The following is a 57,671-nucleotide window of genomic DNA, read 5'->3' as shown; positions in this document are numbered from 1 at the left end:
GGGGCAAATGCCCTTGCTGACGGTGTGGGAAAGACAGCAGACGGAGCAAAGGCCCTCAGCGCCGGGACCACGCAGCTCAGCACCAGCATGAATCAACTGGCGTCCGGGGGACAGGCAACGGCCAGCGGCGTCGAGGCGGTTGCTGGCGGTATCGACCACGTAGCCGCGGGAGCAGCAGAGTTGGCTCAGGGCGCATCCGGCCTTTCGAAAGGGGCAGCCGGCATACGCGACGGGATTAGCGGGGTCGGCACAGGCCTGCGCAGCACTGGCAAGGATCTTGCAACGCTTACCGCCAACGTCGGCGCCACCGCAAAGGAGCAGTCAGGAGCAGCGGCGATGCTGACCACCGCCCAGTCGTCTGCCGGTGGCGCAACGAATACCCTGGACAGCCTGAAGGTTCTCGTAGCACACCTCGCAGCAGGAGACAGCCTGACTTCGGCGCAGGTCGAGCAGCTTAGGACCCTCACCGCGACAGCAAGCGCCGACGTCAGCGCCGTCAGCGAGGGCCTTTCAACGGCAGTGTCTTCCGTCGACTCAGCCAGGTCGCACCTCTCTGATGTGGACAGCGGTGCAGGAGGCATCCAGACGACGGTCAACGCTCTGGCCGAGGGCATCGAGACGCAATTGGCGCCGGGAGCCGGAGCCATCGCGGATGGTACTTCGGGTATTGCGGCGGGAGCCGCCGGGCTTGCTGATGGAACGAAACAACTGGCCACCGGGGCAAATGGTCTCGCGACCGGATCCCGTCAGCTTGCCGATGGGATGTCGCAGATGGCACAAGGTACGTCTGGCCTCAGTGACGGTACAGCGCAACTGGCAGGAGGATTGGAACAACTCCATTCGGGCACCTCTCAACTTGCCGGGGGTCTTGGTCAGCTCAGCGAAGGCGGCGCGCAGCTGGGATCCGGCGTGAACCAACTCGCCGCCGGCGGTGACCAGCTTTCGTCCGGCGTGAACCAACTCGCCGCCGGCGGTGACCAGCTCTCGTCCGGCGTGAACCAACTCGCCGCCGGCGGTGACCAGCTCTCGTCCGGCGTGAACCAGCTCGCCACCGGTGGCGACCAGCTCGCCGGGGGAGACCGTCAGCTGGCGGACGGCAGCCAGGCTCTCGCCGTTGGTGCGAACCAGCTCAGCACGGGAATGACGCAGCTCAGCGATGGAAGCGGACAGCTGTCAGACGGAACCCTCCAACTCGCGAGCGGAATCAGCAGCCTCGGCCCCGATACGCTCGGGCTGCCGGTTGCCGCGGTCTTCGCAGCGCTCCTGGTGGTGCTGACGACGACCGCGCTTATCCGGCGCGCTGCCCGCCGCCGGCACGTCCTTCCTTAAAGCCGTCGGGTCCGCGCGAGATCTGCGCGGACCCGACGGTACTACCAGAGCAACCCGGGCATGTCACCGGCGCCCAGGAGGAACGCCTTTGCTTCATATCAGCTATAGTACTCCCGCGGCTTTCGGTGAAGCTTTCCCGGCTAACGTACTTGCCAGTCGATCGCATGTGACCCTCATAGCGGTGGCGGGAAAAACTTCTGAAGACCCACGAAGTTTCGGTAGCAAATTAAGTAAAGCGGTCGACCGACTGATTCCGGCAGCATTGGAACAAATGCAAGGCCTGCTCATCACCGAACGGGCCAACGGCCAATACACGGTCGAGATTGATCCAGTGGTACCGTGCGGGACCATCCAGAAGTCGGTCCGGTGAAGACCGGCATAAAAGAGGACCACCCGGAGGCGACCGCCTGGCCGCGCCGTCCATGAGCCTGATTCGGCTCGCTAATTGCTGGACCCAAGAGAGACACTCCGTTCAGGAGAATGCCAAAGGCTCCCCGCTTCGCATCGTCGCGGGAGAACTGACAGGCCCCGCAATCGGATGGGAAGGGACAAACGGATCCTCGCCGGCCCCCACGGCCCTCCTCGGCCCGCGACCGGTCATCCGAGGACTTGGCCCACGGAAAATCGGGACAGGCGCCCGCTCTGCGCTCTGGCCCTCGGCGTGAACCACGGAATGACGCAGTTGAGCGATGGAAGCGGGTAGCTGTCTGAAAGTTCAGTCCGTCACGCGGATTCGGCAACCTGGGACCCAGCACGCTCGAGCGACTAAGGTGCTTATCCAACGGGCTGCTCGTAGCCGACGGCACATGCTCCAGAAGAAGGATGGGGCCGCGCAATATTTTCGCTGCCCCCAACCGGCCCAAACCTGCCGGTGGCCAACTCACTGCTGGCCTGGCCCCCTATGGTGCTCTCGCTGCTGACGCCGCCTTTCCTCCACGTTCCACAAGCAGGACCCCACTTTCAGCGGTTACCACACGGTTTGACTGGTGGTAGGGGAAATGGCAGCCGACGACGCACAGAACTTGGATGTCCAAACTGGCAGCCCACGAATGACCTCAGCTCAATTGAAACGCGCAGTCCGCCGGTCGAGCCCGCAGAGGTGGCTGACGGGTCCTAGGTGCTTCCTCTCCGGTAAAAAGGTCACCCTGCGCGCGTCGCCTCACCTGTCAGGGCGACGGGGGCCATCAGCGCTCAGGGTGACGTCTAGACGACATGTAGCAGAAGGCCCAGGCTCCTGCACTCGATCGGGGCGGGTACCTCCTGCTACATTTCGTCTAGCTCATCGATCCCAGGCCTTCCCGTCGAAATCCACACGCCATCCGGACATGCAGATCCGTCCCGGGTTTCCCTTCCTCATTGCGCGGTCCTTTCTGACCGTCGGCGCTATGCCAACCGGGTGGCGATCGCTTCGCCGGGCGTCGGTTCGACCGCGATGGTGCACTCCTCAGTGGCGCATCCGTCGATTACAACCCGCACGGTGATCACTCCGGCCTCGACACGAACGGAGTTCGCACCGAGGCGGAGGAACGGGTCAGCGTCAACGACAAACCGGTGTACCTGGACCGGGCCTGACTCGCGACGTCGTCGTTGATGTACACCATTGCGTCCCGGTAGACGCCGTCGAAGACGAGCCGGTGGGAGCGATCGAAGTCCGACTCCTGCACCTCGAGCACCCGGATGTACTCGACGGCGCCACCCGGAAAGTACCGGAGTGCGAGCCGGCAGCCGCGTCGGCGCTGCGTGCGGCACCAATCATGGCGTCGTGCGGCAGCGTAACGGGAACCGGTGGGGCCGGGATGGTGCCGTCGAACGCTCCGCGCTTCGGCGCGACGGTCCAACCGTCGGCAAGCGACGTCCTGATCATAGCGACGTCCTGATCATGCAGTGCTCTCCCTCAGTGGATGTTGCATGCCGTCACACCAGCCGCAGGGGCGCCGTCGTAGGCCGGTCGCCTGAGAAGGCGCCGGCTTCGAGTACTGCCTCCGGGGAAGCCCAGACGAACCCGCTGTCGGTCCACCGCTGCAGCGGCCGAAGCGATCCCCGAACCTCGACCGTGGTTGAGGCGCCGGCGGGGAGCTCCACGGGTGCGAAGCCCAGGAGCAGTCGGGAGGGAAAGTCCCGTGCCTGCACGCTGCCGTAGAGCTGCACGACGTGGCGGCCGTCGCGTTCTCCTGTGTTCGTCACGCGCACCGTGGCGACAACGGACTCGCCGGACACCTCGTGCACCTCAAGATCGTCGATCGCGAAGGTGGTGTACGACAGCCCGAAGCCGAGCGGGAAGGCGGCCTCGTGCCCGTCCCGGTCGAGGAGGCGCTGGCCGAACCAGCGGTCGTACTCAATCGTGGTGGCGTCGCGGTCGAAGTACGGGAGATGGTCCTCCGTCGTGGGGACGGAGTACGGCAGGCGCCCACTCGGGTCGACGGCTCCGGTCAGCACGTCGGCGAGGGCGCGACCGCCTTCGGTGCCGCTGTACCAGCCGATGAGCAGGGCGGGCACCGAGTGCCGCCACGACTCGGTGATCACGGCGCCGGCTGTGACGATGACCACGATGGTGCGCGGGTTCGCCTCTGCGGTGGCGGCGATGATCGCCTCGTCGATGGGGCGGAGCCGGAGGCTAGCGCGGTCGCCGCCGACCGGGCCGGGCATTGCGCCCGCCTGCCCGATGAGGGTTCTCGGGTCGGTGCCGTCCGGCAGCGGTGGGATGAGCGCGAGCCCGGCTTCGTCGAACGTGTCGTTGCCGATGTACTCGCCCTCGTCCTCGGCGGTGTAGCCGACCACGACCACGGCGACCTCGGATTGACGAGCGGCGGCGGCGGCGGCGGCGGGGTCGTCCTCGAAGACCGTTCGCACTGTGGCGCCCGGCAGTGCTTCCGCAATACCCTGCCGGGCAGTGATGACCTCGGGTGACGGGACGTGCGAGGAACCGTGATCTCCCGTGTTCTCCAGGTCGGCCAGTCGGCCGATCAGCGCGATCGATGTGACGGCGTCGGCCTGCAAGGGCAGCACTGGCGCGGCACCGACCGGGTCGTTCTGCAGCACGACGATGGAGCGCTGGGATGCCTCGCGCGCGAGGGCGCGGTGCTCGGCGGAGAAGACCACGTCGGACGACGGTTGCTCCTCCCGGGGGGACGCGTAGTGACGCAGCTGCGTGCGGAGGATTCGGCGGGCGGCGCGGTCGACGTGCTCCCAGGATGCCTTCCCCGTTTCGAGATCGTTCGGCAGGTGCATCGCTCGCTGCTGCCGGAACGGCTCCTCGACGTCGAGACCGGCACGAAGGGACAGAGCTGCGTCGCGCAGCCCCGAGATGAAGTCGGAGACGGTGACGCCGTCGAAACCCCACTGGCCGCGGAGGATACCCTCGAGCAGCTCCTCGTTCTGACCAGCGAACTCCCCGTTGACAGAGTTGTACGACGTCATGACGCCGTCGACGCCCTCCTCGACGACGCGGCGGAAGTGAGGGAGGAACGCCTCGTGGAGGGTGGCCTCGTCGGCCCGCACATCAACCTTGAAGCGGGCGTTCTCCATCGAGTTGAGGGCGAAGTGCTTGACGATGGTCATAGCGTTGCGCCGCGCGCCGCGGACAAGGGCGGCGCCGAACTCGCCTAGCAAGACGGGATCTTCGCCGTAGGTCTCCTGTGCGCGGCCCCAGGCGGGGTGCCTGGGAAGGTTGATGCAGACACCGCCGAAGAAGTTCGCGCCCTGGGCACGCAGTTCGCGACCCATGGCGACGCCGATGCGTTCCTCGAGGTCGAGATCCCATGTGGCGCCGCGGGCCATGGAGACGGGGAACGCAGTGGATGCGCCCAAGGCCACACCGCGGGGACCGTCGCAGAAGCGCAGGCCCGGAATGCCCACACGTGCGATGGCTCCCATGACGATTGGCTTCAGGTTGTCGCGAACGCTCATCTCGGCGATGCCCGCCCAGAACTCGCTATCCCCATCGAGGAGCCACAGTCGCTCATCGGGCTCCAGCATGGCGAGGAGCCGCTCGGTCTCGGTGTCGAGGTCCGCGCCGGCCTGCACCCGGGCCACAGCATCCTCGAAGGCAGTCGTCTCCTCGAGCGTGGTCGTTTCGTCGGACTTTGTCATGGTGCTCCTTGGCTGCTTTTTTGCGTTGATCGGCGGTGGTCTTTCCGAACCGAATCCGGAGGGGGCTGCCGTGAGTACTTGTTTCCCGGAGACCCGGAATATTTGGCTAGTTATTACTACGCGGTTCACAGGGCCAGGACGCGTCTGGCCGCAGCCCTGTCGTCGTTAGCAGATCCACAATTGCGAATGGCCGACGCACAGTGTCCTGTTGCCTGCTAGCGAGCCCGGTTCACATGAAGAGGGCTAGCGCACACCCTTGACCCGCAAAACGGCCAGAGAGGCCATCGCGACGAGCACGAAGCCGATGGGCCATACGGGGGCGTAAGCTCCGGAGAACGCCGCCACAACCGCGCCTGCGACGACGGGTCCAAGTGCATTGCCGAGGTTCTGGCCCAAACCGGAGAGACCGAGATCACGCCCTGCAGCCTCCTTGTCAGGCAGCACGTCAATGAAGAGCGCCTGATCAACCACGAGGAACATTCCGTATCCGAAGCCGGTCAGGATGGTCTGCACGAACATCCCGGGAAGGGTGGGCCACACAAACGGAACAAGGAAGCTGAACGCTATGATCAGGCCGGCGACGAACACAAAGGGCTTTCGGCGCCCGATCTTATCGCTCCAGCGACCGCCGACGTACATGGCCAGGAGTGTGGCCGGCAGCGCTGCGACCTGAAGGAGCGGCACCGTCTGCGCGGCTTCCGTGGCGGACAGCGCGGGCGTGATGTAGCTCTGCAACATATACACCGAGTAAACCGAGCTGATGCTGTAGCCAAGGAATAGCAGGACTCTAGAGATCCAAGTCCAGCGATAGTCTCGGTCCCTCAAGGCGACCACGTACGACCTCAGGACCACGGGAAAACGCAGGCGCTCCGGCAGCACCATCCCACGCGAGGATTTGTCAGGGGCGAAGAGTACGAAGGCTGTCGTGCCGAGGAAGAGCAACACCCCGAGTGGGATATACGTCGCGAGGCCAATCGATGCGAACAGCGCACCCACGGTGACGACACCTACAATGGCACCGAAGTATGAGGCGAGGCCGCTGATGGCCGAGACCCCGGCGATCCTCTCCTCGGGCACTCGATCGGCGACGGTAACGCCCAAGGGCCCCTGCGCGAGCCCGACGGCGACCTGGATTAGCGACCATACGACGGCCAGCACGGCAATCGTCGGGGAGAGCGGCAGCAAGCAGATCAGCGCGCCCCCGGCAATGCCACCGGCTGCGATCCACGGGGCACGACGGCCGAAACGGGACCGGGTGCGGTCAGACAGCAGACCGATGATGGGGGCGAGCAGCATCCCGAGAACGACGCCAACCGTCGATACAACGGAGAGTCCGGTGGCCCGTGACGAGTTGTACTCGGCGAGCAGGCCCAGGAGCCGATTCTGGTCGGCCGTGGCGGTCTCCGTTCCGGCGGCCACGGCCGCCTGCAGGGTCGTCAGTGCCTGCAGGTCAACTCCGGCGTCAGCGCCGGTGAACACCTGCCCAAACACCATTTGCTGGACCTGAAGCGGGATCAGGACTGCAAGCAGCGATCCCCAGAGCACCGCGATGGAGAGGTTGGCGAAGGAATACAAGCCGAGATAGCGCCGTAGCGCTTTAGTTTTCGGTACATAAACCACCGCGTTCGCGTCGGTGATGGGTGGAGTCTCAGCAGGCGTTGTAGCCATAGTTCTTCTTCCTTGAAGGCGAGCAGGTCGACGTGGTCAAAACGCGGGGAGTCGCGCGTCAGGCATTGAGTCGCAAATCACTTTTTTCCCGGCCCGGGAAATTTAGCGCGTACCGGCGATCAGTGTCAAGGTGCGGCGGAATCAACCCCTTCCAGGTCACGCCCAATCCAGCGATCGTGCTGACCGACACCCTGGGACTTGACCCTGGGGACTTGGGGAACCGCGGCACCTCGGCAGCCCTGCTTAGGGCCAATTATCGACACGGGCCGTTGCGATTGAGCCAACTGAACCCGTGAGCCACGGGCGTGGTTGGACTACTGCCGCGAGGAGTTGCCGAACACCCACTGGGCTACTGAATTACTGGCACCAGCCTATTGAAGCGCCGCGCGACCAAAGCGAGGGGCAGGGAAAGGCCTCTCCCAAGTTCACTGACCCCGGGGAGGCGATGGCAACAGTTGCTTTTTCCCCGGGCCGGGAATATTGTCTTGCGAATGCTGCCGCGAAAATGCGGCCGCAGCGCACCAAAGGAGTTGGAACGAGACCCGTGATCATGACGATGATGAAGGCGATTGGCCAGACGATGCCGTAGGAGCCTCCGCCGATGGTGATTGCGGTGCCAACGATGACCGGGGTGATGGCGTTGCCGAGGTTTTGTCTGACTGAGGACATTCCGAGGTCGCGGCCTGCTGCACTCGGGCCTCCTGGTCAAGCCAATCTGCCGCGCCAGTTAAAACACTTCCTGCTCCGGCCGTCACCCCCAATCTGACGGTTCGGAGGCAGCACTTTTCCCCAAACACCTGTCCGCTACGTCCCGCGTCCACCCGTAGAGCGTCCACAAGGCTCTCCTTCGGATGGAGGCCTGTCATCTCCCGTCTTCACCAGAAGGACCAGTATCATGCCGACCACCCAAGCCGAGAGCTTCCACGAAAAAACCGATAGCTTCCACGAAGCGGTCAACAGCGTCCGGCAAGGAGCTGACCTGGACGCGGCAACAGAGCAGCTTCTCGGCCAGCTCACACAGGAAGAGAAGCTGTGGCTGCTCGATGGTGACTCGGATTTTTGGGTCGGGATCGCAGAGATGAGCGCCGGCTACAACCTCAAACCCATCGTCATGGGCGAGATCAAGCGACTTGGGATTCCCGGCCTCCGTTTCAGTGATGGTCCCCGTGGAGTAGTGATGGGCGCGTCCACGGCCTTCCCGGTATCCATGGCTCGTGGTGCGACGTGGGATGTTGAGATGGAAGAGCGCATCGGCGTCGCCATTGGCCGTGAGCTCAGAGCCCAGGGAGGGAACTTCTTCGGTGGCGTATGCATCAACCTGCCAAGGCACCCCGCATGGGGCCGGGCACAGGAAACCTACGGCGAAGACCCCGTTCTCCTGGGCGAGTTCGGCGCAGCGCTCGTCCGTGGCGTCCAACGCAACGCCATGGCCGTCGCAAAGCACTACGCCCTTAACTCCATGGAAAATGCACGCTTCAAAGTCGACGTGCTGGCCGACGAACAGACGCTCCACGAGGCCTTCCTCCCGCACTTCCGCCGGGTCGTCGAGGAAGGTGTGGACGGCATCATGACGTCCTATAACTCCGTCAACGGCGAATGGGCAGGCCAGAACGAAACCCTCCTCGAAGGCACCCTCCGCAGTGAATGGGGTTTCGGGGGCGTCACCATCACCGATTTTGTGTCCGGCTTCCGGGACGCCGGCCTGTCGCTTCGCGCAGGTCTCGACGTTGAGGCGCCCATGCGTCAGCAGCGCGCCCAGCAACTCCCGGCAGACCTTGAATCCGGCCGGGTCACTTGGGAGCACGTCGACAGGGCAGCAAAGCGGGTCCTGCGCACCCAGCTTCGACACTATGCCTCCACCCGTGAGGAAGAGCCCGCAAAGGAAGTCATTTTCTGCAGCGAACACCGGAATCTGGCGCGGGAAGCAGCGGCCACGTCAATGGTCCTGCTGAAAAACGATGCAGTTGACGGCACACCGGTACTGCCACTCGGTCCGGAGAAGACGAATTCGGTCGCGCTGATCGGCAGGCTGGCCAATCTACCCAACACGGGCGACCACGGATCATCATCAGTCCGCTCCCCGGAGGTGGTCACGGCGCTGGAAGGCTTCAGGAACAACGTTCCAGAAGCACAGCTCTTCACCTCATTCGAAGACGACCCCAAAGCAGCAGCCGCCACAGCGAAAAAGGCGGAGGTAGCCATCGTCGTCGTTGGCTACACCGCAGAAGATGAAGGCGAATACATCGGCGGGGACAGCATGCTGGACCCGGACATTCTTGCCCTGTTCCCTCCCTTCCCCGAAGGCATGGACCCGAGCAACCTCATGGGAGCCGCAGGCGCCATGGGCAGCACCGTCGGCGGTGACCGGGCCAGCCTGCGGCTACGGCCCATCGACGAGGAAATCATCCGGGCAACCGCGGCTGTCAACCCCAAAACCGTGGTCGTTGTCGTCACCGCAGGAGCCGTCATCACCGAATCCTGGCGCGACACAGTCCCGGCGATGCTCGTGGGATGGTACTCAGGATCCGAGGGGGGAAACGCCCTCACAGACGTCCTTTACGGGAAAGTCGATGCCAGCGGGCGCCTTCCCTACTCCATCCCAACAACAGAGGAACACCTACCCTACTTCGACCGGGATGCCACCAGCATCACGTACGACCGCTGGTTCGGGCAGCGCCTCTTGGACCGCGACGGCCACAGCCCTGCCTTCCCACTCGGATACGGCCTCTCCTACACCAGCTTCGACATCAGCGACCTGACCATCACGCAGATCGCCGCAGATAACGTGAAGGCGACAACACAAGTCACCAACACAGGAGAACGCGCAGGCCGTCACGTCGTACAGCTTTACGGTTCGATCGAGGCAGACGACTTCCCCCGACGGGTTTTGTTGGGTTTCAAGCCCGTGAACCTGGCGCCAGGGGAGACAAAGACGATGGAGGTGGCCGGTTCCCTTCGCCCACTGCAGCGCCGCACCAACGGGCGGTTCGAGTGGGCTGCGGCGGAAGTGGTCTTGGAAGCGGGCGCCTACTCCGGTGATCCAGAAGCGTCCGTAACAAGCCTTCGCTTGCATTAGAAGCGGAACAGGGCCACCGTATGCACTCGCGATGCTCGAGTGATAGCACGTGAAGCTCCTATTGCTCCGCTCGAAACTCCTACACGCCGACAACCAGTACAAGCACGGATCCGGAACAACCAGGTGCGCACCACCGAATGTGGAAGCCCGTGTTGATTTTCTCGAACGGGAATAGTGCTTCCCGGTCTTGGAAATTGAGTGTCGCAACGTTGTTAGCGCTAATCCACGTGTGCAGCTCTTAGGGCTGCCCCGGCTGTCCCCTCACATCTCGAGAAATTATCTGACCTGAGCCAACAAGAGAAGGACTATTTTGAATTTTTCCGGCACGTCATCTGTAGCCGATGCCATACGTTCCGGACGCGCTCGTCTGGGGATTGAACTGGGCTCAACTCGCATCAAGGCTTGCCTTATCGGGGATGATCCCCGGCACGTGCTTGCATTGGGGAGCTTCAGCTGGGAAAGCAGCTTCCAAAACGGGGTGTGGACCTACTCGCTGACCGATGTCTGGACTGGTATTCGGACAGCCTATGCAGATCTCGTTGCGAACTGCGAAGAGCGCTATGGTGTGCAACCCCGCATTCTTCAAGCGATTGGTGTATCCGCCATGATGCACGGCTATCTGGTCTTCGATTGCGATGGGCAACAACTCGTTCCATTCAGGACTTGGCGGAACACCACTACGGGCGCGGCCTCCGCCGAGCTTACAAAGGTATTCGACCTCAACATCCCCCTCCGCTGGTCGATTGCCCACCTGCACCAGGCGGTGAGCGACGGCGAAGACCACGTTCCACGCATTGATTTCATGACCACCCTTGCGGGCTATGTTCATTGGCGTCTGACTGGAAGGAAAGTAATCGGAATCGGTGATGCTTCGGGCATGTTCCCGATTGATTCTGCCAGCCACACCTACGACTCCGATCTTTTAGCACGTTATAAAGCACTTGTTGCCCATGCCGTTCCCGCGCTCGACCTCAGCCAGGTGCTCCCCGAAGTGCTGGTGGCGGGTGAGCACGCCGGTACGCTGACGGATGCTGGCGCAGCCTTGATTGACCCCTCAGGTGCGCTGCAGCCCGGGGCGGTTTTTTGCCCGCCAGAAGGTGACGCCGGTACTGGAATGGTCGCCACATGCTCCATAGCCCCCCGGACGGGCAACGTCAGTGTCGGCACGAGCATCTTCGCCATGGTCGTCCTTGAAAGGCCGTTGGCTCAGGTCCGCAACGAGCTCGATCTCGTAACGACTCCGGCGGGCGCTCCGGTAGCAATGGTCCACTGCAATAACGGCGCAAGTGAACTTGCAGTCTGGGTACAGGTCTTCACCGAATTCGCGCATAAATCTGGCTGCACTATCGACCAGGACACCGCGTTCACCGCCCTCCTTCAAGAAGCGCTCGAAGGCGACCCAGATGCCGGTGGATTAATCGCGTACAACTACGTCGCTGGTGAACCTCTCGCTGGTGTGCGCGACGGCCGGCCACTCTTTGTGCGAGGACCCGATAGCACGTTCACCCTTGCGAATTTTGTGCGCTCCCAGCTGTACGGCGTGTTCGCAACCCTCATGCTTGGCATGCGCGTCCTGGCGCAAGAAGGGGTTGCGGTCGACCGGATGTTCGCGCACGGCGGCATGTTCCGAACCGCAGGAATCGCTCAACGCTTTCTTGCCGGAGCTCTAAACGCGCCCGTTTCCGTCGCAGAATCGGCTTCCGAAGGTGGGGCTTGGGGGATCGCTGTGCTTGCGGCCTTCGCCACCCACCCCTCAGGAGACCTCAATGAATTTCTCCGCAACAACGTATTCGGCGGCGCGGCCTTTGAAACGACTAATCCTGACCCAACCGACGTAACAGGGTTCTCGACGTACTTGGACCGATATGCCGTTGGGCTTGCAATCCAGCGCGCAGCCGTTGACGCAATCTCTCCGAAAGGAAGCCAACCATGAGCTCTGGCACGACCAGCCAGCAATCAAGCCAAGTGTCTACCGAGATAACCGAGGCTATTAGAACAGTCCGAAGCGACGTCGCCAAGCTGCATGCGGAACTTGTGCGCTACCAACTTGTTGTGTGGACCGGTGGCAATGTCTCCGGCCGCGTTCCAGGAACTGATTACTTCGTGATCAAACCCAGCGGCGTCCTGTACGACGAATTGACCGCGGACAATATGATTCTCTGCACCCTCGACGGCCAGGTCGTCCCTGACTCGCCCGGTTCAGAAAGGGCACCTTCAAGCGACACGGCGGCGCACGCATACGTTTACCGCCACATGCCCGAGGTCGGGGGAGTGGTACACACCCATTCCCCGTACGCCGTAGCCTGGGCTGCGCACGGCGAACCCATACCCTGCGTAACAACAGCGATGGCAGACGAGTTCGGCGGCGAGATTCCCATCGGCCCCTTCGCAATCATCGGCGATGATTCCATTGGGCGTGGAATCGTCGATACCCTCAGCGGCCACCGCTCCCGTGCCGTACTGATGAAGAACCACGGCCCGTTCACCATCGGCAAAGATGCCCGTGACGCTGTCAAGGCAGCCGTCATGGTTGAAGATGTAGCCAGATCCGTGCTGTTCTCGCGACAGTTAGGAGAACCGCACCCAATTGCGCCCGCAGCGGTTGATGCCCTGTTCAACCGCTATCAAAACGTTTACGGGCAAGAACCCACGGGGGCCCTAAATTGAGAGAGCCCGTCCGCCACGGGCGTGCCGGCGCGTCAAACTGGCGGCCGGTATCCGTGCACGACGCAGTGGCTAGGTGATCTATGGGCAGGGCCACTGATGGCAGGGCACCAAGGCTGAAGGACGTCGCTTCCGTCGCCGGTGTTTCACATCAGACGGTGTCAAGGGTCGTCAACGGGCACCCGAACGTCCGCACTGGCACAAGAGAAAAGGTCAAGGCCGCGATCGCCGAGCTCGGGTACCGGCCCAACACCGCAGCCAGGAGCTTGGTCACCCGCCGTTCGCGGAGGATCGGCGTACTGGCGAGCGAGTTGTCCCAGTACGGTCCAGCCAACACGCTGATGGGCATCGAACAGGCAGCCAGGGACGCTGGCTATTCCGTCAGCATCGCTGCGCTGCGTGAAGTGAACAGGGCGAGCATTTGCGAGGCCATCAACCATTTTATGGACCAGCCCGTTGACGGCATCGCCGTGGTAGTACCCCACGAGGAAGCTCTTGCAGCTTTGGATGACATGAAGCTGTCCGTTCCTGTCGTAACTGTCGGATCGCCAACCAACAGCAATGTCAGCGGGACCATAATGGACCAGGGGCAGGGCGCACGTGCCGCAGTGCAACATCTTCTCCAGCAGGGACACCGCGCGATAGCTCACCTTTCGGGTCCGCCGGGGTGGCCCGACAGCTCCGAACGGAAAGCCGGCTGGCGGAAAGCTCTGCGCGGAGCCGGCGTCCCCGATGAACACCTGTTTGTAGGTGACTGGGGCGCCGGCAGTGGATACACCATCGGCAGAAAAATTGCCCAGGACCCTCGGATAACTGCCGTGTTCGTCGCCAACGATCAAATGGCCTTGGGAGTCCTGAGAGCCTTTGCTGAAGCAGAGGTACGGGTACCGGAAGACGTCAGCGTTGTCGGCTTCGACGATCAGCCGGAGAGCGCCTACTTCATCCCGCCACTGACAACAGTGCGACAGGACTTCGAAGAACTGGGCCGCCACGCCGTTGACGCGATGCTTCAGGAGCTCGACTCCGGAATGCCCGCGGGCACATCGGTGATCACCCCAGCACTTCACATCCGCGCAAGCACGGCACACTACCAACCGGCACAGCACTTATCGAGCTCACACTCCCCGAACCCCAGACCATCGACGGTCCGGACGCTCCCCGAATAGCACGCAGCGCAACCGAACGTCCGTTGGGTTAGTCATTGGTCCGCAGCCGACCCCACTATCCACTATCGAACCTCAAATGGAGAACTTAATGAGTACCGCAGCAAACACCTCCCTCGACGAATACGAAGTCTGGTTCCTCACCGGCAGCCAGCACCTTTACGGCGAGGAAGTCCTGAAGCAGGTGGCCGCGCAGTCACAGGAGATCGCGAACCAGCTGAACGCCTCCTCCGCCGTGCCCGTGCGGATTGTGTGGAAGCCGGTCCTCACCGATTCCGACGCCATCCGCCGCACCGCGCTGGAGGCGAACTCGGATGACTCGGTCATCGGCGTCACCGCCTGGATGCACACCTTCAGCCCGGCCAAGATGTGGATCTCCGGCCTGGACCTGCTCCGCAAGCCGCTGCTGCACCTGCACACCCAGGCCAACCGCGACCTGCCGTGGGCGGACATCGACTTCGACTTCATGAACCTGAACCAGGCCGCGCACGGCGACCGCGAGTTCGGGTACATCCAGTCCCGCCTGGGCATCGCCCGGAAGACCGTCGTGGGGCACGTCTCCAACCCCGGGGTGGCACGCCAGGTGGGGTCCTGGCAGCGCGCCGCCGCCGGGTGGGCCGCCGTCCGGAGCCTGAAGCTGACCCGCTTCGGGGACAACATGCGCAACGTCGCCGTCACCGAAGGCGACAAGACCGAGGCCGAGCTGCGGTTCGGCGTCGCGGTGAACACCTGGTCCGTCAACGAGCTCGCCGACGCCGTGCACGGCGCCGCGGAGTCCGACGTCGACGCCCTGGTGGCCGAGTACCAGGACCTTTATGACGTGGTGCCGGAGCTCCGCGCAGGCGCGGCCCGGCACGATTCGCTGCGGTACGGCGCCCGGATCGAACTGGGCCTGCGGAGCTTCCTGGAGGCCAACGGCTCCGCCGCGTTCACGACGTCCTTCGAGGACCTGGGCGCGCTCCGGCAGCTTCCCGGCCTGGCTGTCCAGCGGCTCATGGCCGCCGGCTACGGGTTCGGCGCCGAAGGCGACTGGAAGACCGCCATCCTGGTCCGCGCCGCGAAGGTCATGGGCGCCGGCCTGCCCGGCGGTGCCTCCCTGATGGAGGACTACACCTACCACCTGGAACCCGGCGCCGAAAAGATCCTCGGCGCGCACATGCTCGAAGTCTGCCCGTCCCTGACGGCGGCGAAGCCGCGGCTGGAGATCCACCCGCTGGGCATCGGCGGCAAGGAAGATCCGGTCCGGCTGGTGTTCGACGCCGATGCCTCCCCGGGCGTCGTCGTCGCCCTGTCCGACATGCGCGACCGCTTCCGCCTGGTGGCCAACGCCGTCGACGTCGTCCCGCTCGACCAGCCGCTGCCCAACCTGCCCGTGGCCCGCGCCCTGTGGGAGCCAAAGCCGGACTTCGCCACCTCCGCCGCCGCCTGGCTCACCGCCGGCGCCGCCCACCACACCGTGCTCTCCACCCAGGTGGGCATGGACGTCTTCGAGGACTTCGCCGAGATCGCCAAAACCGAACTCCTCACCATCGACGAAGACACCACCATCCGCCAGTTCAAGAAAGACCTGAACTGGAACGCCGCCTACTACAAACTCGCCGGCGGCATCTGACGGTTTCGTTCAGCCGGCCGGGCGCAGGGCTGCGCCATGGGCCCGGCCGGCTTCCGCCTACCCTTACCCAGCACTTAGATCACATGCATAAGAACGGAAAATTCAATGTCCACGGACACGCAACTCTGCCCCCGGGTCCATATAGCCACTGACCACGCCGGGCTTGACCTTAGCGCTGATCTCGTAAGGCGCCTGGCAGCAAAAGGGTATGAAGTTGTTGACCACGGGCCAAAGACGTATGACCCGCAAGACGACTACCCCGCTTTTTGCATTCGTGCAGCCCGGGCTGTTATCACCGACCAACAGTCGGGGAGGCATGCGTTGGGCATTGTTCTTGGCGGTTCCGGCAACGGTGAACAAATCGCGGCAAACAAAGTGAAGGGCATCCGTGCGGCACTAGTGTGGAACCACTCAACGGCCGTTCTCGCCAGGGAACATAACGACGCCAACGTTGTTGCCTTGGGAGCAAGGCAACACTCAGCTCAGGAAACGTTCGACCTCGTGGAAGCCTTTCTTCAGACTCCTTTCAGCAATGACGAAAGGCACGCCCGACGTATCGGCCAAATTGCCCACTTCGAGAACGCCGGCAGCGCTATGGAGTAGCAGCGGTTGGCAATACCGCCCATGGCGGCGTTGGTTTTAGTCGGTGCCGCTGAAACCGCCACTTAATTGCAAGACCATAAGCTCGCATCCAAACGGCGCCCACTCAGTTCCAGCTGCTTTCTGTCAGTTCAATCACCATAACGAGGGATTATGAAACGCACACCGTTCAATACAGACTGGCTTGTTTCCGGCATTGCCGGGTCCGCTAAGCCCACGGCTGTGACACTCCCGCACGATGCCATGCTCTACGAAAAACGCGACCCGGCAACGGCAAATGGCTACCACACAGGCTTCTACCCAGGTGGCGTGTACAGATACAGCAAGACCTTCGTTGCGCCCCAAGCATGGCGCGGGCAACACGTTGTCATTGAGTTTGAAGGTGTCTACATGCGCTCGGAGGTCTACCTCAACGGCGTACTCATCGGGGGGCGCCCCTCGGGCTACGCAGAGTTCCGAGTGGTGCTTGATGACCACCTGAAGTACGGGGAAGAAAACATCCTCGAGGTAGTTGCCAATAACCCGTCAGGCCCAAATTCGCGGTGGTATTCAGGAAGCGGAATCTATCGCCCGGTCAACCTCCTGATCGGTCCTCTTCTGCATATCGATCCGACCGGCCTGCAGTTGCGGACAGTTAGCCTGGAGGGCACCAACGCTACGGTTCATGCCCGTGCCACTGTCACTAACGACGACATCAAAGCCCGCACCTCCACATTGAGAGTCACTCTTACGGGGCCGGACGGCAAAGAGATTTCGGCAACCTCCCAAGAGGTAGTGACCCCGCCGGGAACAAACTCCGTCCATGCCTTCGAAATTACTATCGACGGCGCACACCTTTGGTCGCCGGAGCATCCGCACCTGTATAGCGTCTACGCAGAGCTCGCCGACAAGAACGACGGCCTCGACACAGCCGAGGATACGTTTGGGATCCGGCTTGTTACTGTCAACCCGCACCAAGGCCTCCAAATCAACGGCGCCACAACTAAATTGCGCGGGGGCTGCATCCACCACGACAACGGAATCATCGGCGCCCACACACTGGAGGCTGCCGAAGAACGCCGGATCCGCATCCTCCGTGATGCCGGCTACAACGCGATCCGAAGCGCTCACAACGCCCTCTCACGGGCGACTCTTCGAGCATGCGACAAACTCGGGATGCTAGTCATGGATGAACTCGGCGATGAATGGTGGAGGCCCAAGTCCCGCGATGGGTTCTCTCGCCACTTCCTGGAGTGGTGGCGACGTGACCTCGACGCGCTGATCGCCAAGGACTACAACCACCCTTCCGTGATCATGTATTCGATCGGCAATGAAATTGGCGAGATCTCCACTGACCAAGGCAAGGCGCTCGGCTACGACATAGCCGCTCACGCCCGATCAGCGGACCCCGACCGCTTCATCACCAATGGGGTGAACGTCTTCCTGAGCTTTATTGCCCCTAAGGACGACCCCAAAGTGGAGTCCGAAAAGGTCGAGAACAAAGAGAAGGCGGGCAATCCTGAAAAGACGATCGCGACGCTCAACTTTTTGATGGGCGCCTTCGAGAAGCTCACTCCGCTGCTGCTCAGGCTCCCCCAAGCCGAGAATAGGACGAGGGAAGCACAGTTCGCCCTCGATGTTGCGGGTTACAACTACGGGCACGACCGGTGGGTCAGGGACACCAAGCGGTATCCGGACCGCGTTATCGTTGGTACGGAAACGACCCCCAGCACAACCGCTACACTATGGCGGCTGATCAACGCCATGCCCAACGTCATCGGCGAATTCGTGTGGACAGCCTGGGACTACGTAGGGGAAGCCGGCATCGCCACTCAGCAGTATGACAGTCCCCGCAAACTGTTCCAGCCCTACCCGGCACTCCTGGCAGGGGCACCGATCATCGATATCACCGGTTACCGGCAACCCTGGTCGTACTACAACGAGATTGTGTGGGGCCGGACACGAGGCCCGTTCTTGTCCGTGCGTCCCTTGAACCATGCTGGCCAGAAGCGCACCAAGAACAATTGGCGGCCGACCGACGCTGTTCACAGTTGGAGCTGGAGCGGATACGAAGGCGTCAAAGCCGAAGTGGAGGTATACGCTGACGCTTACCGTGTTGACCTGCACCTGAACGATAAGCTCATCGCTTCCCGAAAAGTCAGGGGGAAGAATCAATTTCGCACTGCCTTCACCGTGCCATATGTGCCGGGGAAGCTCACAGCTACCGCATACGACAAATCAGGTGATGTTATTGGCTCGGACGTGCTGACTTCCGCCGGCCCTGAAACACTCCTGCGAGTAAACGCTGAAACTGGCGGCGAGGCTAAAGCAGACGGCGCTGACCTGGTCTACATCAATGTCGAGCTCACTGACAAGAACGGCGTGCTCAAACCACTCGCTGACAAGCCCGTGACAGTCAGCGTAGAAGGCGAAGGAACGCTACTAGGCTTCGGAAGCGCCAACCCTGCGACCGCTGAACAACTGAGCTCTCCAACCCACAGCACCTACCAGGGACGGGCTCAAGCAATTATTCGTACTACAACACGTCCCGGAGAGATCACGTTCACGGCCAAAGCGGACGGCTTGACCCAAGCAACCGTCAAGATTACGACCCGCGACAACTCCAGCAAATCAGCAAGGTGACGCGGTGGCATCTTGCAAGCTTGAGAGATGCCCTTTCGAGAACGCCGGTAGCAAGACCGGCATAGGCCGACCGGCCTCACCAGCCATCGATTGCCACCGCCGCTCCTTTCTGCCGGCGCCGACCCGCAATCCTCGAGGAGAAATAAGTGAACAGCAGTCCCGCAGAGGCTTCCGGCCAGACCAGGCTCGAAATCACGCACCTAAGTGCTTTGGGAAGTTCGTTTGCCGCTGGTCCAGGCATCCGGCCTATAGAGAGTCGACGCGCTCAACGATCTACCCTCAACTACCCGCACCTTCTCGCTGAGAAGCTAGGTTGCCGGCTCACAGATTTATCTATATCGGGTGCAACCACGGAAACAATTCTTACCCGTTCACAGCGGGTCGGCCTCCTAAAATTGCAGCCTCAAATCCGGGGCCTGTCTCACGACAGCGATCTGGTCACCCTGACAGCGGGTGGCAATGACGTCGGATACATCGGTTCGATGTACGCAGCCGCATTGAAGGGCTGGTTGTCAAAGCAGCCTGTCCTTTCGCGAATTAAACTCCCACAGATAAGCGAGAAGCCGGGAATACTAATTGACCGTGCCACTGCGGGACTAGTTAGCGTCGCGGAGGAAATTCACCGTCGGGCCCCAAAGGTACGCGTCGTCTTTGTCGACTACCTCACGATAATCGGGCATCGAACAACACCGGGGCCCTCAGCACCTTTCGACAGTGAAACCATGTCCACACTGCGGGTGATTGGCGAGCAGGTCGCACAAATGTTCCAAGACGCTGCAGCTCGTTCCGGATCTGAGCTCGTTAAACTCTCGCAGTTCAGCGAGAACCATGCCCTTGGATGTCCAGAACCTTGGGTCAACGGTTTCCGGCCCAAGCCCGGAAACGGAGTTTCGTTCCACCCTAACCGAGAAGGAATGCGGGCTGCCGCCGGGCTAATCAGCGATCATTTGGCATCCTAACTCGGATTACTTAGGGTGCCGCCCTTGGGTTTTCTCCCGACCGGGAATAAACTATGAATCGTGCTTGCCCTTCGTAAAGAATCAATGAACCCCATCGCTCGTTTGATCCTTGGATTCGTTTCGCGGAGCATCACCATGCGCCGTTCCCAGTTTGAAGAGCTGCCGCTCCCACCTCGGAGAGTCCTGTTCCTAGGGGACAGCATTACCGAAGGGGGGCAGTGGGACGAATGGTTCCCCGAGCTGCAAACCCTTAACCGCGGCATCGGTGGCGACGACGTACAGGGAGTCCTCACCAGACTGGACACTGCGATCCATGACCCCGTGGCTATATCTCTGTTGATAGGGACGAATGACCTGGGCGGGGCAAAACGAAAAGCAGAAGACATCGCAGCGTCTATTCAAGAACTGGTCAAGGAGATCAGGAAACGCGCTCCCAAAGCTCCTTTCCTGATTAACAGTGTTATGCCGCGCCGCCGCAAGTACCGCGAAAATATCACGTTCTTGAATTTACTACTCCGCAATATTGCTGCTCGGGAAAACGCGGTTTTCGTAGACTTGTGGCCTGCACTGGCCGATGACAACGGCGCACTGCGGGAGGAGTTTACCTCTGACGCCCTACACCTTAACGGTCTGGGCTACGCCGCGTGGGCCAAGGTCCTCCGAAGCGAATTTTCAAGCCTAGGCCTCGTGCCAGCGACGAACCCACAACTGGAACCCGCCGGCCCGGCAAAGCAAAAGAAATCCTCTCCTACAATCTGATCAGGATGGACTGCCAAACCCTCCCGAACAGCGACCCGCGTACTACTCAGTGGACGGTTCTCCACTAACGACGGAATGAACGCAATAATGAAGATTCTGTAGAGCCTGCTTCGGATCTCATTTCAGGTTGGAACTCTTATAGCTGCAAGCTCCCGTCATATCCCGGCAGGCGGGGTATTATCGGCGAGAAAATTACTGGACGGGGGGGTTCTTGTGGCAGGTGCAGCAGGTGGGTTGGTTTTCAGTGATGACATCAGCCGTGACCTAGAGCTGCTGGAGTATGGACTCGACCCTTCCCGGGACTCGCCCCTGATGCCCAACGCAGCCGTCATGAATGCCCTGCAGAACCTGGTTCGGTTGGCCACGCAGCTGTGCGGTGCGCCGTTCGGCGTCGTGAACATCATCAGCGCCGGGCACCAGCACCAGATCGGGGCGTGGGGAGTGGAGCCCGGGGTGTGCTCGCGCGAGGACTCCATGTGCGCCAAAATCTTCCTGTCCCGCGAAAAAGCGGTGGTTCCGGACGCTTCCCGGGACCCCCGCTTTGCGGACAGTCCCTTCGTCACCGGGGAGATCGGCAGAGTCCGTTTCTACGCCTCGGTTCCGTTGGTAACGCAGTCCGGGTTTGTACCAGGCACGTTGTGTGTTTTTTCCGAAGCTGCCCAGGAGCTGAGCCCCGGGCAGGTGGAAATGCTGGAAGTCCTGGCTAGGCAGGTAGTGGAGCTGTTGGAGCTGCAGCACAGGACGGCACAGCTGAACAGGGCATACACCGAGCTGGAGGAAAGCAACGCCCGGCTGGCTGGTTTCGCCGGCCGTGTCAGCCACGACCTGCGCACGCCTTTGACCACGATGCTGGGCTATCTGGAAGTACTGCAGGACGATCCTCAGATTGCCGCTCTCCCCGGCGCAGCCGATGACCTGGACCTGATCGAGGCGTCCGGGCGACGCATGCTCTCGATGCTCGAAGACGTCCTGGCTTACTCCCGCGTCGATGGGTCGATCCAGCTGGACTACGTGTCCCTGCGGACAGCGGCCGAGGAAGCGATGTGGGATCTTGGCATCGCCGACCAAAACATTGTTGAGGTGCAGGATCTGGTCATCCAGGCCGACCGGTTGCAGCTGCGCGCGCTGCTGCAAAACCTGCTCTCCAACGCGATTAACTACCGCAGCCCCGACCGGGACATCCACATCCGCGTCAGCGGAGCATCCAACTATCACGGCGCCACCGTCTTCGTCGCCGACAACGGCAAGGGCATCGCACCCGAGGACCGAGCCAAGGTCCTGGAGCCACTCGTGCGGCTCCACCGCGACGGCGACGGCTCGGGCACCGGCCTGGGCCTTGCCACCTGCAGCGCCATCGCCAAAGCCCACGGCGGCGACCTCATACTTTCCGAAACCCCGGGAGGCGGCACCACCGTCGCCATCAGCTTCCCCGGACTAACCCAAGCGCCCCTTCAATGACTGGCGAAGGAGCAGCCAGCGCAACGCTCGGTTGACGCCCGAAAGTGGCGCTCCCCCTGCCATTCTCAAATGCCGATACTTTCCCAGCACCGACGCAGGGCGGCCTTCCCGGCCGGCTATTCCGGGATGCCTTCCATGGGTCCGTTGTCGTCAGCGGGGGAGTGGCCTCGATGAGGACTTTCGTCGTGGACCTGCCAATCGAGCTGAGAATGGCTTGCAACATCGACCCGCGGCGTATTAAGGGCGGCTCGGGGAGTTCGGGCGAAATGCGGCCAGACGGACCGAGAGCCGGGCATCACTTCGCCTGGATGGAAGCCCAAACCTTGCGCCGGCAGGTGCCCCTGCGAAACACTCGAGGAACGCATGCTGAATTGATGAACATTTGGACGCGGGATCCACCAAGGGAAAGCGGAGGCGACGACGCCCCCTGCCTGTCTGGCGGCGAGGATGCGGCCTTAAGATCCCGCAGACTGAAAGGATCGCAATGGCAGGAATGTTCGAACTATTTGTTGACGCGGAATCAGCCTTCAGGTTCCGGCTGACAGCGCCGGACGGGACCGTTATGGCAGTGTCCAAGCCCTTCGACACCAAGACCGATGCTGTTGCCGGCATCGCCGCCGTGCGCGAGTACGCCGGCATGGGCCTGGTCACCGACCACTCCACAACATCCACAGATGCCGCCCCGCAGGCAATCTGGAACGACATCGGCAATCACAAGGACGACTCACCGCTGCCAAAGATCGACTTCCACGGACGTGCCAGGGCTGTCCGCCGGGCCGTCTCCGGCCCCCGCTGGGCGGGGGCAATTCACAACCTTTCCTGAGCGGCCGGGGAAGGGGCTCTTTCGACCCCTTCTCACCCCAGCTTTACATAACGTCCATTATCGGCGTTTTGAAATGGACCGGGGGGAGGAACCCGTCATGGATACAGGAACCATCCTCAGCTACGCGGCTGAATACATTGCGGCTACGGTCCAACCAGAGGAGTCCCATCTCGTCCCTGGTCGAATCGGTGTAGGCGCGAAGGACCGTCAGAACCTGCGCCGTGCAGGTTGGTTGCTGTTCCATTGCGCGGTTCAATGTAATGCGCTCCGCGTCTGCTAGTTGCGTGAACGCCGCAGTGATCAGTGCGTCGACAGTGCTGAAGTAGTGCATGACGAGCCCGGACCTCACTCCAATGCGTTCGGCGACCCGCCGGGCTGTCACACGTCCCAGCCCCTCTTTCAGTCCCAAGGCGGCCGCGGCCGTGACGATCTCTCTCCTGCGGTCCTCCGGGTCCTTGCGACGGGCTGTTGGGGCGGGTGCTGCCTGGCTCATGGGTCCACTCTATTGGCTCTGCCACGGTCCATCTTTGCTGCCGCCTGCAGAGTCAATGTTCCTCCTTGAGGACTCTCAAATGGATCCAGGATTCCACGTTCCGAACCTCAGGCAAGGCCCGGATCTGGTTGGCCGCACGGAGCACCGTGTCCCGTCAGCACCGTGAACGGTGGCAATGACGTCGTGCTGGCCGATGCTTGACGCCAGGAAGGTGCATCCCGGAATTCGTTCCAGCGATTCCTGAGACGTGTGGCCGGACCAGTAATCCTAAGGCCGAGACCCAACCTGACCACGCGCTCCTGGGATGCCGGGCGCCAACTGAGCCCTATCCTGAAAATTCCCTTGGCGAGGATACGCATGACCCTTGTCCTTACGGTTCCCGTGGACACCCCCGTGGTTGCCGCCATGGTCGCGTAGGTAGCCCTGGCGGCCTGGCGGAGAAGGTCAATGAGGGCCATGTCGAGCTTGTCAATAACCAGATTGGTGATTTTAGCCGGACGCATGATGTCGACGAGCAGTTCGGTGTAGATACTCGTCCGCACGTAAGTCACTCCGGAGAGCGACGTGAACGAAGTACAGCCAGGTATCACCGGATCACCGAGCCGCACGTTCACCCCATGCTCCAAGCAACATTTGGTGGATTAAGGGGGACGAACGCGACGTTGTTATCGACGCAGGTCTCGGTGTGACGCCCTTGCGGCCACAACTACCCGAAATGTTTGACCAAAACCCACAACTCATCATTACACACACATTTGGACCACGTCGGCGGGGCACACAAATTTGAGGACATCGCCGTCCATGTCGCGGAAGCGACAACGCTAATGGCGCCAGGCCCAGCTTCCCTGAGGACACACGTCCTCTACGGCATTCTCGGGATGAAAGTCCCTCCCGGGGAAGATGCCTCGATGCTACGGCCAATCCCCACCCTATGTACGACATCGACAGCTACTCAGTCGAACCAGCCTTACCGACCAAATTCTTGCAAGATGGCGACATCCTGAACACTTTGCAGTTCCCCTTGGAAATCATGGCCACTCCAGGCCACTCGCTCGGCAGCATCTGCCTCTATGACCCAACCCGCAAATGGCTCTTGACCGGCGATACCGTTTACGAGAGAGCACTGTTAGATGCCATCAGAGGCGCCAGTCGCTCGGATTACAGGGCAACGATGGAGCGGCTGTTACAACTGGAAGTCCAAGCGGTATTTCGAGGACATGGACCGGAAATGAGCCCGGATTCACTAAGGTCTATCGCGGAACAATACCTGGAGAGAACCTAAGCCGAGCCCTACCCCGCTTCCGAAGCATTTGCAAAATGGGCTGTCCGCGGGCACGCTCCCGGTGCGCGGTGCTCTATCACGGACGTTCCAGCTGTCGATTCACCGCAGAGCGGAGCTCGTCTCCAGGAACTCCCAGTGACCACTCCGCGACGTCAGTGACAAAGCGGGTAAAGGCTTCGTAGTCGAAGGCGCCTAGGTTGTTGGCATAAGCACCAACTCCGTCGATAGCGACAAGGATGCGGATGCTCGCGCCGAAGGGGTCATCCACTACGAAATCCCCAACGGCGGCCCCCTCTTCGATGAGCGATGTAAGCCGCATTCGGTCCAGGTATTCCTGAGCCTGCAGCGCCTCGGCCAAAGCGGGGCTGAATCGGCAGAGGTGGCGAGCGTTTAGCCACAGGCGTGAGAGCTCGAAGGCTTGATTGCTTTCGATACGCGATATTAAGTGCGCCATGCGGGAGAGCGGGTCTCCCCGCTCGGGAAAAAGTTCCTCCCGCTCTACTGACACGGCTTCGACGAAGGCGGCGATTACCAAGTCTTCTGCGACGGGGTAGTAATGGCTGATCAGGCCGGGTCGTACGCCCAGCCGGGCGGCTACTGCACGCAAAGTGATCCCTTCGAGGCCCTCGTATAAGGCAATGGAGGCGGCCTCGTGGACGATCTCCGCGCGGCGTACTTCTGGAAGCTTTCGAGTGCGCTGGGCCGATGAGCTTGACATCATGGCATTCACTCTATTGGATAAGTGACCAATATCGCATTGGTCAAACGACCAACAGCGCTGATGGTTGCGGCCACATCGTCGTGGTCACAACTTCTTGAGAGGAACAGCATGTCCGAGCCCCTTAGGACTGATTTAGTCAGTCACCACGATGCATTCAACCGGCCGGAGACCCGGGGCATTGAACTTATTGACTCAGCTGAACGCCGCGGACGGGCCCGAGACCTCTTCTCGGTCTGGGCAGCGCCGAACGTCAGTCTCCTGAGCTTCACCATGGGTGCGACCATGATCCTGCTTGGAATGGAGCTTTGGCAGGCCTTCCTGGTCATTGTTGCCAGCGGCATTCCATGGATCCTCACGGGCCTGGTGGCCATTAGCGGCCCAGCAGCAGGGACTTCCGGTTCGGTTATCACCCGGGCGATCTACGGGATCCGTGGGAACAGGGTTGTTGTCGCGTTTTGCGGCTGGTTTATCTCTTCCGTCTTCCTGGCGCTCAATTGGCTTGCATCGTCATTCATGGGCGCAGAACTCCTGGCACAGCTTGGCTTCACGGATCCGGTCTTGGGACCGGTGCTCGTCACTATCATCGTGGCTGCAGTTACCGTCCTGGTGGCGGTTTTCGGCCATGGCCTGATCATCCGCAGCTACGCCGTGGTCTCCGTAATTCTGCTTGTGATTTTCCTCCTGGCAACTGCTTTCATTCTGCCTCACGCCGACTGGAGCTACACCCCATCCGAGCCACTGCAGGGCATCCCGCTGTGGGCAGCGATAAGCATTGGCTTCACTATCCTTGCCTCCACTCCCCTTTCGTTCTCCAACAGCCCTGACATGGCACGCTATTTGCCGCGCTCGACCAAGCCATCCCACATCATCGCGGCCACCGCGCTGGGCGGAATTCTCCCGGCCACGTTCTTTACAGCGGTCGGTGCCCTGCTGGCCACTGGCGTGGACGCGGCAGCGATGGATCTGGGTATCGAGTCGGCGCTCCTGGCCCTGCTGCCGTCCTGGCTCGGACCCATTTTCGTGGTGGGCGTCATCATTAACACCATCGCGCTCAATGGCATGACCACCTACACAGCGAGCATGGCATTTCAGTCGATCGGAATCCCCATCCGACGCATCCCGGCAGCGGTGGTCGTGGGTGTAATTGGCACCGCTCTAACCATTTACCTGGTGACGTCAACGAGCCTGCTGGAAGCCGTTAACCTGATGCTGCAGTTATTGGTCCTGATTTCCGGGCCTACCATGGCCATCTTTGCCACTGATGTCATCCTCCGCCGTAACCGCTACGCCGGACATGAACTGTTTGACCAACGAGCAGGGGCGCCGTTCTGGTACACGGGTGGCTGGAATCTTTCTGGCATACTTGCCGTCGTTCTCGGAGGCACCGCAGCTTCATTGTTTGTGACTAGCAGCCTCTACACCGGTCCTTTGGCGGCGGCCATGGGCAACGTTGACCTTTCGGTGCCGGTTTCCTTAGTTGTCACCTCGGCGACATATGTCCTAGGCACGCGCTTGGCGTTCGCTAGCCGGTGCACAGAAGGTGCCGCCAGGAAAGGGGTAGCCGCGTGACCGATGCCGTTGCCGTCGCAGCCACTGGACCGCACCCCGCCCGCTACCCGGGGGCGCAGGCAGGCCAACCAACACTGGACACCTGGCAGGAGGCTCCCAACAACAGGTGGGCGTTCTCCCATCTGGGCGAAATCCTCCCGACGGCGACGATCGCCCGCAGCCATCCGGCATCGCCCGAATCACCAACCGTCCGACTCAACCACCTGGCGTCCGTGATGCCCGATCTGCAGCAGCGCCTTGAAGAGTCCTACACCGATGCTTTCCTTGTCCTGCAACGCGGGAAGGTAATCGCCGAGTACTACCGTCCTGGCTTCGGCCCTGACGACCGGCATTTGCTGATGAGCGTGTCCAAATCCTTGTGTGGCCTGCTTGTTGGAGCGCTCATTGATGAGGCCAGCATAAATCCTTCAGCAAAGGTCGTGGACTATGTTCCCGAACTTTCCACTTCCGTCTTCGACGGCCCAACTGTCCAGGATGTGCTGGACATGTCCATCAGCATCATCTACAACGAAGACTACGAAGATCCAGCCTCCGAAGTTCAGGCGCACGACCGATCCTCCGGGTGGCGCGGTTCACGTGCAGAGGATCCGGATGACACATACGCGTTCCTGACCACGCTTACGGGCGGCGGTGAGCTGGGCAAGTTCCAGTACTGCTCAGCGAACACTGACGTCCTTGCCTGGATCATCGAACGGGTATCGGGGCTTCGCTACTCCGAAGCGCTTTCGAAGTACCTCTGGTCCAAGATCGACGCCGACCATGATGCCACGATCACCGTCGATTCCTCGGGCTTCGGCTTCGCAAACGGCGGGATTTCATGTACGGCACGCGACCTGGCCCGCGTGGGCCAGTTACTGCTCGAGGACGGCGAAGGGCCAGGCGGCAAGGTCGTTTCGAAGCACTGGATCGAGGCGATCTTTGCAGGCGGAGACCGGAACGCGATGGTCGGAGCCTCTTTTACTGCTACCCATCCGCACGGTTCGTATACCAGACAGTGGTGGTGCACAGGGCACGAGCGCGGCATCGTGACCGGTATCGGAATCCATGGGCAGTATCTCTGGGTTGATCCAACTGCCGACACTGTCACTGTGAAGTTGTCCAGCTGGCCAGAGCCTGACAACGACCAACGCCATGAGCGGGACAACAAACTGCTGCTGGACGTGGGGTACGCCCTCGACGAGGCAGAGAACAAGAAAACGAACAGCCAGGAACACACCGCGTGAGCACGCAGCTATACATCAACGCCCGCATCTTCACTCCGACACGCGGCGGTGGGCGGGAGTGGCACGCCAGCTCTCGACCGCGTACTCCGAGTCGATGTGGAGCCCGGGCAGGCGGAGGGCTTACGGTCCTGTACTGATGGCCGGATTTGCACTTATATGTGGAAAGTGCAACAATACACCTTGTGACAAATGGTGCAGTTACTTCTGGGCTCCGCGAGAGGAAAAGAGCCGCCACCAAGGGGGCGATCACTTCGATCGCCCGGAACCTCACGGCAGAACGGGGCCTGAACGGCTATACGGTGGAGGAAGTCTGTGACGTGGCCGGGATTTCGCGCCGGACTTTTTTCAACTATTTCCCCACCAAGGAAGACGCCATTATCGGTCACGCCGAAGATGACATCCCGGCCGATGTCATCGAGGAATTCGTGGCCGGCGGCGCGGACTCCCCGGCCGGCGAGATCTCGGCCACCCTGTTCCGGGACCTGGTGAGGCTCTCCCTCCGCCTGGCCGAGGGCATGACCGCGTCCGAAGAGGAAACCCGCCAACTGATCGGCGTGGTCCACAAGGAGCCGCAGCTCATCCTGAAGATCATCGGAGTCACCGAGCAGCGGGAGGCCCAGTTCGCCAGGGACGTTGCCCGCCGGGAAGGCGTGGCCCCGGACCACCCCGTCGTGCAGATGGCCGTGGTGCTGCTCAGCACCATCGCGCGCAAGAGCAGCATGGCGTATTTCTCCGACGGCAACACCCGCAGCTACCGGGACCTGCTGCTGGAGAACATCGCAGCCGCCAGCCTCCTGTTTTCCCAACCGTTCGACATCCCGGATCCCACCGCAGCAGAAGGACAATCATGAGTACCGCCACCGCCAAGGCGCCTGCAGGACCGCTCCTGCTGACGCAGAAACGCATCTGGATCATTTTCTCCGCACTGATTGCGGGCATGCTGCTTTCCAGCCTGGACCAGACCATTGTCTCCACGGCCATGCCCACCATTGTGGGCAAGCTTGGTGGCGTGGAGCACCAGGCCTGGATTACTACCGCCTACCTGCTGGCCACCACCATCGTCATGCCGATCTACGGCAAGTTCGGTGACATCCTGGGCCGGCGCAACCTCTTCCTGGTTGCCATCGCGCTCTTCACTCTCGCGTCGGTGGGCTGCGCCCTGGCTACCGATTTCTGGGGCTTCGTCATTTTCCGGGCCATCCAGGGCCTGGGCGGCGGTGGCCTGATGATCCTGTCCCAGGCGATCATCGCGGACATTGTTCCCGCCAAGGAGCGCGGGAAGTACATGGGTCCGCTCGGTGCCATCTTCGGCCTCTCGGCCGTGGCCGGCCCGTTGCTGGGCGGCTTTTTCGTGGACCACCTGACCTGGGAGTGGGCGTTTTACATCAACATCCCGGTGGGCCTTGCCGCTTTCGCCATTGCCTGGTTTGCCTTGACCCTGCCCAACAAGAAGGCAGAAAAGCGGATCGACGTCCTGGGCGTGGTGCTGCTGTCCGCCGCCACCACGTGCCTGATCTTCTTCACCGACTTTGGCGGGAAGAAGGACGAGGGCTGGGATTCGCCCCTCACTTGGGCCTTTGGTGCGGGCCTGCTGGTTTCTGCTACCGCCTTCGTGATGGTGGAGCGGCGCGCCGAGGACCCCATCATTCCGCTGAGCCTGTTCCGGAACCGGATCTTCATCAATGCCACGGCCATCGGCTTCACCCTGGGGCTGGGCATGTTCTCCGCCATCGCGTTCGTTCCCACGTTCCTGCAGATGTCCTCCGGCACCTCCGCCGCAGAATCCGGGCTCCTCATGCTCCCCATGATGGCCGGGCTCATGGGCACCTCCATCTACTCGGGCATCCGGATCTCAAGGACCGGCAAGTACAAGATGTTCCCGATCCTGGGCGCCGCGCTGACCATGGCCGCGATGCTGTGGATGACCACCCTTGCTGCCAGCACCCCCATCTGGGTCATCTGCCTCCAGCTGTTCGTCTTCGGCGCGGGCCTGGGCCTGATCATGCAGGTAGTGGTCCTGGTGGTCCAAAATTCAGTCCCGGCGGACCAGATCGGCACTGCCACCAGCACCAACAACTACTTCCGTGAGGTGGGGGCCGCCATGGGCGTGGCCGTGTTTGGCTCAATCTTCACCACCCGGCTGTCGGAAGCCCTTACCACCGCGTTCACGGGGGCAGGAGCCTCCGCGGAGCAGGCAGGGCAATCCACCCGCACGCTGGACCCGCAGGCACTGGGCCAACTCCCGGAACAGCTGCGCGACGCCATCGTGAACGCCTACGCCGATTCCCTGGCGCCTGTGTTCTGGTACCTGCTCCCCTTCATCGCCGTGGCCCTGCTGCTGGCCATCACGCTGAAGCAGATCCCGTTGTCCGACACCGCCGGTATGGTTGCACGCGGCGAAGCCGTGGGCGGGGAGGAAGCGGAGCGGCTCGCCGCCGGCCTTCACGGCACTACTGCCGGCGACGTGGAAGCCGGACGTGGCGGGGGCACGGTGAAGGACGACGACGGCGAGCTGGTTTCCCACGGCCGCTGACCGCCGTCGGACGCCTGATCCGGCCGCTGCCGGGCCAGCTGCCGGGGCGTCCCGCCTAACGCCGGCAGGCAAGAGACCAACAGGGGCGCCGCAATCTTGGGGGTTGCGGCGCCCCTGTCTCTTTTTTGCGCCGGCACCATCCGCACAGGAGGCTTTGGGGCTCGACGTGGACCCAATCTGGGGGTGCCACGGCCTGGCGAGCGTTTGGGAGGTGCCGCGCTCCTTATTGGGGTACGGCACCATTCGTTTACGCGGCATTAAGCATTTTCAACATCCGTTGGACCCCGAACTGGTCAGCAACGTCCTGACCGTCATCGACGTAACTTGCGGCGGATGACAGATGCCATGACCGCGGTCGTGGTGACCGATGACAGGGGGTCCGCTCGGCGGGTCGGAACGGACGCCGCCTCTTCGACCAGTGCAGACTCGTTGAGCAGCCACGTTCAGAGGGGTACTTCACCAAGGTGCCGACAAAGTCCCGCTGCGATACTCAGTGGGGCGCCGGCAGGCTGAAGTCCACCTTTCTCAAAGTCTGCGCACATGCCGAGCGCGCTGGTGAGGTAGGTGCTGCCGTCGGCGTCGTTGACCATGACGGTGGCGAAGGCCCCAAATACCTTGAGGTGCTCCAACAGCAGCGGGGCCACCGCCGCCAGCGGACGCACGATTTTTTCCAGATCCGTGGCCAAAACGCGTGCCAAGTGAAAGTTCCTTGATGCCACGGCGTCCAGAATGCGGGCACAGAATCCTTCGATGTCCTGGGCTCCTGCCATGAAGGAGGACATTTTCAGGCTCAGAGCCGCCTCCACCGAAGCTTCGGCGTCTTCAGCACTTAGAGCTGCCAAAATTCGTGCCATCCGTTTGGTTAGCAACCCCACGTAATCCGCAAGGAATTGGATAGCCAAAGCAGGTCCACCGGTATCTGCAGCGATGTCCTTCGCATGCTGAAGATCCAGCGCCGGCGCCCCCGGCCCTGACAGGGCAGTCACAGCGGAAGGTGCAGCCCGCAAGCTTTGTACCGGCTCCGGCGCAATCAGGGCTTGCTCCTGCAGGCGTTTCTTCCCTGTTCTCAACGGATCCCTCAAAATGACATGCACTCCCCCGGCACCCGGACACCGGCCGGCTGTGGCGCTGATTCGATCTGACCTCCCAACACTGCCGGACAACTTCCAGGGGTTTGGTCCGATCTGATAAGCCCTTGAAAAGGTCTTCCCCCGGGTTCTTGTGCAGGAATGAGCCCAGAGAGTGTCAACCAAACAGTCGCTACTCGGCCCAGATCATTGTCATTGCATCGCTCTGCAGCGGTGTTGCCCAAGTACGACGCATGGATAGGCGGCGAAGGCGGTCCTTACCTGTGGCGATGACGAGCAACCAATCCTGCTCGTCACCCCTTGTCGGGGCTTCGAAGGCGTTTTCCTGCGGGTGCCTGTGTATGTTAAACACCTCTGTCACATCGGCTGTGCGCGGGTTGAACCAAATGCCGAAAAGATCGGCAGCGTTGAGGTCGGCAAGGTTCAAACGCTCAGATCCACCGTCGGTGAAATAGACCACGGCGAACTCGCCGTCGCGATCCACGACGGCCTGTCTGTGCTGGTCGAGGCACACGTCGCCACACGCAGCATCATGAGCAAGAATCGACTGCGCCGGCACCCATCGATCGAAACTGAGAGACTCGACAAAGTCTCTTAGGATCTTCATCTGCTCCGCTCCGGGGTGCGTAAGCGCCTCGAACCACGATGAACTGAGAATGTCGTTGCGCTCCTTTTCCGAAACCATGCACCACACGGATGCGTGCCCGTACGTGTGGCCAAACGCGCCAGCGAGTAGTGACCAGTAAGCGCGCTTCCGGACAATCCAATCACCGTGGAGGGGGAACAATTGAGGCCAGTTCATGGGCATGCGCTCGTAGGCAGGCTCCGCATCCAGGACGGGCTTGGAGTTGGACCGCTCGTATTCAGCGCGGACCTGTCGGTAGTTTGCAGTCAATAAACCGTGGCCGGACTGGAGCAAGATCAGGCTAATCCAGGCCTCATCGTCCGACCAATATGACATGGTCGAAAACTCGTTCGTCTCCATCTCAAAGCAGGTGTGGTAGGTGATGAGGAGATTACGCCACGCGGGATGTGGTTCGTTCCAGCGGCAGTTCTCATCTGTTACCCCCTTCACTAGGCCCTCTGCCAAGCGACGCCATACTGGACGGTAATCGATGCCCTTATGAATTGGCTGCCGATCGCCGCCCAGACACCAAATGATATTTGGCCTATCCCGATAGCGTTTTCCAATCCATTGACCAAAGCCGTATGCATTTAATTCGTTGACCGTCTTCGGAAAGGTTGACCCGCCCCAACTCTCGCCCACGACTAACTGGCCCCAGACGGGAAGTAGCAACACGTACAGCCCCATGTCCTCGGCCGCCTGAAGGAGGCGGTCGAGATACTGGAAATACGCCTCATTCGGTTTTGTGACGTCACCTTCAATAAGAGCTGAATTTCCCGACGGGTCACGCATATCAACATCCCGTTCTGGATCGAGCGCAACCACTTGGATAGCAGTGAAACCCTGCCTGCTTCTGGTGTTCAGGTAGTACAGGGCATCATCCCACTTGAGCCGTTGAGGCAAAGTCCATGCGGTGTCAGCGAGATAGAAGAATGGCTCGCCCTCGATCGTCATGAGCCTCCGGCCATCGGCAGATACAGTCAACGGACTCATCGCACGCCGCGCGTCGCTTTCCATCGTCTCGGCACTCACTGCTCGCCCCTCTTTCCAAAGTCTCGCCCGTGGGGTTCGCCGAATTCCCGATTCGTGCCACCTGATTGCGGTGCAGGAGACGTGGAAGTCTGTGTGATCATCTTCGATCCTTTGGTCTGTGTGCCGTAGCTGGCCGGAATCGGCTCGAAACCACACTAATGAAGAAGAAGATGTGGCAGAAATGGCATTTGATTATGGCAAACATTCATCCCACTGATAAGGCCGGGCGACGCGTGCGTGGATCAGGAATTCGCCGAGCTCTCAGGTAGTTTCTCTCTTTCTACCAGAAACCGACGTCCTGCCAGCCGAGCGCTAAGGTGAGCATTGAATTTGTCCGGCGTCCGGAGTCAGGCACCACGGGACATAATGTACCGAAACTCCGGTCAACCGCTATTTGATCGGAGCTTCACCATTGGCGGCGACAAAGTGGCCGCCACGGGCAGGGTCCCGTGCGGCGCCTTCGATCAGCCTGTTGGGCGTGGGAACAACCGCGCGTACGTGCACGTTGCAACCTCGGAAGAGAACAATCAGCAGACAACGAGGAAATGAGAAGAACCAACGTGGCAGCCGACTATGACGAAGTCCGCCCCGACGTCAAGGAATCCCAGGAGCGCTCTCTGGAGGATGTACAGTCTGCAAAAACCCCTGATGCCCGCAGCGTCGTTACCGAACTGGACGAGGCCGACGCCCTCGACGAAGGACTGATACCTGGCGGCGAAATCATCGCCGACGAGCTCATCGTCCAGGTGATTCCCCAGGCCGCCGATGAGTTCACATGCTATTCCTGTTTTCTCGTCCGGCACCGGTCCCAGCTGGCGCGCGAGAGCAACGGCCATTTATACTGCGTCGAGTGCGAAGGCTAAGAAAAAACCTTCTTAGCCAAAGCCACCAAAATTCGCGCTTTTTGGCCCCTTCGCATCGCCAGCTTTACATAATCAATTATCGGCGTTCGGAAATGGGCGGAGGTCAGCGGCTGCCGTTCATCTTCGGCCGCCTTGTCCGCCATCCCCAGCAATCCCCAGCATGCAGCCAGAGGGCCGGGTGACACCAGTGCGGGCTTGCGGCTAACAGCCCCACGGACCACCTCGAGATGTCCGTGGCACAATTACTCCTGCCTTCGACACGGGGTTGCATGTGCAGCCTCACGCGTTGGTATCGATTTGGGTTACCACACTCATCCTGAGGCCAGGAGGCCCTCGTGCCATACGGGCATCTCCTGCGGCATTGGTCTACCTAGCGGTGCCTGCGCACATTCAAGACGGATGATTATCGGGGGCGAGGACTCATATTCGCGAATATACGGATCCAAGTCCTCAAGCTCAACAGAGCTGGCCCCGCCTGTATGGCGAAAAGCATTGCGGAAGCAGACGGAAGGTATTACCGTAAACCATACTGTTTCTCATGCAGTGCTATGGAAGCTATCTCTCTCCTTCCTAGTCTGGAAGGCGAAGCCCCTCAGTAATCGTCCAATGTTGTACGTCACTCGGAGGAACTCATGTCTCAATTCACAGGCCGGGCGCTCGAGCATGCCCAGACATTAGACCGACGAATCGATGCGATGCCACGCGTTGGACTATCGGGCGGCGCTTGGTTCGCACTCATGATCATGTTCTTTTTCGCGAACTATGAAACGAGTGTTTTCGCATTAGCACTCCCGCAAATGATGGAACAGTTAAAGCTCAACGTAGTCGATGTTGGTCTTCCGGTGGCGGCCAACATGATCGCTTTCGGCTTCGGTGCGCTTTTCGTGGGCTGGGTGGCTGATCGCAAGGGCCGCCAATCGGGGATGTGTCTCACTGCCATCATTCTCGCCCTTGGCGGTATTCTCTCTGCCTTCTCCTGGGATATTTGGTCGTTCACGGTCTTCCGTTTCATATGCGGAGCGGGTATGGGTGCAGTGCCGGCGTTGGCAACGACATATATAGGTGAACTCGCTCCCAAACATCTGCGCGGAAAGTACCTCGCCAAACTCATCCTTGTCGGCCTTGTCATCAACGCCGTGGCAGGTTTCGCATCGTTGCCGCTGCTCGAATCCACGTCACTGGGCTGGCGTCTGCTGTATGCATTTGGCGGTCTCGTCATTGTGTTGCTCTTCTTTATCAATGGGCGAGCAATTGTCGAATCTCCCCGGTGGCTGGCAGTAATGGGCTATAACGAAAAGGCTGCGCACATCGTCTCTTCGATGGAACGGCGGGTTGGAATAGTGCCGGACCAAGTCGCCCAAACGCGCCCGTCTCCCCGTGTCCCGGAAACGGAGACGCGCACGGACGAGCCGTCCGTGACGATGCGCGCAATGTTCCGCAGACCTTTCGGCGGTCGTATGGCGATTGTTCTGACCTTTTGGAGTCTGTTCTATCTCGCAGTCTACGGATTCAACAGCTACTCACCGCTGATCCTAGGTGGGCTTGGTCTCAGCGTATCGGACGCCCTGTTCGTGATCGTTTTGGCCCGCTTGGCCCCACTAGTCTCGGGGTGGGTCGCGGTCATGGTCATCGAGCGGTGGGAGCGCCGCACACTGACCATGGTTGGGGCAGGCATTCTTGCCCTGGCCTTCGTGATAATCGGTCTTAGGCTTGGCACAGGAGGAGCTACGTTGGGGGTGCTTCTGTGTGCCTTTTCGACTTCCTTCATCGGTCCTCCTGCGGTCACCTACACCTCAGAGATCTTCCCGACACGCGCACGTGCCTCCGCCTCCGCCATCGCTGATGGATTCGGCCACGTTGGTGGCGCACTCGCTCCCGTTGTAGTCCTGCCCCTCATGGCAGGAGTAGGCTCCATCGCCGTTCTCTCGCTCTTGGCGGTGGTGTCACTGTTCGCTGCTCTGATTGTTCGGCTGGGTCCAACGACCAGAAACCGGTCCCTCGAGGACATCGCCTCGGACCCGGTGGTCCAGACGGAGACAGCGAATACAGCCGCCCTGGAGACGGGGACCACGGCTCCGGTCAGGATTAAAGAGTAGTGTTTCGTTGAAGTTCCGAGGGTAGGGGCCCGGATACGAACTGGGCCCCGAAGACTGTTCAACTCATTGTTTCAAACAACAACCCCGGGTGGTCGAAACGGAGACGACTCCACGACCTCCGGTCCTTCCTCAAGCAGTTCGATATCGCTCCACCCTCGCTCCCCAAGGCCAACTCGTAAAGGGCCGCGTTTTTTGTTGACAGTGCCCACGAGAACTTCCAAGCCGTGATTCGCCTTGGGACGGCACCGACCTTTGGCGCTATTCTCTTCAGCATTGGCCGCTACTTTTGGCAAGAAGGCCCCCTCAACACGCGGACATTCGATACGTGGCAGAACCGTTCAAGCTTCGATTCCGGCTGTGTGGAGACCTCCGGATTTCCCCTCTTCAGAGCGCGCACAAGCGAGGCATTGTTGCCCGAACGTTGGCTACAGCTCTAGGCGAGAACCTGCATCCGAAAAGCGCCACGGCGCCTGGCGGTCGTCCTCAGGCAAACAACTGCTCATATACAGGAACTGCTCCCCTTGAGTCAGGACTTATCAGTCCTGACTCAAGGGGAGCAGTTTGAGAAGAACAGTCTGCCTTTGTGATGCCCTTCGTCAGATGAGTAGTTTCATCCCATAGCCGCCACACCGCCATCCGCGTTTATCGTTACGCCACTGAGGTAGGACGCCGCATCCGAGGCGAGGAAGGCCACGACATTTGCTACCTCTTCCGGGATCGAGACGCGGTCGAGGTCTATGCGCTCCATGCGCCACTTGTAATCCCACTCCGTGCTGTTGTCGGCAAGCACCTCGCGGAGTCCGGCGTGCAGCATGATTCCAGGTGAAACCCCGTTGACCCGGACACCGAGTTTGCCCACTTCGTACGCCAAGTTCCGGGTGAAGTGGATGACTCCGGCCTTAGCGGCGCCATAGACCGCACCCCTGGGGCTCAGACTGCGGCCGGCGCCCGCGGCGATGTTGATAATGTGGCCTGATCCCCGTGGGATCATATGGTCAAGTACAGCTCGGGAGCAATACACGGTATCGATGAAGCCCAGCGCGATCGTGCTGTCGATCGCACTGCGGTCCTGGTCGATGAATGGACGCATCTCCCCCGCGCCGACGTTGTTGACCAAAAGGTCTATTCCTCCAAGTATTTCAGCACTTTCAGCGATGAATCGATGAGCATCGTCCCAATCGGTGACGTCACAGTTCACGGCAACCGCCTCCGCACCCCATTTCTCCCGCACCTCCGCGGCAGCCGCCTCAGCCCCCTCGAGGTTACGGTCAGCGACGATCACGGTGGCCCCTAGGCCAGCCAGACGGTGGGCAATAGCTCGTCCCAGGCCTGGGCCTCCCGCTCCCGTGACAACAGCACCCTTGCCCGATAGATCCATCAGTTCCGTCACGCGCAGGTCTGCGATTCCATGGGGAGCGCGATCGAACCCGACTTCCTTTAATACGTCGACATCTGCCACTTTTATCTCCTTCGATTTAGTACCCCTGCCGGTGAGCCGCCGAGCGAGCGACCTGCAGGCAGCAGGCTTATAGAATGTTCTTTCGTAAGTCTTACGATAACTCTATAGCTGATTTGCCATTGCGGTCCGTGGATTTCACGGATGAGGGCGTTTATTGCCCAGCCGGGCTGCCGGGGATGCTGCGTCTTAGCGGATCCCCTTCTGCAAAAGATTCGAAGGCTAAACGAAGAACAGGGCGTCTGGTAGACATTCCTGGCGCCAGCGCGCGAGCACATCGCGGAGCACGATAGGCCCTGGGCCGTAAGTGATCGCCGCTGCCGTGGGTTGGCCTTCCGCGTTGAAGTAACCTGGGGTGCAGGCGAGGTGGAAGTCGTGCAAGTTACGCGCTGTCTTCTCTATTTCCCGCTGCCACGCGTCCTGCATGGCAGAAGTGGGCTCAACGCCTGCGGCGCCGGCTTCCCTCGCGGAGAGTATGACGTTGGAAATGTGCTCGGCATGAATCTGGAGCATGTGGGAAAAATTAATGTTGTTAGCAGTGTGAATGACACTCATGTGAAAAAGGTTCGGGAAGCCGGCGGTCGTATAACCGTGGAGGGTGCGGGGCCCATTGGCCCACGCTTCCAAAAAGGAACGCCCGTCACGTCCGACAACATTCAATGCCCCCGTCATGAGTGACGAGGAACCGACCTCGAAGCCTGTCGCAAACACGATGAGGTCGACGGGGTATTCCTTCTCCCCTACGACCAGACCGCTATTCGTGATGCGGCTTACCCCACCATGTTCAGCGGTATCGACCAGCGTCACGTTAGGCCGGTTGAAGGCTGGCAGGTAAAGATCGCTGAAAGTTGGGCGCTTACAAAAGTAGCGGAACCAAGGTTTTAGCGCTTCCGCCGTAGCAGGGTCTTCTACGATATCGTCAACGCGCGCGCGGATGGCCTCCATGGCGACAGCATCGGCGATCTCCTCGGCTAGTTCTGCATCGGGGTCGGAGAGGTCGCCTTCCCATGTTCCGGTGTTCTGCTTGTTCAAAAACGCTGCCTTGCGCGTCCACTCATCGTCAATGAGATCGATCTCCGGTTTCGCGCCACTGGTGATCTGAAGGAAGTTCTCCATTCGTCGGCGCTGCCAGCCAGGCGCATCGTCCTTCACCCATCCCTTGTCCGTCCTCCTGTTGTCCCGGGGTGCGACGAGAGCGGGCGTGCGTTGAAAAACGAAGAGCTCCTTCGCGTACTCCGCCAAAGCCGGGATCACCTGGACGCCTGTTGCGCCGGTGCCCACTACCGCGACGGATTTGTCGGTCAGCCCATGAAGTCCACCGGAATGATCGCCGCCTGTGAATTCGTAGTCCCACCGGCTTGTGTGAAACATACGACCAGCGAATTCTCCAATTCCCGGGATACGCGGAAGCTTTGGAGCGTTTACGCCTCCGGCGGAAACGACAACGTATGTAGCGTCAAAAACATCACCCCGGTCCGTGGTTATCGACCATGCTGCCCCCGTCCACGTGGCGCCGATGGCCTGGGTGTGCAGCAGCGCTTCATCGTACAGGTCGTACTTTCTCGCGAGAGCAACGAGATGCTGCCTGATTTCGTCTCCGGACGCATATCTCCAGCCCGGAAACGTCCCTACGTCCTCCAGCAATGGCATGTACACATGGGACTCTATGTCGCAGCGGATTCCGGGGTATCGGTTCCAGTACCAAGTCCCGCCGAAATCGCCCGCCTGATCCATTATCCGGATGGATCGCACCCCCGCTTTACGAAGTGCGATGGCAGTTGCAAGGCCGCCTATGCCACCGCCGATAATTAGCATGTCGACGGTGTCCCGCTTCGGAGCCCTCGCAAGAACAGGCTGGTATGGATCTTTGGCATATTCCGCGAGTTCGCCAGCCAAGCCGCTGTACTGACCAGCGCCATCGGGACGAATTCTTCGTGCGCGCTCATGGGCGTATCTTTCGCGAAGTGCCTCGATGTCGACCCCCTGTCCGGCGATCGCCTTCGTGTTCATGCGATTGCGATCGGGTTGATGGGGCTGCCCGTGCCGCCGACTATTTTTAGCGGGGCAACAACAAGGAAGCACTCGTGCACCTTGTCAGCAGACAGTGCCCTCAGATCGAGGTGCTCAAGGAGGTGTATGCCGCGTTTGACGAGAAGCTCGACGTGCACGGATTGATAGCGCTCGTCGCACGGAAGACACTCAACTGCACTGTTGTCAGCTCCGACCACTGAGATTTCGTGCCGGTCGATGAAATCGACCGCGTCCAGTCCTATGCCGGCCTGGCCGTAGCCGCCATAGTAGCTCGTGTCGGGTTGTTCACCTGAATGGAGGAAGTCCATCCACCCCGTACGGATAAGCAACACGTCGCCTGGGAGGACGTCGTTGCCTTGAGCCGATCGTGTCTCTTCCAGGAGTGCGCTGTCGATTTTTACGCGGGGATCCAGCCAAGGCACCCCCAGATGAGTGGCGACGTCAAGCAGGACCGCCCGCCCGGCAATGCCGTCAATCTTGTCGATGCTGTTGAAGTGCGCACCATTCAATGTCGAAGAGGAGTCAGCGGGGAACCCGTTATACATCCTGCCTTCGTGGTAGACGTGACAAAGCGCGTCCATGTGCGTGCCGTTATGGGTGGAGGTAATGAGGACGTCTTCGTTTGCGCCCGTGCCCGGCGACGGGACCCCCATCTGCTCACCGATTGTGTTCCACATAGGCATGTCAGTTTGATTTGTCAGGGCGAGACGCTGGCTGGGAACACGATAGGGAACCGGAGGTAGGTACTCGCTTTGCACGGGAAGCCCGAGGCTGTATAGCTTCCCCGACCGCGGCGCTCCCAGCGCGGCGCGCCGCCCTTCCGGTGTGATCAGGTTGAGTGCCCCCAACTGGTCGTCATCGCCCCATCGGCCCCAGTTAGCAAGTTCGCGTGATGTCGCCATTGACATAGATACCCTCCATTGGATCAAATCACTATTAGTGATCTATACGGTAAGGCATTCCATTAGTAAGTCAAGATCCTTCTTTATACGACAGCGGCGACTCGGCTTCGGTGGCACACACCCTCGCGCCGTAGCCCGGGGACGGTCAGCGTCCTGCGAACCCGCATACTGACGAAAGGCCCAGAATGAAGTCCTCCTCCCCCACCTTGCGCGATCGTATTAATCGCGTTGCTTACGTTGTCCTGAATGTCACCGACCTCGAACGCTCGCGGCGCTTTTATGAGTCAGTGACTCCGTTGCGCGTGGCGAACAAATTCAATGCGCCCACACAGCCGTTCCTAGGGCTTGGGCTGGAACAGGGCGCGTTCTCGGCCTATGCCATGACGGATGGGAATGGGGCCGGGCGAACCGAGGTGCACCTTGTCGAATGGACCGAGCCGGCAACCCACGGAACAGCCTACGAACAGTTCTGGCATGTGGGCCTTGCCAAGATTGCCTTCACCGTACCGAGCGCGAAGGACAAGCTGGCCGAACTGGCCCAGCTGCAGATCCCTACAACCAACCGACTGATTTACAGGAACTATGTGACAATCCAGGACCCCGATGGCATCATCATCTCCTTTCCTGGTTTGGCCTATGAGGCACCTGAGAACCCGGCGCCGCCGGCTTTGGTGCATACCAATCCCTCGGTGAGGGATATCGACCGGGGGTACGCGTTCTACGCAGAATTCCTCGGCTTGGACCTCGCGCATGAGAGTCGTCCGGCCGCTCCCATCGAGTCCTCCCAAGGACCGGGCAGCGTACTTTCGCGGTGGGACAGCCACCTGTATCAGGCTCGGGGCGACCAACGCTTCAGTGTCGACTACTCACAGTTCCACTATCCGGAACCGACACCCGAGACGCTGACTCCATACGAGTCGGCCACCAACGTCGGCATTTCCCGCCTAGGCTTCGAAGTTGACGACATCGACCGTTCCGCGGACATCGCGCTGGACGCAGTTGAGGCGGGCGCAGAGTTCTCCGTCGTCGGCCCTGTAGAGGAATGGGACCTGGGCTCCTACGGGCGGCGGCGTGTACTGTGCATGACGGACCCGGACGGCATTCGTATTGAGCTGATCGAGAAGAAGATCGTCGAGCCCATGACCGGTTTTGCGTCACCTCCCAATCCGGAGCCCGCAGTCAGCCTGCTGACGTCGGCCCCCTGAGCGACAGCGGGTGAGTTAGCGGGCTGTGCCGACAGATGGGGGTGCGGGGCCGCACGGCCCCGCACCCCCATCTCGGCTCAATTTTTCCAGTCGTCAAAGACCGGGGGAAGGTCGGCAGGTGTGCCGATGGCTTGGATTGCGGTGAACTCCTCGAAGCCACGCACCCCATTCTCAACGCCAAGGCCGCTCCAACCGTGCCCGGCGAAGGCGATGTCAGGGCGCCCGATGCCATGCCGGTTCACCGTGACCGTCCCAGCGTCGAGAGAAACGGCAAGGGCGGCGGCCCGGGCCAGGTCCTCCCCCCATACGGACGCGCCGAGACCGTAGGGAGTGCCGTTGGCCCAGGCGAGGGCCTGGTCCAGGTCGCGGTAAGCAACGACGGGTAATGCCGGGCCGAACTGCTCCTCCTGTACCAACGCCGCCTGCGGATCGATGCGATCCACAATTGTCGGAGAGTAGAAGTAGCCCGCCTTGCCCTCAATCGCATGGCCGCCGGTGAGCACGCGGGCGCCGGAGGCCACGGCGTCCTGCACGAGGTCGGACACGATACGGCGCTGGGCAGCAGTAGTCAGTGGACCCAAGTCCGTCATCTCGTCGAAAGGGTCGCCGACGGTGGCCGCGGCCGCGCGCCGCGCCAAAGCCTGCGCCAACTCTTCGGCTTGGCTTTCATGCACATACACCCGCTTGATCGCCGCACACACCTGACCATTATTAATGAACGCGGAACCGTAAATCCCATCCGCTACGGCCTCAATTTGTGCGCCGGGCAGCACGACCGCAGGGTCATTCCCTCCCAGCTCCAGTGTGAGGCGCTTGATGTCCGGGGCGACGGCACCATACAACTTCATCCCGACCCTTGTGGAACCGGTAAAGCTGACCTTCCGGGTGCGCGGATCCGTGCTGAGATTTGCGCCGAGAGGCTCGGGGCCGGAGAGGATATTGACTACCCCGTCGGGAACGATATCGGAGATGATTTCCGCCCAGCGGAGTCCGGAAAACGGGGAAGACGAGCTGGGTTTGATAAGCACCGTGTTGCCGGCTCTCAGAGCCGGGGCAAGCTTCATTGCCAAATTGTTGATGGGGTAATTCCACGGGTGAATGTTGACCACGACCCCCAGTGGCCGATGGCTGACCGTTGAACGGTAGCCGTCGGGGCCGAGCGAGGATTCTTTCTCGATCTCGACTTCTGCGTAGTAGCGGTAGAAGTTTGCGGCAAGCCGCCCCTCCCAACGTGCATCTTTGAGTGGCTTTCCAGTTTCTAGCGACAGGAGAACGGCCAGCTCGTCAGCGTGCCGCTCAGAGGCATCCGCGAGGGCGCTCAGAACCCGTCGTCTGTTCTCAAGGTCGCGCGACCACTCCGGCAGGCTGTTGAGTGCACCCTCGAAGGCCGCTTCCACCTGGTCAGCCGAGGTGGCGGGTGCGCTTCCGACCGGCTGGCCTGTGGCCGGGTTGATTACCTCGAAGGTGTCCGCAGCTGCGGCAGGTCGCCCGTTGATGCAGAGGCCTGGCAACGCCAGACCGGTCGCTGTAGGTGACGTCGTCGTCATTTCATGCTCCTCATTCCGTTTCTCGAGTATTGGCCAAGGCCGAACCCTTTACGACCTACCTTTTGGTAGTCGACATGCTTACGGTAACAATTACGATATGCTGTTGGCTATGCTCTCTCTCCGTCCACGGCCGTGGCTCCTTATCGCTACATTGGCCCTCGCGGGACTGTGCGTCGCCCAGATGCAAACCATCCTCATACCCGTTCAGTCAGAACTGCCCGCGTTGCTAGGCACATCTCGGGAGGCGGCATCCTGGCTGGTGACCGGGACACTGCTGGCGTCGGCCATATGCACACCCATTGCAGGGCGCCTGGGCGATATGTATGGCAAACGGCGCGTGGCCGTCGCTCTGCTGTCCGTAGTCGTGGTGGGTTCTGTGGTGGGGGCTACCGCTCAGGGCGTCGAACTGCTGATTGCCGGCCGCGTCCTCCAAGGACTGGGGATAGGCGTTATCCCGTTGGGCATCGCCATCCTCCGCGATGAACTGCCGCCCGAGCGCTTGGGCGGGGGGATCGCACTGGTAAGCGCGACGCTCGGGGTTGGTGGGGCGCTGGGTCTTCCGCTCAGTGCGGCGGTAGCGCAGTTCGGCCACTGGCGTATGCTTTTCTGGCTGTCGGCTGCCGGCGTAGGACTCTGTCTCGCTCTCTACATCGCCGTTGTACCCCCAAGCCGCCCCGCCACCGGCGGGCAATTCGACCTGCTTGGGGCCGCAGGCCTGGCGGCAGGGCTCAGCGCCGGCCTCCTCGTGATTTCACAGGGGTCGATGTGGGGGTGGCTGTCGCCCCTGACCATCGGAACGGGAGGAGCGGCTCTAACGATTTCGCTGGGGTGGGCGTGGTGGCAGATGCGCACCCGCTTTCCGCTGGTTGACCTTCGCACGAGCATCAGGCCTGCCGTGCTGACCACCAACATCGCCTCGGCGGCCATGGGCTTTTCCCTGTTCGCCGTCAACATCGTCTACCCCCAGGTACTCGCTTTGCCAGAGGCTCTTGACGGTTTCGGCCTCACGTTGCTGACAGCCAGTCTGTTCCTGACCCCGTCGGGAATCATGATGCTTGCCATGACGCCGGTGTCCACTTTGCTGATGCGCCGCGTGGGCGCGCGCTCTGTCTTCACTCTTGGCGCAGCTGCACTGGTTGTGGGGTACCTTTTCGCCGTTGTCGTACCCATGCAGGTTTGGTCGATCGCCGTCGTGTCTGGGCTGATCGGTGCCGGGGCAGGTCTCGGGTACGCTGCCATGCCCACGCTGATCCTCGACGCGGTTCCGGCCGTAGAGGCGGCTGCGGCTAATGGGCTAAATACCCTTATGCGGGCAGTGGGGACCACGGCCGCGGCTTCGCTCACGGCGGGTATCCTCGCCCAGGGAAGCCGCGTTCTGTCCGCTGGCACGGCCCCGTCGCCGGCCGCTTTCGAGGCCGCGCTTATCGTCGGGCTGGCCGCATCGGTTGCCTGCACACTGCTCACCCTGGCTATCCCGCACGGCAAGACGGGGTTGTCGATCACTCCACGCCCGGTTGCCGAGACATGACAGCCAACCATCTGTCGCTCCTATGCTCCGGCGCGCACGCGCATAGGATAGAAAAGTGGCTGTCGGGAATCGCGGGCACGACCGAAGGCTTTGAGGAATAGGGTTACGGGAATGACGAAAAGGAGCCGGCTGCCCCGGGGGTCGATCGACGCCGACATGATCCTTGGTGGAGCCTTTAAAGTCGCCGGGCGCGACGGCCTCGACGGCCTAAGTATGCCGGGGCTGGCCTCACATTTGGGCGTCGGAGTCACCAGCATCTACTGGTACTTCAAGAACAAAGACGAACTCCTCCGACAAATGAACATCCTGGCGGTGCATTCGCTGCAGGAGCAGATGCTGCCGGTGGACGGAGTTGCCCCGGCGCATTGGCGTTCCTTCCTGCGTAGCCAGGCAGTTCGCTCGCGTGAGGTATATGCACAAGACGCGGTGCTCACCGATTTGATGATCAGCCGAAATTCTGACTACAGCCGCGAGACGACCCGGTTCGTCTTCGTTGAGGCGGAGAAAACGCTGCGGCTCCTTGTGGAGGCCGGCTTCAAGCCGGCAGACGCTTGGTATGTACAGAGTGCAATCAGCATGTTTACCCGCGGTGTAGTCATCACGGAGCGCACGCGCCGCATCACAGGCACGCCACCGGAGGGCCCCGCGCAGCTGCAGTTGCTGGACACTCCCGCGATGCCGATTTTGACCCAGCTGATTTCCGAAGAGCCGATCATCATAGACATGACAGGAGACGCGGCGTTCCTCTATGGCCTTGACCTCATTCTCGACGCCGCCGAAGCGCGCCTGACGAGCGACGCCCAGTAGCCCTGCCGGCGGACTGTGGTCATCCGGCCGTAAATGCCACGGTCGCAGAGCCGGGGGCCAGGACCTCACCGTCAGGAGTGCGAACCGCCAAGTCGATGTCGGCAAGCACCTCGCCAGGCCCGCGCCGCACTGCGGTCACGGTCCCAGCTACCACGATGTCGCCAGCGATGTTGGGCTGGCGGAACGATGCCGTCACTTGAACGATCCGTCCCCTGTCGCCCAGCCAACCGCGAAGAAGATTATGCATGTAGGCGACTTGCAGGTTGCCCATGCCGATCGCTCCTGGCATGCCCGCCGCACGCCCGGCTGCGTCATCCATGTGGATCGGGACGAACTCGTCGTTTACGGCCGCGTACCGGTTCCACGTTTCCAAGCCACTGCGTCGTCGGAACTCGGGCAGTTCTTCTCCTACCATCGGTGAATTCTCCGTTGTATGCACGTTTCGTCCCTTCCTATTGGTTTGTCGTCTCGGAGCAGTGCCGAAGGTCTTAGTAGCGGATCAGGGTCATCGTGGATGTGAGCACCTTGCGGCCTTCCTGATTCGTCCATGTATCTTCTGTGGTGCTCAGCAGCATCGGCCCGCGCCGGCCTTCCCGCTCCGCGTACCTGGCAAGCCGATTGACGCTGGTGATCACATCACCCTCCTGCATCGGTGCGAGATAGCGCATCTCGACTCCCCCGTTCAACTGCACTGTCAGGCCCAGCGGCGGCAATCCCAAAAGCTTTTCCAACCTGTCCGGGTCGTTTAGCTCGATGTTTCCGTTCGGTGACTCCTCTGCCGCTGCCACCGCCCATGCGAAGGGATTGAACTCCTCCGGAGCCAAGAGTGGCCTACCGCAGAGAAACCGCTCGGGAGGGGTCTCGGGCCAGTAGACGGCGATGGCCCAGCGTCGAATGGATGAGGCATCAATTGGATAGGCCGTCCGAGTTGCCAGAACAGCACCTTGGGCCTGAGCCATTTGGCTGGAAATCATGGAATACCGCCCTTTATCTAGTCCAATAGATAGGCTTACGGTAAGCCATTTGACACGGCGGCCGCAAGGTGTCATCGTGGTGCAACGAACCGGACAGCGAAGTTCGAAGTGAAAGGACAAACGCCGTGAGTTCTCCGGTAATCAATGCCGAAGCTGATCTCTTCCGCGAAGCGGGACGCGATTTCATTGTGCAGAGCGGGTCGGTAAGTCTTGCCCGCCGACTGCATTCAGACGCAGTACCTTTTGAGCGCAACTGGTGGCAGCAGGCCGCTGAACTTGGATGGACCATGCTTCTGGCACCCGAACGCGCCGGAGGTGGCAGCCCGTCTGGTGAAGGTGTCATTGACCTGGTCGACATCGCAGAGCTGTGCGGGGCGCATGTCGCTCCGGGGCCGTTGCTTGTCACCAGTGCGATCGTTGCGGGCCTCGCACAGCCTGAAGCGCGTCGTAATCATGATGAGGTTTTGGCTGGGATTCTTGAAGGCACTACTGTCGCAGCGTGGGCCGCTCCCCCGCTGGCCGGCATCACACCAGGGGTAACTGCACGACGCGAAGGCGAGTGTTGGGTTCTTTCCGGCGACGTCGAGGCCGTCGAGTTCGGCAGCGAGGCGGATGTGCTATGGATCGCTGCCGAGAGCGAAGATGGGATCACGCACTTTCTCGTGCCCACGGAACATGCAGGTGTGGCTGTTGTCCCCACGGGATCGATCGATCTCGTGCGTCCCTTCGCACGAGTCACCTTCACGGATGCCCTGCTGCCTGATGCAATGGTCGCAGTGGACGGTATGCACGGGCGGGCAGTACTGCGGGCCCAATTGCGCTGCATGAATCTGCTACAGGTCGCAGAATCAGTGGGGGCCCTTCGCCGGGTGTTCGAGTTCACAGTCGAATGGGGGATGGAAAGGTACTCGTTTGGCCGTCCCTTGGCTTCCTATCAGGCGCTCAAGCACCGCTACGCCGATGACGTAACTCACCTGTATGCCTGCAGGGCTCTTTTGGCTGCAGCCGCCCGTGCGGTCCAGGACGGGGCGCCAGAAGCCGATTGCCTCGTCAGTGCTGCAAAGGCTTATGTTGGCGAAGTCGGCGTGCAGATCGTGCAAGATTCGTGCCAGTTGCATGGGGGGCTAAGCCAGACGATGGAACACGATCTGCACATCTACTTGAGGCGCGTCATGCTCTGCCGTGCACTCTACGGGTCGGTGCGCGAGCACCGAATCAACGTCGCCCGAACCGCCTTCGAGGGGGAAGCATGACCGAGTCGATTGATCAGTTCCGACTGCGCGCCCGCGCTTGGCTGGCCGCCAACATGCCGCTGCTCGATGAGGCGGTGGCACCGTCGCCGGATAGTTGGGAACGCGACCGGGAGCTGCAGGGCAGACTCCTCGATGGTGGTTTCGCCGGGCTCAGCTACCCGGTCGAGTACGGCGGCGGCGGCTATCCCTTTGAATATCAGGCCGTCTTCAATCAGGAGTCTGCACCCTACGAGATGCCGTACGCGCTGAATTTTCCGACTTTGGCTATCTGCGGACCCGCCATCCTTGAGACGGGCAGCGAGGAACTCAAGCGTGAGCATCTGCCCAAGATGATTTCCGGCGAGCGGCTATATTGCCAATTCCTCTCCGAACCGAGCGGGGGGTCCGATCTGGCCGGCTTGCTAACGCGGGCTGACCGCCGAGACGGCGACTGGGTTATCAACGGCTCAAAGGTATGGTCCTCCAGCGCCCACAAGGCTGACTACGCGATGTGCCTGGCGCGGACTGACTGGGATGTTCCCAAACACGAGGGACTGACTATGTTCGTCTTTCCCATTCATCAGCGTGGGGTAACCGTGCACCAAATCGAGATGGTTAACGGCTCCAGCGAGTTCTGCCAGGAATTCTTCGACGATTTGGTGGTCCCGGAATCGGCGGTCGTCGGAGAAGTGGGAGATGGCTGGCGAGTCGCCACCCGGGTGCTCACCCACGAGCGGCTTGCCGTGTCAGGCGGTTCCCCCTACATCAGCGGCACCCGGCACGCTGCATCAAGTCCCTTCGCGCAACGCTCCACGCTGGCCACGCTTGCGTCGGAGTGCCCAGCCGAGAACGAAGGCTGGGCCCAGGACGTGCTCGGGCGCGCAGAGGTCGCCCAGCTCGCGCAAGTACACCTGAACCGCTATCTGACGGAGGAAATGGCTAAAGGCCGGTTGCCTGAGGCCGCCGGCACTATGATGCGGCTGTTCCACGCCGAGGTCGCCGAGCTGGAGGCGGATGCCGGGCTCGAGCTGGCAGGGGCAAGGGGGGTTTCCCACGACGCTGCGGACATCGCCGGCGAGTGGGCAAAGCATTTTCTCTCGCGGCAGAGCACCAGTCTGGGCGGCGGAAGTTCGGAGATGGCGCGCAACGTCATCGCCGAACGCTTTCTCGGGATGCCACGCGAAGCCGCTGCGGATCGCGGGATTCCCTTCCGCGAAGTCCCGCACGGGCACTGACTCCCTGCCCGTCGGGCTGCCATGCCCATGTCCTCCTCCAGAAAGGCCGTTTTGTGAATCCCAGTCAGCTGAAGACGAGAAGCCGTCTTGATCGCCTTTTCCGCCCGCGTACCGTCGCCCTTGTGGGGGTACGTGACGGTTCGCCCTACCTCTCGGCCGTGATGCGCACCATTAAGCACTCCGACACCGAGGTCGTGTTCGTTAACCCCTCGCAGCCTACGGTGCTGGGCAATGAAACTTATCCGTCGTTGGAGGCTGTTCCGGGACCGATCGACGTGGTGTACCTGGCAACCAACGCCGAAAGATCCACAGGATACGTGGAGCAGGCCGTGGGGCTTGATATCGGTGGACTGATTCTTGTCGCAGGTGGCTTCAGCGAAGTAGGAGAAGCCGGCCTGGCACTGCAGCGGAGGGTGGTCGATGCTGCCAACGCCGGAGGATTCCCAATCGTCGGACCGAACTGCCTGGGCGTCATAAATGTTCCCGATCAGGTAAGTCTGGCAATCTGCGGCGACCACAAGCGCCGTGTGGGCGGCATTTCGGTAGTTTCGCAGAGCGGTGCACTGCTGAACGGCATCTCCATGGCCGCGTGGCAGCGTCCCTCAATAGGATTGAACCTGCTCATCTCCGCCGGCAACGAGGCGGTGCTCGACTTGGCGGACTACCTCAACTACTTAGTTGACGATCCGGGAACCTCCGCCATCGGCCTCGTCATTGAGAAGGTTCGCCGTCCCCGCGAGTTCTTCGCAGCCGTGCGCCGTGCAACGGCAGCCGGCAAACCTATCGTCGCCCTGAAACTGGCCCGAAGCGAGCGGACGCGTGAGATGGCTGCCTCGCATACAGGAGCACTCACCGGTGATGCATGGACCTATGAGGTCGCCCTTCGTCAGTTCGGGGTCAGCCTTGCCTACGACACTGATGAACTCATCGATCGCCTGGCGATCATTGAACAGCTCGGGGCCGAATTTCGTGGGCCCGTGGATAATGTTGCCATTTTGACCTTCACCGGAGGATACGCATCCCTCACCGCAGATCTGGCCGGAGACGAGGGCGTGCGGGTGCCGGCCCTCGACGAACTGCGGCCGTGGGTCGCCGAGAACATCCCAGGCTCGTCGGTTCCCAACCCGCTGGACGCGACGGGACTGGGCGTCCAGCTATGGCCGGACATACTGAAGCGATACGGTTCTGCACCGGAAGTGGATGCCTGCGTTTTTGTCCATCCCCTCGCCGACGAGGACGCCGCCGGCGCAATGCAGGCTGAGGCCTTCCTCAACGCGGCGGAGACCTACGCAAAGCCGTTCATCCTCGCCAACTGCTCCGGCCCTGTCGGATCGTGGGCCGAAAAACTCGTACGTGAACGTCCCGGGGCCGCTGCTGGATGGGGGCCCCGCTCAACGTTGCGTGGGATCGAGACGCTCAACAGGTTTGCTGCCGCCAGAGATTCGCTCCCCGAGACGGAAAGGGCCGTCACGCTGATCCCCCGCCCCGGCGCCCAGACGATTTCCGAAGCGCAAGGGCAGATGCTATCATTTGCCGACGCGATGGATTTATTGCGCGCACACGGCATTCCGACCGCGCCCTATACGCTGATTGGGCCGACAGAAGACATTCCCACATCGGCAGTTGAGCCACCCTTCGTCGTCAAGCTCGCCGACGTGGCCCACCGGACCGAGCACGACGCCGTCTTGGTGGGGATCACCGCCTCCGGCCTGCAGGACGCCGTCGAACGGTTGCGGAGGATCGCTGCCCTCGAAGGGCTTCCAGCGACCGTTGCCGTACAACCGATGGTGGCTTCGATAGGCGAGGCGTTTGTGGGCGTGCAGAACACTGAACTCGGTCCACTCGTGGTCTTCGGGCTTGGGGGGGTGCTCGTCGAGGTACTCCAAAAGGTCTCTGGTCGGCTGGCACCCTTCGACCGCGCGGAGGCGCAGGCAATGATCGCTGAGTTCGACGATCTAAAAATCATGCGCGGATTCCGCGGGCAGCCACCATGGAACGTCGAAGCCCTCGCGGATGTGCTGGTAGCTGTTGGCGCCCTGGCTGCCGGCAGCCAGGCATGGCTCGACTCATTAGACATCAACCCGATGATGATCACTGCGGACGGACTATGCGCCGTTGACGCACTCTGCTTCACGCGCGACTGAGCGCACTTCACTTCCCGACAACTTAGGAGTAACCGTGCCCTTCCCCCAGAGGCAAGCCGCAATTGCCGGCGTCTACCGCACCCGCCAGGGAAAGCTGCCTGACCGCACTTCTTTCTCGCTCCAGCTCGAAGCGATCAAGGGCGCCATAGAGGACGCGGGGATGCAGCTAAGCGACATCGACGGGCTGCTCACTCTCAGCGGCGGAAATCACCTGGAGGCACAGGCCGGCGCCGACACGTCGTCGCACCAATTCTGGGCCGAGCAGCTGGGTGGGCGCCCCATCGACTACATCAGTGTGGGGGGATCGGCCGGCCAGGTCACAAAGGCTGCTGCGGCAATTGCGGCAGGACTATGCGAGGTGGCCGTCCTGTTCTACGGGCGGGCCGGCCAGCTGCTTGGACCCCGCGGTACTGCCGCTTCAACAGCGGCCCCCCGCGTACCCGAATGGTCCTGGATGACCCAAGGAGCCTATATGGTCCCCTTCTATGGCCTCTGGGCGCAACGTTATATGCATGAATTCGGCGTCACGAGCGAAGACCTTGCGCAGGTAGCGGTGATCGACCGTTATCATGCCACTCTCAACCCCGAGTCGGTTATGGGGCACAAGGGAGAAATCACCGTCGATGACGTGGTCAATTCCCGGATGATCAGTGACCCCCTGCATCTGTTCGACTGCTCGCTCGACAACGACGGCGGCTATGCCGTCGTGGTGACCACGGCAGAACGAGCCCGAGACGGAAAGAACAAACCCGTCTACGTTCTCGGGGGTGCTGAGGCGGTGCACACTGACCTGTACCTGACGCAAGACGGAGACTGGTTTCGCGAGGGAGGCCGATCGGTGAGGCGCGTTGCGGACAAAGCCTTCGCCCAGGCAGGGGTTTCCCGCGACGACATCGACTACTTCGGCAGCTACGACTGCTTCACCGTCACTGCATTGCGCAACTACGAGGAGATGGGCTTCTGCGACATAGGTGAAGGCGCCGACTTCGTCCGCGACGGCCGCACCCGTCTCGGCGGCACACTTCCCACCAACACAGACGGCGGTCTCCTTTCGGGCAGCCACTGCGGAGACCCCTCCGGGCTCTTCATCGTGGAGACCGTCCGCCAGCTGCGGGGCGAATGTGGGGAACGTCAGGTCGAAAACGCCCGTATTGGACTTGCCCACCAGCAAGGCTATGCCGTGCACGGACTTACGAGTGCCGTCATTCTCGGCACCGACTAAGGGAGGAAACAAAATGACCACGGTCATCACGAACCGCACTTACCTCAAGCCCGTTCCACAGTGCACGCCAGAAAATCAACCCTTTTGGGATGCTATGGCCGAGCATCGTTTCCTGGTCCCGCGCTGCCAGGACTGCGGCACGTACGGCTGGGTGCCCTATCCGGCATGCCGCGAATGCCTGTCCGAAAACCTGGAGTGGACGCAGGTCAGTGGCGAGGCGACCGTGTACAGTTTCACAATCGTGCACCGCGGACCCGGGGCCTTCAACGAAGACGCGCCTTACGCCATCGTCGCCGCAGCCCTGGCCGAGGACCCTGTGCGGCTTGTTCTCCTCGCCAACACCACGGGAATCCCTAACGAAGATCTTAAGATCGGCATGCCCGTTCGAATTGCCTACGAGGACCTCCCCAACGAGGACATCACCTTGTGGCGTGTGGGACCGGCGTGAGGAGGGCAGGGATATGAGGATTGTTGTCCTTATTAAAGAGGTACCCGACACCTACGGGCCAAGAATGTTGGATCTCGAGACCGGGCTGGCCGCGCGCTCAGCCTCGGCTCGGGTTCCGGACGAGGTCGGTGAACGGGCGCTGGAATGCGCGCTGCGGTACGCCGAGCAGAATGCTGGAACAGAAGTCATCGCTCTGACCATGGGGCCGCAACTTGCAGCTGGGACGATTCGCAAGGCACTGGCAATGGGTGCCGCCAGGGGCATCCACGTTTGTGACGACGGCTTGGTTGGAGCCGACCTGACGCTGACGGCGCAGGTTCTCGCTGCAGCGATCACCCGCGTCGGTTTCGACCTCGTAATAGCGGGTAACCTCTCGACTGATGGGGCAGGCGGAGTTATTCCTGCCATGCTCGCTGAACTCCTGGATGCCCCGGCGCTGACTGCGCTCACGACGCTCGAAATTCAAGCGGACCGCATTTCGTGTATGCGCCAGAGCGAGGGAGAGACGCAGGAGGTGTCAGCTGCGCTGCCGGCGATCGCCTCGGTCACCGAGTCCCTTCCAGACCCGCGCCTTCCAGGTTTCAAAGGCATCATGGCAGCGAAGAAGAAGTCGATTGAGACCATCTCCCTGCCCGACCTGGGCCTCGACCCGGAGGACCCTTCTGCACCGCGGTCCGTCGTGCTGGCCGTGGCCGAGCGCCCGACGCGGAGCGCCGGAACCAAAATCGTCGATGAGGGCGACGCCGGCAGGCAGCTCGCCGACTACCTCATCGGGAACCGTCTCGTTTAGGAGCAGTCATGTCTGATTTCGCCGAGGACTCGGTCCTCGTACTCGCCGAGGTGTCCTCCTCAGGCCAGCTTGGTTCCGCTACGGCCGGCACCATCGCCGCGGCCGCTGCAGTGGGGACACCCATTGTCCTGCTCGTTGCCTCCACAGCGTGCCACGAGGCCCTTACCTGCGAGCTTGCATCCCTCGGCGCCGATGCCGTCCTCACGAGTGAATCCGACTTGAATCAGCTCACCGTCCCGGTCGTCGATGCTCTCGCTGCAGCAACCCAACTCGTCGATCCACGAGCAATTCTGGCCTCGCACACTGTGGACGGGCGTGATGCCGCCGCGGGGTTGGCTGCACGACTCGGACTGTCTCTCGCAGTGGATGCCGTGGGGCTCAGCCAGGACGAGGAAGGCATCGTGATGCAGCACTCAGTGTATGGGGGTGCATATACGGTGGACGCCGCTGCAAGCCTCGGCGTCCCGGTAGCCACCATCAGGCCTGGTGCCATCCAAGACCGTGCACCGGCACGGACTCCCCGAGGAATTGCATTGGCCGTCTCGCCCTCAGGCCGACGCGCAGCATCCGTTGACGGAAGGCACAATAATGAGAATGCATCAAGCCGTCCCGAACTGCGCCAAGCCACGCGGGTCGTCTCGGGCGGCCGCGGACTCGGATCCGCCGAGGCCTTCCAACTGGTAGAGCAACTGGCCGATCGGCTCGGAGCAGCTGTTGGCGCGTCCCGCGCAGCCGTTGATGCGGGCTACGTGCCCTACGCGCACCAAGTCGGCCAAACCGGGGTCTCGGTGTCGCCACAACTGTACGTCGCGCTGGGTATATCCGGCGCCATTCAACACAAGGCCGGGATGCAGACTGCCAAGACGATCGTCGCCATAAACACCGACCAAGATGCACCTATCTTCGACATCGCCGATTTCGGCGTCGTCGGTGACGTGTTCGAGGTCGTGCCCCAGCTCATGGACGCCCTCGATCGCGGGCAGGGCTAGTGATGGAGTCGGACAAGCCCGTACCCCGGCGGGGATTGCCGCGGAACAGCCCGGCCTCAAGCACCTCGCCGACGAACGAAAGTTCCTCCAGTGGAGCTGCTCCCCCGATTTCCTCCCAGCCTGCTTCGCACGCGTCAGGGGCGCGACGAGGGCTTCCTCGGACTGCCAATACAGCCCCAACCTCGCTGGATGCGCCACCTGGAGTCCCTGCCGAAGCGGGAGCGAGCAGCGGCGGCCCTGCAGCACCCGCCATCGCCACCACATCTGCCGCTTCGAGCAGCCAGGGCGGGATGCTTGCCCGTATCCGACCTGGTTCAACCATCGCCGTCGGATTCGTGCTCGTTGCTATGGCCGTCGTGTTCTTCGCACGGGTCCTGATTGACGTAGAGGGCGTGCAGAATTTCCTTCGCCGCTATCCGGGGGAGTACGGATTGCCAGAAGGTGCTCCGGTCGGGTTGCCGGCATGGATCGGCTGGCAGCACTTCTTGAACTCGTTTTTCATCATCCTGATCATCCGTTCTGGGCTGCAAGTGCGTCGCCAGACCCGACCGCCATTGATGTGGTCACCGAGATGGAATCCTCAACGGAAGATCAGCATCAATCTCTGGTTCCATCAGGCACTCGACATTCTTTGGGTCGCCAACGGCATCGTCTTCATTATCGTCCTGCTCGTTACTAAGCAGTGGATGCGGGTGGTGCCCACGAGCTGGGAGGTTGTCCCCAACGCACTCTCTGCCGCCCTGCAATACGCGGCGCTGGAATGGCCAACCGAGAACGGCTGGGTCAACTACAACTCGCTGCAGCAGCTGGCTTACTTTGTCACAATATTTATTGCCGCCCCGCTGGCAGTCGTCACCGGAGTGAGGATGAGTGGGCTATGGCCGTCGCGGGCCAAAAGACTGAGCGCAGCCTACCCAGTCGAGTGGGCCCGTGCAGTGCACTTCCCCGTGATGCTCTACTTCGTCGTGTTTACCACCGTGCACATCGGCCTGGTATTTGCGACCGGCGCCATGCGCAACCTTAATCACATGTATGCCGCGCAAGACAGTAATGGCTGGCTCGGATTTGCAATCTTTTCGTTATCACTCGTCGTCATCGCTGCTGCCTGGGCGGCCGCGCGACCGCTGATCCTGGGTGCCGTGGCCAAAGTCTTCGGCACAGTGTCCGCCCGATAGAAATCGCCCCTGGCCCAGACCGCTCGTCATCCCGTTGTCCAAAGAAGTACACACTGAGGAGCCCGCATGCCTGCGCATCCAACCCGCCTGTCCTCCCCACTCATCACGCGCAACATTGACCATCGCTTGAACGTCCTTCCTCGTGTTGGCCTCTCGCGCGGAGCATGGTTCGCGCTCATGCTCACATTCTTCTTCGCCAATTACGACATTGCCGTTTTTCCCCTCGCCCTCCCAGGAATGTCATCCCAACTTGGCCTCTCAGGAGTGGAATTGGGATTTCCGGTTGCCGCGAACCTGATCGCCTTCGGCGTCGGAGCTTCGGTTATCGGCTACGTCGCTGATCGCCGAGGACGTCAGGCCGGGATCTTGGTCACTGTCCTGGTCCTGGGCATTGGCGGGATACTTACGGCCTTTTCCTGGGATCTGTGGTCACTCACGTGGTTTCGATTCCTTACGGGATGTGGAATGGGCGCGGTAATTGCTTTGTGTACGTCCTACGTCGGTGAATGCACTTCCAACCTGCAGCGTGGTGGGTACCAGGCGCGGCTCTTCTTCGTAGGCGCGATTCTGCAGTTCCTGCTCGGTTTTGCGTCACTTCCGCTCCTCGGAGCCAAACCGGATGCCTGGCGCTGGCTGTTCGGCTTTGGCGGAGTGGTCTTGGTAGTGCTGCTTTTCATCAATTCCAAAGCGATCACCGAGTCACCCCGGTGGCTGGCTGCCGTAGGGAGGGCAGACGAGGCAGACGCGATTGTGCGCAGGATGGAACAGCGGGTTGGAACAGCCGCCGGCACCCTTCCCACTGGGCAGAGGGAAACGACGGAGGAACGCACGTCTGAAGAGCCGCGGACCCCACTGCTGGCGTTGCTTCACCCGCCTTATCGGCGGCGCCTCATGATCGTGCTGGGTTTCTGGTTCATCTTCTATATACCCATGTACGGATTTAGCAGCTATCTGCCACTGATCCTGCAGGGACTCGGCCTCTCGCTGTCCGGAGCGATATTCGTTACTGTGCTCGCGCGAATCGCGCCGCTCGTCTCATCCTTCCTTGCGGTGCTTCTTGTAGAACGCGTGGAACGACGAACGCTCATCATAGTTAGTGCACTGGCCTTCGCAGTGGCAATGGTGTTCTTGGCACTCCCGCTCGGCCAGGTCCTTGCCTCCGTAGCGGTGCTGCTGGCCACGTTCGCATTGTCTTTTTTTGGCCCCCCCGCCTACACCTATACGTCGGAGATCTTTCCCACAAGTGCCCGTGCTACCGCCTCCGCGGTCGGTGACGGCGTTGGACACCTCGGCGGCGCCATTGCACCGTTTATCATGCTTCCTCTCCTAGCGGCAGCCGGTGCGGCACCCGCGGTACTCCTCATGGGCGTCTTCGCAGTCGCAGCCGCCGTCGTTTTGCGCTTCGGCCCGCGAACGCGGGGCCGCTCGCTCGAGGAATTGTCCAGGGAGCCAATTGCCGAAACGGCCACTACCGAGATTGGCTACAGGCAGATAAGCGCTGGGGATGGCGAACGGCCGGGGGCTCAGTAGTGAACCGGCAATTCGGGGTAGAGCCAGTTTCCGGCGCCCGCACCGGTCTTACGTCCCGCCACCGGTGGCTCCGGCGACTGCCGTCCGGCTGGCAGTCGCTGTAGATCTC

General features: G+C 61.4%; 45 protein-coding genes and 1 pseudogene (1 of these 46 running past the window's edge). 32 read left to right on the top strand and 14 right to left on the bottom strand.

Annotation, left to right across the window (positions count from 1 at the left end):
• Positions 1–1,329: the 3' portion of a YhgE/Pip domain-containing protein gene (locus QRM96_RS16900; protein WP_285320349.1), read on the top strand. Its footprint begins 360 nt before the window's first position; only the last 1,329 of its 1,689 coding nucleotides appear in the window; its start codon lies beyond the left edge, outside the window; it ends in the stop codon at positions 1,327–1,329.
• Between the two features lie 1,481 nt (positions 1,330–2,810).
• Here the strand turns inward: QRM96_RS16900 and QRM96_RS16895 are convergent.
• From QRM96_RS16895 to QRM96_RS16885, 3 genes are all read right to left on the bottom strand, one after another.
• Complete coding sequence (locus QRM96_RS16895; protein ID WP_285320348.1) at positions 2,811–2,993, bottom strand: hypothetical protein; 183 nt, start codon at positions 2,991–2,993, stop codon at positions 2,811–2,813.
• 250 nt (positions 2,994–3,243) lie between these two features.
• Complete coding sequence (locus tag QRM96_RS16890) at positions 3,244–5,418, bottom strand: glycoside hydrolase family 3 protein (RefSeq protein WP_285320347.1); 2,175 nt, start codon at positions 5,416–5,418, stop codon at positions 3,244–3,246.
• Between the two features lie 243 nt (positions 5,419–5,661).
• Positions 5,662–7,086: an MFS transporter gene (locus tag QRM96_RS16885; protein WP_285320346.1), complete on the bottom strand. Its 1,425-nt coding sequence runs from the start codon at positions 7,084–7,086 to the stop codon at positions 5,662–5,664.
• Positions 7,087–7,981: 895 nt separating this feature from the next.
• On the opposite strand from QRM96_RS16885, the gene QRM96_RS16880 reads away from it, so the two are divergent.
• From QRM96_RS16880 to QRM96_RS16835, 12 genes and pseudogenes are all read left to right on the top strand, one after another.
• On the top strand, positions 7,982–10,162 hold the full coding sequence (locus QRM96_RS16880) for a beta-glucosidase family protein (RefSeq protein WP_285320345.1): 2,181 nt from the start codon (positions 7,982–7,984) through the stop codon (positions 10,160–10,162).
• A 307-nt stretch (positions 10,163–10,469) separates the two neighbouring features.
• Positions 10,470–12,095, top strand: coding sequence for a xylulokinase (locus QRM96_RS16875; RefSeq protein WP_502934900.1), 1,626 nt, complete (start codon positions 10,470–10,472; stop codon positions 12,093–12,095).
• Positions 12,092–12,829, top strand: a complete 738-nt coding sequence (locus QRM96_RS16870) for an L-ribulose-5-phosphate 4-epimerase (RefSeq protein ID WP_285320343.1) — start codon at positions 12,092–12,094, stop codon at positions 12,827–12,829. Before QRM96_RS16875 ends, QRM96_RS16870 begins: the two co-directional genes overlap by 4 nt.
• An 80-nt stretch (positions 12,830–12,909) precedes the next feature.
• Positions 12,910–13,017 (top strand): annotated as a pseudogene (locus QRM96_RS21070) (LacI family DNA-binding transcriptional regulator); the annotation flags it as partial.
• A 150-nt stretch (positions 13,018–13,167) separates the two neighbouring features.
• Complete coding sequence (locus tag QRM96_RS16865) at positions 13,168–13,992, top strand: substrate-binding domain-containing protein (protein ID WP_502934899.1); 825 nt, start codon at positions 13,168–13,170, stop codon at positions 13,990–13,992.
• An 88-nt stretch (positions 13,993–14,080) separates the two neighbouring features.
• Positions 14,081–15,601 carry an L-arabinose isomerase gene (gene araA / locus QRM96_RS16860; protein ID WP_285320341.1) on the top strand — a complete coding sequence of 507 codons (1,521 nt, stop codon included), beginning with the start codon at positions 14,081–14,083 and terminating at the stop codon, positions 15,599–15,601.
• 105 nt (positions 15,602–15,706) lie between these two features.
• Positions 15,707–16,204 carry a ribose-5-phosphate isomerase gene (locus QRM96_RS16855; RefSeq protein WP_285320340.1) on the top strand — a complete coding sequence of 166 codons (498 nt, stop codon included), beginning with the start codon at positions 15,707–15,709 and terminating at the stop codon, positions 16,202–16,204.
• A 150-nt stretch (positions 16,205–16,354) separates the two neighbouring features.
• Positions 16,355–18,823, top strand: coding sequence for a glycoside hydrolase family 2 TIM barrel-domain containing protein (locus tag QRM96_RS16850; protein WP_285320339.1), 2,469 nt, complete (start codon positions 16,355–16,357; stop codon positions 18,821–18,823).
• 146 nt (positions 18,824–18,969) lie between these two features.
• Complete coding sequence (locus QRM96_RS21035) at positions 18,970–19,782, top strand: SGNH/GDSL hydrolase family protein (protein ID WP_350224074.1); 813 nt, start codon at positions 18,970–18,972, stop codon at positions 19,780–19,782.
• A gap of 60 nt (positions 19,783–19,842) precedes the next feature.
• Positions 19,843–20,541 carry a GDSL-type esterase/lipase family protein gene (locus QRM96_RS16845; RefSeq protein ID WP_285320338.1) on the top strand — a complete coding sequence of 233 codons (699 nt, stop codon included), beginning with the start codon at positions 19,843–19,845 and terminating at the stop codon, positions 20,539–20,541.
• Positions 20,542–20,853: 312 nt separating this feature from the next.
• Positions 20,854–21,999, top strand: coding sequence for a sensor histidine kinase (locus QRM96_RS16840; RefSeq protein ID WP_285320337.1), 1,146 nt, complete (start codon positions 20,854–20,856; stop codon positions 21,997–21,999).
• Between the two features lie 484 nt (positions 22,000–22,483).
• A complete protein-coding gene (locus tag QRM96_RS16835) occupies positions 22,484–22,822 on the top strand; it encodes a YegP family protein (RefSeq protein ID WP_285320336.1) in 339 nt (112 codons plus the stop codon).
• Between the two features lie 43 nt (positions 22,823–22,865).
• Here the strand turns inward: QRM96_RS16835 and QRM96_RS16830 are convergent, their stop codons facing one another.
• The gene (locus QRM96_RS16830) at positions 22,866–23,315 is read right to left on the bottom strand and encodes a TetR/AcrR family transcriptional regulator (RefSeq protein WP_285320335.1); all 450 of its coding nucleotides are present in this window, start codon (positions 23,313–23,315) and stop codon (positions 22,866–22,868) included.
• Between the two features lie 107 nt (positions 23,316–23,422).
• On the bottom strand, positions 23,423–23,929 hold the full coding sequence (locus QRM96_RS16825; RefSeq protein ID WP_285320334.1) for an AsnC family transcriptional regulator: 507 nt from the start codon (positions 23,927–23,929) through the stop codon (positions 23,423–23,425).
• A gap of 317 nt (positions 23,930–24,246) precedes the next feature.
• Between QRM96_RS16825 and QRM96_RS16820 the strand changes: the two genes are divergently transcribed.
• The gene (locus QRM96_RS16820; protein WP_285320333.1) at positions 24,247–24,597 is read left to right on the top strand and encodes an MBL fold metallo-hydrolase; all 351 of its coding nucleotides are present in this window, start codon (positions 24,247–24,249) and stop codon (positions 24,595–24,597) included.
• Between the two features lie 76 nt (positions 24,598–24,673).
• Here the strand turns inward: QRM96_RS16820 and QRM96_RS16815 are convergent, their stop codons facing one another.
• Entirely contained in the window at positions 24,674–25,318 is a 645-nt protein-coding gene (locus QRM96_RS16815) for a TetR/AcrR family transcriptional regulator (RefSeq protein WP_285320332.1), read from the bottom strand.
• Between the two features lie 108 nt (positions 25,319–25,426).
• Here QRM96_RS16815 and QRM96_RS16810 point away from each other — a divergent pair, with 108 nt between their 5' ends.
• The 4 genes from QRM96_RS16810 to QRM96_RS16795 all read left to right on the top strand — a co-directional run bounded on the left by QRM96_RS16810 (position 25,427) and on the right by QRM96_RS16795 (position 30,643).
• Positions 25,427–26,887 carry a purine-cytosine permease family protein gene (locus QRM96_RS16810; RefSeq protein ID WP_285320394.1) on the top strand — a complete coding sequence of 487 codons (1,461 nt, stop codon included), beginning with the start codon at positions 25,427–25,429 and terminating at the stop codon, positions 26,885–26,887.
• A complete protein-coding gene (locus QRM96_RS16805) occupies positions 26,884–28,110 on the top strand; it encodes a serine hydrolase domain-containing protein (RefSeq protein WP_285320331.1) in 1,227 nt (408 codons plus the stop codon). Before QRM96_RS16810 ends, QRM96_RS16805 begins: the two co-directional genes overlap by 4 nt.
• A gap of 182 nt (positions 28,111–28,292) precedes the next feature.
• Positions 28,293–28,961: a TetR/AcrR family transcriptional regulator gene (locus tag QRM96_RS16800; protein ID WP_285320330.1), complete on the top strand. Its 669-nt coding sequence runs from the start codon at positions 28,293–28,295 to the stop codon at positions 28,959–28,961.
• The gene (locus QRM96_RS16795) at positions 28,958–30,643 is read left to right on the top strand and encodes an MDR family MFS transporter (protein WP_285320329.1); all 1,686 of its coding nucleotides are present in this window, start codon (positions 28,958–28,960) and stop codon (positions 30,641–30,643) included. Before QRM96_RS16800 ends, QRM96_RS16795 begins: the two co-directional genes overlap by 4 nt.
• A 443-nt stretch (positions 30,644–31,086) precedes the next feature.
• Here the strand turns inward: QRM96_RS16795 and QRM96_RS16790 are convergent, their stop codons facing one another.
• Together QRM96_RS16790 and QRM96_RS16785 are read right to left on the bottom strand one after the other, a co-directional pair.
• Entirely contained in the window at positions 31,087–31,629 is a 543-nt protein-coding gene (locus QRM96_RS16790) for a hypothetical protein (RefSeq protein ID WP_285320328.1), read from the bottom strand.
• A 274-nt stretch (positions 31,630–31,903) separates the two neighbouring features.
• Positions 31,904–33,388, bottom strand: a complete 1,485-nt coding sequence (locus tag QRM96_RS16785) for a glycoside hydrolase family 140 protein (protein ID WP_285320327.1) — start codon at positions 33,386–33,388, stop codon at positions 31,904–31,906.
• A 560-nt stretch (positions 33,389–33,948) separates the two neighbouring features.
• Here QRM96_RS16785 and QRM96_RS16780 point away from each other — a divergent pair.
• Positions 33,949–34,251 (top strand): DUF4193 domain-containing protein, encoded by a 303-nt coding sequence (locus QRM96_RS16780; protein ID WP_285320393.1) that lies wholly within the window; start codon positions 33,949–33,951, stop codon positions 34,249–34,251.
• A 632-nt stretch (positions 34,252–34,883) separates the two neighbouring features.
• Positions 34,884–36,347, top strand: a complete 1,464-nt coding sequence (locus QRM96_RS16775; protein ID WP_285320326.1) for an MFS transporter — start codon at positions 34,884–34,886, stop codon at positions 36,345–36,347.
• Positions 36,348–36,957: 610 nt separating this feature from the next.
• Here QRM96_RS16775 and QRM96_RS16770 read toward each other — a convergent pair.
• The 3 genes from QRM96_RS16770 to QRM96_RS16760 form a co-directional block, all read right to left on the bottom strand.
• Positions 36,958–37,806, bottom strand: coding sequence for an SDR family NAD(P)-dependent oxidoreductase (locus QRM96_RS16770; RefSeq protein ID WP_285320325.1), 849 nt, complete (start codon positions 37,804–37,806; stop codon positions 36,958–36,960).
• A gap of 219 nt (positions 37,807–38,025) precedes the next feature.
• Positions 38,026–39,813: a flavin-containing monooxygenase gene (locus tag QRM96_RS16765; protein ID WP_285320324.1), complete on the bottom strand. Its 1,788-nt coding sequence runs from the start codon at positions 39,811–39,813 to the stop codon at positions 38,026–38,028.
• Positions 39,810–40,742, bottom strand: coding sequence for a cyclase family protein (locus QRM96_RS16760; protein WP_285320323.1), 933 nt, complete (start codon positions 40,740–40,742; stop codon positions 39,810–39,812). Before QRM96_RS16760 ends, QRM96_RS16765 begins: the two co-directional genes overlap by 4 nt.
• 179 nt (positions 40,743–40,921) lie before the next feature.
• Here QRM96_RS16760 and QRM96_RS16755 point away from each other — a divergent pair, with 179 nt between their 5' ends.
• Complete coding sequence (locus tag QRM96_RS16755) at positions 40,922–41,941, top strand: VOC family protein (protein ID WP_285320322.1); 1,020 nt, start codon at positions 40,922–40,924, stop codon at positions 41,939–41,941.
• Between the two features lie 77 nt (positions 41,942–42,018).
• Here QRM96_RS16755 and QRM96_RS16750 read toward each other — a convergent pair whose 3' ends face one another.
• Positions 42,019–43,488, bottom strand: coding sequence for an aldehyde dehydrogenase family protein (locus QRM96_RS16750; RefSeq protein ID WP_285320321.1), 1,470 nt, complete (start codon positions 43,486–43,488; stop codon positions 42,019–42,021).
• A gap of 97 nt (positions 43,489–43,585) precedes the next feature.
• On the opposite strand from QRM96_RS16750, the gene QRM96_RS16745 reads away from it, so the two are divergent.
• A complete protein-coding gene (locus tag QRM96_RS16745; protein WP_350224073.1) occupies positions 43,586–45,016 on the top strand; it encodes an MFS transporter in 1,431 nt (476 codons plus the stop codon).
• A gap of 111 nt (positions 45,017–45,127) precedes the next feature.
• Positions 45,128–45,823 (top strand): TetR family transcriptional regulator, encoded by a 696-nt coding sequence (locus QRM96_RS16740; RefSeq protein ID WP_285320319.1) that lies wholly within the window; start codon positions 45,128–45,130, stop codon positions 45,821–45,823.
• 19 nt (positions 45,824–45,842) lie between these two features.
• Here QRM96_RS16740 and QRM96_RS16735 read toward each other — a convergent pair whose 3' ends face one another.
• Both QRM96_RS16735 and QRM96_RS16730 read right to left on the bottom strand, forming a co-directional pair.
• Positions 45,843–46,238 (bottom strand): MaoC/PaaZ C-terminal domain-containing protein, encoded by a 396-nt coding sequence (locus QRM96_RS16735; RefSeq protein ID WP_285320318.1) that lies wholly within the window; start codon positions 46,236–46,238, stop codon positions 45,843–45,845.
• A 73-nt stretch (positions 46,239–46,311) separates the two neighbouring features.
• Positions 46,312–46,797, bottom strand: a complete 486-nt coding sequence (locus QRM96_RS16730) for an FAS1-like dehydratase domain-containing protein (RefSeq protein WP_285320317.1) — start codon at positions 46,795–46,797, stop codon at positions 46,312–46,314.
• Positions 46,798–46,922: 125 nt separating this feature from the next.
• Between QRM96_RS16730 and QRM96_RS16725 the strand changes: the two genes are divergently transcribed.
• From QRM96_RS16725 to QRM96_RS16685, 9 genes are all read left to right on the top strand, one after another.
• The gene (locus QRM96_RS16725) at positions 46,923–48,050 is read left to right on the top strand and encodes an acyl-CoA dehydrogenase family protein (protein WP_285320316.1); all 1,128 of its coding nucleotides are present in this window, start codon (positions 46,923–46,925) and stop codon (positions 48,048–48,050) included.
• Positions 48,047–49,264 (top strand): acyl-CoA dehydrogenase family protein, encoded by a 1,218-nt coding sequence (locus tag QRM96_RS16720; protein ID WP_285320315.1) that lies wholly within the window; start codon positions 48,047–48,049, stop codon positions 49,262–49,264. The genes QRM96_RS16725 and QRM96_RS16720 overlap by 4 nt, the downstream gene beginning before the upstream one ends.
• A 53-nt stretch (positions 49,265–49,317) precedes the next feature.
• Complete coding sequence (locus QRM96_RS16715; protein WP_285320314.1) at positions 49,318–51,408, top strand: acetate--CoA ligase family protein; 2,091 nt, start codon at positions 49,318–49,320, stop codon at positions 51,406–51,408.
• 34 nt (positions 51,409–51,442) lie between these two features.
• Positions 51,443–52,630 carry a thiolase family protein gene (locus QRM96_RS16710; protein ID WP_285320313.1) on the top strand — a complete coding sequence of 396 codons (1,188 nt, stop codon included), beginning with the start codon at positions 51,443–51,445 and terminating at the stop codon, positions 52,628–52,630.
• A 13-nt stretch (positions 52,631–52,643) separates the two neighbouring features.
• On the top strand, positions 52,644–53,078 hold the full coding sequence (locus tag QRM96_RS16705; protein WP_285320312.1) for a Zn-ribbon domain-containing OB-fold protein: 435 nt from the start codon (positions 52,644–52,646) through the stop codon (positions 53,076–53,078).
• A gap of 13 nt (positions 53,079–53,091) precedes the next feature.
• Positions 53,092–53,868, top strand: a complete 777-nt coding sequence (locus QRM96_RS16700) for an electron transfer flavoprotein subunit beta/FixA family protein (RefSeq protein WP_285320311.1) — start codon at positions 53,092–53,094, stop codon at positions 53,866–53,868.
• 8 nt (positions 53,869–53,876) lie between these two features.
• On the top strand, positions 53,877–54,857 hold the full coding sequence (locus tag QRM96_RS16695; protein ID WP_285320310.1) for an electron transfer flavoprotein subunit alpha/FixB family protein: 981 nt from the start codon (positions 53,877–53,879) through the stop codon (positions 54,855–54,857).
• A 290-nt stretch (positions 54,858–55,147) separates the two neighbouring features.
• Positions 55,148–56,032, top strand: coding sequence for a cytochrome b/b6 domain-containing protein (locus tag QRM96_RS16690; RefSeq protein ID WP_285320309.1), 885 nt, complete (start codon positions 55,148–55,150; stop codon positions 56,030–56,032).
• A gap of 66 nt (positions 56,033–56,098) precedes the next feature.
• Positions 56,099–57,562 carry an MFS transporter gene (locus QRM96_RS16685; protein WP_285320308.1) on the top strand — a complete coding sequence of 488 codons (1,464 nt, stop codon included), beginning with the start codon at positions 56,099–56,101 and terminating at the stop codon, positions 57,560–57,562.
• Positions 57,563–57,671 lie beyond the last annotated feature (109 nt).

It is taken from the genome of Pseudarthrobacter sp. lyk4-40-TYG-27, from assembly GCF_030209295.1.
Lineage (GTDB): Bacteria > Actinomycetota > Actinomycetes > Actinomycetales > Micrococcaceae > Arthrobacter.
The sequence above is the reverse complement of the archived record's forward strand: the minus strand, read 5'-3'. Positions and strand labels throughout refer to the sequence as shown.

Bases quoted from the DNA above. Each gene is read 5' to 3' on its own strand.
- QRM96_RS16890 (WP_285320347.1), bottom strand. From the start codon at position 5,418: ATGACAAAGTCCGACGAAACGACCACGCTCGAGGAGACGACTGCCTTC.
- QRM96_RS16885 (WP_285320346.1), bottom strand. From the start codon at position 7,086: ATGGCTACAACGCCTGCTGAGACTCCACCCATCACCGACGCGAACGCG.
- QRM96_RS16880 (WP_285320345.1), top strand. From the start codon at position 7,982: ATGCCGACCACCCAAGCCGAGAGCTTCCACGAAAAAACCGATAGCTTC.
- QRM96_RS16870 (WP_285320343.1), top strand. From the start codon at position 12,092: ATGAGCTCTGGCACGACCAGCCAGCAATCAAGCCAAGTGTCTACCGAG.
- QRM96_RS16865 (WP_502934899.1), top strand. From the start codon at position 13,168: ATGGGCATCGAACAGGCAGCCAGGGACGCTGGCTATTCCGTCAGCATC.
- araA (WP_285320341.1), top strand. From the start codon at position 14,081: ATGAGTACCGCAGCAAACACCTCCCTCGACGAATACGAAGTCTGGTTC.
- QRM96_RS16855 (WP_285320340.1), top strand. From the start codon at position 15,707: ATGTCCACGGACACGCAACTCTGCCCCCGGGTCCATATAGCCACTGAC.
- QRM96_RS16850 (WP_285320339.1), top strand. From the start codon at position 16,355: ATGAAACGCACACCGTTCAATACAGACTGGCTTGTTTCCGGCATTGCC.
- QRM96_RS16840 (WP_285320337.1), top strand. From the start codon at position 20,854: ATGCCCAACGCAGCCGTCATGAATGCCCTGCAGAACCTGGTTCGGTTG.
- QRM96_RS16835 (WP_285320336.1), top strand. From the start codon at position 22,484: ATGGCAGGAATGTTCGAACTATTTGTTGACGCGGAATCAGCCTTCAGG.
- QRM96_RS16830 (WP_285320335.1), bottom strand. From the start codon at position 23,315: ATGAGCCAGGCAGCACCCGCCCCAACAGCCCGTCGCAAGGACCCGGAG.
- QRM96_RS16820 (WP_285320333.1), top strand. From the start codon at position 24,247: ATGTACGACATCGACAGCTACTCAGTCGAACCAGCCTTACCGACCAAA.
- QRM96_RS16815 (WP_285320332.1), bottom strand. From the start codon at position 25,318: ATGATGTCAAGCTCATCGGCCCAGCGCACTCGAAAGCTTCCAGAAGTA.
- QRM96_RS16810 (WP_285320394.1), top strand. From the start codon at position 25,427: ATGTCCGAGCCCCTTAGGACTGATTTAGTCAGTCACCACGATGCATTC.
- QRM96_RS16795 (WP_285320329.1), top strand. From the start codon at position 28,958: ATGAGTACCGCCACCGCCAAGGCGCCTGCAGGACCGCTCCTGCTGACG.
- QRM96_RS16775 (WP_285320326.1), top strand. From the start codon at position 34,884: ATGTCTCAATTCACAGGCCGGGCGCTCGAGCATGCCCAGACATTAGAC.
- QRM96_RS16765 (WP_285320324.1), bottom strand. From the start codon at position 39,813: ATGAACACGAAGGCGATCGCCGGACAGGGGGTCGACATCGAGGCACTT.
- QRM96_RS16760 (WP_285320323.1), bottom strand. From the start codon at position 40,742: ATGTCAATGGCGACATCACGCGAACTTGCTAACTGGGGCCGATGGGGC.
- QRM96_RS16755 (WP_285320322.1), top strand. From the start codon at position 40,922: ATGAAGTCCTCCTCCCCCACCTTGCGCGATCGTATTAATCGCGTTGCT.
- QRM96_RS16750 (WP_285320321.1), bottom strand. From the start codon at position 43,488: ATGACGACGACGTCACCTACAGCGACCGGTCTGGCGTTGCCAGGCCTC.
- QRM96_RS16745 (WP_350224073.1), top strand. From the start codon at position 43,586: ATGCTGTTGGCTATGCTCTCTCTCCGTCCACGGCCGTGGCTCCTTATC.
- QRM96_RS16740 (WP_285320319.1), top strand. From the start codon at position 45,128: ATGACGAAAAGGAGCCGGCTGCCCCGGGGGTCGATCGACGCCGACATG.
- QRM96_RS16735 (WP_285320318.1), bottom strand. From the start codon at position 46,238: ATGGTAGGAGAAGAACTGCCCGAGTTCCGACGACGCAGTGGCTTGGAA.
- QRM96_RS16730 (WP_285320317.1), bottom strand. From the start codon at position 46,797: ATGATTTCCAGCCAAATGGCTCAGGCCCAAGGTGCTGTTCTGGCAACT.
- QRM96_RS16720 (WP_285320315.1), top strand. From the start codon at position 48,047: ATGACCGAGTCGATTGATCAGTTCCGACTGCGCGCCCGCGCTTGGCTG.
- QRM96_RS16705 (WP_285320312.1), top strand. From the start codon at position 52,644: ATGACCACGGTCATCACGAACCGCACTTACCTCAAGCCCGTTCCACAG.
- QRM96_RS16700 (WP_285320311.1), top strand. From the start codon at position 53,092: ATGAGGATTGTTGTCCTTATTAAAGAGGTACCCGACACCTACGGGCCA.
- QRM96_RS16695 (WP_285320310.1), top strand. From the start codon at position 53,877: ATGTCTGATTTCGCCGAGGACTCGGTCCTCGTACTCGCCGAGGTGTCC.
- QRM96_RS16690 (WP_285320309.1), top strand. From the start codon at position 55,148: ATGCTTGCCCGTATCCGACCTGGTTCAACCATCGCCGTCGGATTCGTG.
- QRM96_RS16685 (WP_285320308.1), top strand. From the start codon at position 56,099: ATGCCTGCGCATCCAACCCGCCTGTCCTCCCCACTCATCACGCGCAAC.